The sequence below is a fragment of the Enterobacter sp. FW301-JW81 genome, from assembly GCF_058788735.1.
The window spans coordinates 56,881-113,909 of the sequence record NZ_JBYTBA010000006.1 but is presented as its reverse complement, the minus strand read 5'-3'; the positions used below and the strand labels follow the sequence as shown (position 1 = coordinate 113,909).

At 56.1% G+C, this 57,029-nt stretch carries 51 protein-coding genes; 26 read left to right on the top strand and 25 right to left on the bottom strand.

Annotated features, from left to right (window positions below; translation table 11 throughout):
• The first annotated feature begins 190 nt into the window (after positions 1-190).
• The 5 genes from AC3WOK_RS18450 to cysE all read left to right on the top strand — a co-directional run bounded on the left by AC3WOK_RS18450 (position 191) and on the right by cysE (position 3,301).
• Complete coding sequence (locus AC3WOK_RS18450) at positions 191-622, top strand: rhodanese-like domain-containing protein (RefSeq protein WP_014882007.1); 432 nt, start codon at positions 191-193, stop codon at positions 620-622.
• Between the two features lie 11 nt (positions 623-633).
• Complete coding sequence (gene grxC, locus AC3WOK_RS18445; protein WP_023309914.1) at positions 634-885, top strand: glutaredoxin 3; 252 nt, start codon at positions 634-636, stop codon at positions 883-885.
• Between the two features lie 32 nt (positions 886-917).
• Positions 918-1,385 (top strand): protein-export chaperone SecB, encoded by a 468-nt coding sequence (secB, locus tag AC3WOK_RS18440; RefSeq protein WP_047347582.1) that lies wholly within the window; start codon positions 918-920, stop codon positions 1,383-1,385.
• The gene (gene gpsA / locus AC3WOK_RS18435) at positions 1,385-2,404 is read left to right on the top strand and encodes an NAD(P)H-dependent glycerol-3-phosphate dehydrogenase (RefSeq protein WP_059312381.1); all 1,020 of its coding nucleotides are present in this window, start codon (positions 1,385-1,387) and stop codon (positions 2,402-2,404) included. Before secB ends, gpsA begins: the two co-directional genes overlap by 1 nt.
• 75 nt (positions 2,405-2,479) lie before the next feature.
• Complete coding sequence (gene cysE / locus AC3WOK_RS18430; RefSeq protein ID WP_008502718.1) at positions 2,480-3,301, top strand: serine O-acetyltransferase; 822 nt, start codon at positions 2,480-2,482, stop codon at positions 3,299-3,301.
• Positions 3,302-3,333: 32 nt separating this feature from the next.
• Here the strand turns inward: cysE and trmL are convergent, their stop codons facing one another.
• From trmL to lldP, 5 genes are all read right to left on the bottom strand, one after another.
• On the bottom strand, positions 3,334-3,804 hold the full coding sequence (gene trmL, locus AC3WOK_RS18425) for a tRNA (uridine(34)/cytosine(34)/5-carboxymethylaminomethyluridine(34)-2'-O)-methyltransferase TrmL (RefSeq protein WP_059312380.1): 471 nt from the start codon (positions 3,802-3,804) through the stop codon (positions 3,334-3,336).
• 45 nt (positions 3,805-3,849) lie between these two features.
• The gene (locus AC3WOK_RS18420; RefSeq protein ID WP_047347585.1) at positions 3,850-5,190 is read right to left on the bottom strand and encodes an MFS transporter; all 1,341 of its coding nucleotides are present in this window, start codon (positions 5,188-5,190) and stop codon (positions 3,850-3,852) included.
• A 182-nt stretch (positions 5,191-5,372) separates the two neighbouring features.
• Positions 5,373-6,560 carry an FMN-dependent L-lactate dehydrogenase LldD gene (gene lldD / locus AC3WOK_RS18415; RefSeq protein WP_492354931.1) on the bottom strand — a complete coding sequence of 396 codons (1,188 nt, stop codon included), beginning with the start codon at positions 6,558-6,560 and terminating at the stop codon, positions 5,373-5,375.
• A complete protein-coding gene (lldR, locus tag AC3WOK_RS18410; protein WP_014882013.1) occupies positions 6,557-7,330 on the bottom strand; it encodes a transcriptional regulator LldR in 774 nt (257 codons plus the stop codon). Before lldR ends, lldD begins: the two co-directional genes overlap by 4 nt.
• Entirely contained in the window at positions 7,327-8,982 is a 1,656-nt protein-coding gene (gene lldP, locus AC3WOK_RS18405; protein ID WP_492354930.1) for an L-lactate permease, read from the bottom strand. Before lldP ends, lldR begins: the two co-directional genes overlap by 4 nt.
• A gap of 1,094 nt (positions 8,983-10,076) precedes the next feature.
• Here lldP and AC3WOK_RS18400 point away from each other — a divergent pair.
• The 4 genes from AC3WOK_RS18400 to AC3WOK_RS18385 are packed head-to-tail and all read left to right on the top strand — an operon-like array spanning position 10,077 to position 14,952.
• Positions 10,077-10,658, top strand: a complete 582-nt coding sequence (locus AC3WOK_RS18400; protein ID WP_063957914.1) for a fimbrial protein — start codon at positions 10,077-10,079, stop codon at positions 10,656-10,658.
• Between the two features lie 30 nt (positions 10,659-10,688).
• Positions 10,689-11,363, top strand: coding sequence for a fimbrial biogenesis chaperone (locus AC3WOK_RS18395; RefSeq protein ID WP_492354929.1), 675 nt, complete (start codon positions 10,689-10,691; stop codon positions 11,361-11,363).
• Between the two features lie 4 nt (positions 11,364-11,367).
• Complete coding sequence (locus tag AC3WOK_RS18390; protein ID WP_492354928.1) at positions 11,368-13,848, top strand: fimbria/pilus outer membrane usher protein; 2,481 nt, start codon at positions 11,368-11,370, stop codon at positions 13,846-13,848.
• 9 nt (positions 13,849-13,857) lie between these two features.
• Positions 13,858-14,952 (top strand): fimbrial protein, encoded by a 1,095-nt coding sequence (locus AC3WOK_RS18385; RefSeq protein ID WP_063429433.1) that lies wholly within the window; start codon positions 13,858-13,860, stop codon positions 14,950-14,952.
• A gap of 32 nt (positions 14,953-14,984) precedes the next feature.
• On the opposite strand, the gene AC3WOK_RS18380 is transcribed toward AC3WOK_RS18385, so the two are convergent.
• The 4 genes from AC3WOK_RS18380 to AC3WOK_RS18365 form a co-directional block, all read right to left on the bottom strand.
• Positions 14,985-15,347, bottom strand: a complete 363-nt coding sequence (locus AC3WOK_RS18380) for a YibL family ribosome-associated protein (RefSeq protein WP_029742228.1) — start codon at positions 15,345-15,347, stop codon at positions 14,985-14,987.
• 58 nt (positions 15,348-15,405) lie between these two features.
• Complete coding sequence (gene mtlR / locus AC3WOK_RS18375; RefSeq protein WP_047347596.1) at positions 15,406-15,996, bottom strand: mannitol operon repressor MtlR; 591 nt, start codon at positions 15,994-15,996, stop codon at positions 15,406-15,408.
• Positions 15,993-17,141, bottom strand: a complete 1,149-nt coding sequence (gene mtlD / locus AC3WOK_RS18370; protein WP_492354927.1) for a mannitol-1-phosphate 5-dehydrogenase — start codon at positions 17,139-17,141, stop codon at positions 15,993-15,995. Before mtlD ends, mtlR begins: the two co-directional genes overlap by 4 nt.
• A 98-nt stretch (positions 17,142-17,239) precedes the next feature.
• Positions 17,240-19,147: a PTS mannitol transporter subunit IICBA gene (locus AC3WOK_RS18365; protein ID WP_059311831.1), complete on the bottom strand. Its 1,908-nt coding sequence runs from the start codon at positions 19,145-19,147 to the stop codon at positions 17,240-17,242.
• A gap of 633 nt (positions 19,148-19,780) precedes the next feature.
• On the opposite strand from AC3WOK_RS18365, the gene AC3WOK_RS18360 reads away from it, so the two are divergent.
• The 6 genes from AC3WOK_RS18360 to aldB all read left to right on the top strand — a co-directional run bounded on the left by AC3WOK_RS18360 (position 19,781) and on the right by aldB (position 26,933).
• Positions 19,781-20,137 carry a DUF3302 domain-containing protein gene (locus AC3WOK_RS18360; protein WP_032644441.1) on the top strand — a complete coding sequence of 119 codons (357 nt, stop codon included), beginning with the start codon at positions 19,781-19,783 and terminating at the stop codon, positions 20,135-20,137.
• A gap of 2 nt (positions 20,138-20,139) precedes the next feature.
• Positions 20,140-21,276: an HlyD family secretion protein gene (locus AC3WOK_RS18355; protein WP_059311830.1), complete on the top strand. Its 1,137-nt coding sequence runs from the start codon at positions 20,140-20,142 to the stop codon at positions 21,274-21,276.
• Positions 21,277-21,366: 90 nt separating this feature from the next.
• On the top strand, positions 21,367-21,975 hold the full coding sequence (locus AC3WOK_RS18350; protein ID WP_063429437.1) for a glutathione S-transferase: 609 nt from the start codon (positions 21,367-21,369) through the stop codon (positions 21,973-21,975).
• 103 nt (positions 21,976-22,078) lie between these two features.
• Positions 22,079-23,464 (top strand): L-seryl-tRNA(Sec) selenium transferase, encoded by a 1,386-nt coding sequence (gene selA, locus AC3WOK_RS18345; protein ID WP_492354926.1) that lies wholly within the window; start codon positions 22,079-22,081, stop codon positions 23,462-23,464.
• Positions 23,461-25,308, top strand: coding sequence for a selenocysteine-specific translation elongation factor (selB, locus tag AC3WOK_RS18340; protein WP_492354925.1), 1,848 nt, complete (start codon positions 23,461-23,463; stop codon positions 25,306-25,308). Before selA ends, selB begins: the two co-directional genes overlap by 4 nt.
• An 86-nt stretch (positions 25,309-25,394) precedes the next feature.
• Positions 25,395-26,933 carry an aldehyde dehydrogenase AldB gene (gene aldB / locus AC3WOK_RS18335; protein WP_039261144.1) on the top strand — a complete coding sequence of 513 codons (1,539 nt, stop codon included), beginning with the start codon at positions 25,395-25,397 and terminating at the stop codon, positions 26,931-26,933.
• On the opposite strand, the gene AC3WOK_RS18330 is transcribed toward aldB, so the two are convergent.
• On the bottom strand, positions 26,930-27,895 hold the full coding sequence (locus tag AC3WOK_RS18330) for a LysR family transcriptional regulator (protein ID WP_492354924.1): 966 nt from the start codon (positions 27,893-27,895) through the stop codon (positions 26,930-26,932). The genes aldB and AC3WOK_RS18330 overlap by 4 nt on opposite strands.
• A 117-nt stretch (positions 27,896-28,012) precedes the next feature.
• On the opposite strand from AC3WOK_RS18330, the gene AC3WOK_RS18325 reads away from it, so the two are divergent.
• Positions 28,013-28,753 carry a MipA/OmpV family protein gene (locus AC3WOK_RS18325; protein WP_492354923.1) on the top strand — a complete coding sequence of 247 codons (741 nt, stop codon included), beginning with the start codon at positions 28,013-28,015 and terminating at the stop codon, positions 28,751-28,753.
• Between the two features lie 56 nt (positions 28,754-28,809).
• Here the strand turns inward: AC3WOK_RS18325 and araD are convergent, their stop codons facing one another.
• The 8 genes from araD to yiaK all read right to left on the bottom strand — a co-directional run bounded on the left by araD (position 28,810) and on the right by yiaK (position 36,388).
• Entirely contained in the window at positions 28,810-29,505 is a 696-nt protein-coding gene (araD, locus tag AC3WOK_RS18320) for an L-ribulose-5-phosphate 4-epimerase (protein ID WP_492354922.1), read from the bottom strand.
• Positions 29,499-30,359, bottom strand: a complete 861-nt coding sequence (locus tag AC3WOK_RS18315) for an L-ribulose-5-phosphate 3-epimerase (protein WP_492354921.1) — start codon at positions 30,357-30,359, stop codon at positions 29,499-29,501. The genes araD and AC3WOK_RS18315 overlap by 7 nt, the downstream gene beginning before the upstream one ends.
• 2 nt (positions 30,360-30,361) lie before the next feature.
• A complete protein-coding gene (gene ulaD / locus AC3WOK_RS18310; protein ID WP_492354920.1) occupies positions 30,362-31,015 on the bottom strand; it encodes a 3-keto-L-gulonate-6-phosphate decarboxylase UlaD in 654 nt (217 codons plus the stop codon).
• On the bottom strand, positions 31,012-32,517 hold the full coding sequence (locus AC3WOK_RS18305; RefSeq protein ID WP_492354919.1) for an FGGY-family carbohydrate kinase: 1,506 nt from the start codon (positions 32,515-32,517) through the stop codon (positions 31,012-31,014). The genes ulaD and AC3WOK_RS18305 overlap by 4 nt, the downstream gene beginning before the upstream one ends.
• 76 nt (positions 32,518-32,593) lie before the next feature.
• A complete protein-coding gene (locus AC3WOK_RS18300) occupies positions 32,594-33,913 on the bottom strand; it encodes an MFS transporter (protein ID WP_047347614.1) in 1,320 nt (439 codons plus the stop codon).
• A gap of 45 nt (positions 33,914-33,958) precedes the next feature.
• Positions 33,959-34,885, bottom strand: coding sequence for a DUF4862 family protein (locus tag AC3WOK_RS18295; RefSeq protein ID WP_492354918.1), 927 nt, complete (start codon positions 34,883-34,885; stop codon positions 33,959-33,961).
• A gap of 26 nt (positions 34,886-34,911) precedes the next feature.
• Positions 34,912-35,379: a YhcH/YjgK/YiaL family protein gene (locus AC3WOK_RS18290; protein ID WP_059311816.1), complete on the bottom strand. Its 468-nt coding sequence runs from the start codon at positions 35,377-35,379 to the stop codon at positions 34,912-34,914.
• A 10-nt stretch (positions 35,380-35,389) separates the two neighbouring features.
• Positions 35,390-36,388, bottom strand: coding sequence for a 3-dehydro-L-gulonate 2-dehydrogenase (gene yiaK / locus AC3WOK_RS18285; protein ID WP_047347617.1), 999 nt, complete (start codon positions 36,386-36,388; stop codon positions 35,390-35,392).
• Positions 36,389-36,612: 224 nt separating this feature from the next.
• Between yiaK and yiaJ the strand changes: the two genes are divergently transcribed.
• A complete protein-coding gene (yiaJ, locus tag AC3WOK_RS18280; RefSeq protein ID WP_021242452.1) occupies positions 36,613-37,431 on the top strand; it encodes an IclR family transcriptional regulator YiaJ in 819 nt (272 codons plus the stop codon).
• A 3-nt stretch (positions 37,432-37,434) separates the two neighbouring features.
• Positions 37,435-37,890: a 4Fe-4S dicluster domain-containing protein gene (locus AC3WOK_RS18275; RefSeq protein ID WP_492354917.1), complete on the top strand. Its 456-nt coding sequence runs from the start codon at positions 37,435-37,437 to the stop codon at positions 37,888-37,890.
• 7 nt (positions 37,891-37,897) lie between these two features.
• On the opposite strand, the gene avtA is transcribed toward AC3WOK_RS18275, so the two are convergent.
• Together avtA and AC3WOK_RS18265 are read right to left on the bottom strand one after the other, a co-directional pair.
• Positions 37,898-39,151: a valine--pyruvate transaminase gene (gene avtA, locus AC3WOK_RS18270; RefSeq protein WP_047347618.1), complete on the bottom strand. Its 1,254-nt coding sequence runs from the start codon at positions 39,149-39,151 to the stop codon at positions 37,898-37,900.
• A gap of 243 nt (positions 39,152-39,394) precedes the next feature.
• Positions 39,395-41,425 carry an alpha-amylase gene (locus AC3WOK_RS18265; protein WP_492354916.1) on the bottom strand — a complete coding sequence of 677 codons (2,031 nt, stop codon included), beginning with the start codon at positions 41,423-41,425 and terminating at the stop codon, positions 39,395-39,397.
• A 314-nt stretch (positions 41,426-41,739) separates the two neighbouring features.
• On the opposite strand from AC3WOK_RS18265, the gene AC3WOK_RS18260 reads away from it, so the two are divergent.
• Positions 41,740-42,564, top strand: coding sequence for a protein bax (locus tag AC3WOK_RS18260; protein WP_047347620.1), 825 nt, complete (start codon positions 41,740-41,742; stop codon positions 42,562-42,564).
• 39 nt (positions 42,565-42,603) lie between these two features.
• On the opposite strand, the gene xylR is transcribed toward AC3WOK_RS18260, so the two are convergent.
• From xylR to xylF, 4 genes are all read right to left on the bottom strand, one after another.
• Positions 42,604-43,782 carry a D-xylose utilization transcriptional activator XylR gene (gene xylR / locus AC3WOK_RS18255; RefSeq protein WP_063429457.1) on the bottom strand — a complete coding sequence of 393 codons (1,179 nt, stop codon included), beginning with the start codon at positions 43,780-43,782 and terminating at the stop codon, positions 42,604-42,606.
• Between the two features lie 32 nt (positions 43,783-43,814).
• Positions 43,815-44,996 carry a xylose ABC transporter permease XylH gene (xylH, locus tag AC3WOK_RS18250; RefSeq protein WP_025759156.1) on the bottom strand — a complete coding sequence of 394 codons (1,182 nt, stop codon included), beginning with the start codon at positions 44,994-44,996 and terminating at the stop codon, positions 43,815-43,817.
• Complete coding sequence (locus tag AC3WOK_RS18245; RefSeq protein ID WP_059311813.1) at positions 44,974-46,515, bottom strand: xylose ABC transporter ATP-binding protein; 1,542 nt, start codon at positions 46,513-46,515, stop codon at positions 44,974-44,976. Before AC3WOK_RS18245 ends, xylH begins: the two co-directional genes overlap by 23 nt.
• A gap of 72 nt (positions 46,516-46,587) precedes the next feature.
• Complete coding sequence (gene xylF / locus AC3WOK_RS18240) at positions 46,588-47,580, bottom strand: D-xylose ABC transporter substrate-binding protein (protein ID WP_059311812.1); 993 nt, start codon at positions 47,578-47,580, stop codon at positions 46,588-46,590.
• Between the two features lie 370 nt (positions 47,581-47,950).
• Between xylF and xylA the strand changes: the two genes are divergently transcribed.
• From xylA to AC3WOK_RS18220, 4 genes are all read left to right on the top strand, one after another.
• Positions 47,951-49,273, top strand: a complete 1,323-nt coding sequence (gene xylA, locus AC3WOK_RS18235) for a xylose isomerase (protein WP_123138914.1) — start codon at positions 47,951-47,953, stop codon at positions 49,271-49,273.
• A 59-nt stretch (positions 49,274-49,332) separates the two neighbouring features.
• Positions 49,333-50,787 (top strand): xylulokinase, encoded by a 1,455-nt coding sequence (gene xylB / locus AC3WOK_RS18230; RefSeq protein ID WP_492354915.1) that lies wholly within the window; start codon positions 49,333-49,335, stop codon positions 50,785-50,787.
• A 103-nt stretch (positions 50,788-50,890) separates the two neighbouring features.
• The gene (locus AC3WOK_RS18225) at positions 50,891-51,430 is read left to right on the top strand and encodes an isochorismatase family protein (RefSeq protein ID WP_047347626.1); all 540 of its coding nucleotides are present in this window, start codon (positions 50,891-50,893) and stop codon (positions 51,428-51,430) included.
• The gene (locus AC3WOK_RS18220) at positions 51,430-52,350 is read left to right on the top strand and encodes a GlxA family transcriptional regulator (RefSeq protein WP_492354914.1); all 921 of its coding nucleotides are present in this window, start codon (positions 51,430-51,432) and stop codon (positions 52,348-52,350) included. The genes AC3WOK_RS18225 and AC3WOK_RS18220 overlap by 1 nt, the downstream gene beginning before the upstream one ends.
• Here AC3WOK_RS18220 and AC3WOK_RS18215 read toward each other — a convergent pair.
• Positions 52,343-53,338 (bottom strand): acyltransferase, encoded by a 996-nt coding sequence (locus tag AC3WOK_RS18215; protein ID WP_492354913.1) that lies wholly within the window; start codon positions 53,336-53,338, stop codon positions 52,343-52,345. The genes AC3WOK_RS18220 and AC3WOK_RS18215 overlap by 8 nt on opposite strands.
• A 183-nt stretch (positions 53,339-53,521) precedes the next feature.
• Between AC3WOK_RS18215 and AC3WOK_RS18210 the strand changes: the two genes are divergently transcribed.
• The 3 genes from AC3WOK_RS18210 (at position 53,522) to glyS (ending at position 56,978) form a co-directional block, all read left to right on the top strand.
• Positions 53,522-53,827, top strand: coding sequence for a YsaB family lipoprotein (locus tag AC3WOK_RS18210; protein ID WP_047347629.1), 306 nt, complete (start codon positions 53,522-53,524; stop codon positions 53,825-53,827).
• 160 nt (positions 53,828-53,987) lie between these two features.
• Positions 53,988-54,899, top strand: coding sequence for a glycine--tRNA ligase subunit alpha (gene glyQ, locus AC3WOK_RS18205; protein WP_003860141.1), 912 nt, complete (start codon positions 53,988-53,990; stop codon positions 54,897-54,899).
• Between the two features lie 9 nt (positions 54,900-54,908).
• Complete coding sequence (gene glyS / locus AC3WOK_RS18200; RefSeq protein WP_492354912.1) at positions 54,909-56,978, top strand: glycine--tRNA ligase subunit beta; 2,070 nt, start codon at positions 54,909-54,911, stop codon at positions 56,976-56,978.
• The last annotated feature ends 51 nt before the right edge of the window (positions 56,979-57,029 follow it).

The window sequence follows — 57,029 nt, the reverse complement described above, 5'->3', positions numbered from 1 at the left end:
ATCAAATAGCCGCAGAAGATCAAAGAAAGCGCAGGGGCAAGGGGGTGACCAGACCATTTTGAGGCATTTTTTTAGGTGGCATGCCGCAGAAAATGGATTAGGTTATGGTCGCTGGCTGTATTTGCCAGAACGCACAGGTATACTCCTGTCCTGGTTTTTTTTATCACTTAGTCGGGAGTAGTTACCCTCCATGCAAGAAATTATGCAATTCGTTAGCCGCCATCCGGTACTGAGCATCGCGTGGATTGGCCTGCTGGCTGCTGTGCTGTTCACCACATTTAAGAGCCTGACGTCTAAGATTAAGGTTATCACCCGTGGTGAAGCGACGCGTCTGATTAACAAAGAAGATGCCGTCGTTGTCGATCTGCGTCAGCGTGACGATTTCCGTAAAGGTCACATTGCGGGTGCAATCAACCTGTTGCCAGCTGAAATCAAAGCGAACAACGTCGGTGAGCTTGAGAAACACAAAGCCCAGCCGATTATCGTTGTTGATGCGACCGGCATGCAGGCACAGGAATCTGCCAGCGCGCTTTATAAAGCGGGCTTCGAAAACGTAACGGTGCTGAAAGAAGGTATTTCCGGCTGGAGCGGGGAGAATCTTCCTTTGGTTCGCGGTAAATAAGGAGTTCAGTCATGGCCAATATTGAGATCTACACCAAAGCGACGTGCCCGTTCTGCCATCGCGCGAAAGCGCTGCTGAACAGCAAAGGCGTCACGTTCCAGGAACTGCCGATCGACGGTGACGCGATCAAACGCGAAGAGATGATCAAACGTAGCGGTCGTACGACGGTTCCGCAGATTTTTATTGATGCGCAGCACATTGGCGGCTGTGATGACTTGTATGCGCTCGACGCCCGTGGTGGACTCGATCCGCTGCTGAGCTAAGAGACTTTAGGACAATTAAAAAGGGTTTTTCCATGTCAGAACAAAACAATACCGAAATGACTTTCCAGATCCAGCGCATCTACACCAAAGATGTTTCTTATGAAGCGCCAAATGCGCCACATGTTTTCCAGAAAGACTGGCAGCCAGAGGTTAAACTTGATCTGGATACCGCATCTACCCAGCTGGCAGATGACGTGTATGAAGTCGTACTGCGTGTGACCGTTACCGCGTCTCTGGGTGAAGAAACTGCATTCCTGTGTGAAGTACAGCAGGGCGGCATCTTCTCTATCGGCGGTATCGAAGGCAACCAGATGGCGCATTGCCTGGGTGCGTACTGCCCGAACATTCTGTTCCCGTACGCGCGTGAATGCATCACCAGCCTGGTTTCTCGCGGTACATTCCCGCAACTGAACCTTGCGCCAGTTAACTTTGATGCGCTGTTCATGAACTATCTGCAGCAGCAGGCTGGCGAAGGTGCTGAACAACATCAGGATGCCTGATGAGCACTGTTAATGCGTCAATGACTGTGATCGGTGCCGGCTCATACGGCACCGCTCTTGCCATCACGCTGGCAAGAAATGGTCACGAAGTGGTTCTCTGGGGCCACGATCCAAAACATATCGCCACGCTGCAGCGCGACCGTTGCAACGTCGCGTTCCTCCCGGACGTTCCGTTCCCCGACTCCCTGCACCTTGAAAGCGACCTTGCGACCGCGCTGGCGGCCAGCCGCAACATTCTGATTGTGGTCCCGAGCCATGTATTTGGCGACGTGCTGCGTCAGATTAAGCCGCTGATGCGCCCGGATGCGCGCATTGTCTGGGCGACAAAAGGGCTGGAAGCCGAGACCGGACGCCTGCTGCAGGACGTTGCCCGCGAAGCGCTGGGTAATGATATCCCGCTGGCGGTCATCTCCGGCCCGACCTTTGCCAAAGAGCTGGCCGCTGGCCTGCCAACGGCGATTTCGCTGGCATCAACCGATCAGACCTTCTCCGACGATCTGCAACAGCTGCTGCACTGCGGCAAGAGCTTCCGCGTCTACAGCAACCCCGATTTTATCGGCGTACAGCTGGGCGGTGCGGTGAAGAACGTGATTGCGATTGGTGCCGGGATGTCCGACGGCATTGGCTTCGGCGCCAACGCGCGTACCGCGCTGATCACCCGAGGGCTGACCGAGATGTCCCGCCTTGGCGAAGCGCTGGGCGCCGATCCAGCCACCTTTATGGGGATGGCGGGTCTGGGCGACCTGGTGCTGACCTGTACCGACAACCAGTCTCGTAACCGCCGTTTTGGCATGATGCTCGGACAGGGCAGCGATGTAAAAGGCGCGCAGGAGAAGATTGGTCAGGTGGTTGAAGGCTACCGCAATACCAAAGAAGTTCGCGAGTTGGCGCACCGGTTTGGTGTCGAAATGCCAATAACCGAGGAAATTTATCAGGTATTGTATTGCGGAAAAAATGCGCGCGAGGCAGCATTGACCTTATTAGGCCGTGCGCGCAAGGACGAGCGCAGCAGTAACTAGTCGGAACCGTTATCACCTGAATGACCCAGCCAGCGCAGAACTGGCTGGTCATTATACTATCGTCTGGAGTTAGCAATGCCGTGTGAAGAACTGGATATCGTCTGGAATAATATTAAAGCCGAAGCCCGGGCGTTGGCCGACTGCGAGCCTATGCTGGCCAGTTTTTACCACGCAACGTTACTCAAGCATGAAAACCTGGGCAGCGCGCTCAGCTACATGCTTGCCAACAAGCTGGCTTCCTCGATCATGCCTGCTATCGCCATTCGTGAAGTGGTCGAAGAGGCTTACGCCGCAGACCCGGAAATGATCGCCTCTGCCGCCTGTGATATTCAGGCCGTGCGCACGCGTGACCCGGCAGTCGATAAATATTCTACGCCGCTGCTGTACCTGAAAGGCTTCCACGCCCTGCAGGCTTACCGCATCGGCCACTGGTTATGGAACGAAGGCCGCCGCGCGCTGGCTATTTTCCTGCAAAACCAGGTCTCCGTGACCTTCCAGGTCGATATTCACCCGGCCGCGAAAATTGGCCGCGGGATCATGCTCGACCACGCCACCGGGATTGTTGTCGGTGAAACGGCGGTCATTGAAGATGACGTCTCGATCCTGCAGTCGGTTACCCTGGGCGGTACCGGTAAAACCAGCGGCGATCGCCATCCGAAAATTCGTGAAGGGGTGATGATCGGCGCGGGTGCCAAAATCCTCGGCAACATCGAAGTCGGGCGTGGTGCGAAGATTGGCGCGGGTTCGGTTGTGCTCCAGCCTGTGCCGCCGCATACCACTGCCGCTGGCGTGCCGGCGCGCATCGTCGGTAAACCCGACAGCGATAAACCGTCCATGGATATGGATCAGCACTTCAACGGCATCCACCATACCTTTGAGTATGGTGACGGCATCTGAGATTTTGCCCGGTGGCGCTGCGCTTACCGGGCCTACCGTAATATGGCGCCCGCATACCCCAGCTGGCGCCAGGCTTCATACACCACCACCGACACCGCATTCGACAGGTTCATGCTGCGGCTGTCCGGCATCATCGGAATACGGATTTTCTGCTCAGCGGGCAGGGCATCCAGAATCGTGGCGGGCAGGCCGCGCGTTTCCGGACCAAACATCAGATAGTCACCTTCCTGATAGCTCACGGCGCTGTGCGCTGGCGTACCTTTGGTGGTCAGGGCGAACATGCGCTGCGGCTTTTCGGTTTCCAGAAACGCGGCGTAGTCGTGATGGCGAACCACGGCGGTAAATTCATGATAATCCAGCCCCGCGCGGCGCAGGCGCTTGTCGTCCCACGTAAAGCCCATCGGCTCAATGATATGCAGGCGAAAACCGGTGTTAGCGCACAGGCGGATGATATTGCCGGTATTCGGCGGAATTTCTGGTTCGAATAAAACGATGTTAAGCATGCTGCCCCCTTAATTGCGGGGGCAGAATAGCAGAAAAGAGAGGGACTACGCGACGCCGGGTTCCTGCGAGCGGCTGTACAGCATTTTGTAGACGGTTGCCGCAGCGGCCACCAGGGCGGGCACGCTGAGGATCATTAAAATACTGTCTGCCTGCCACTGCATTGAAAGAAGCTGAGCGCTGGTCATGGTTCCCGCCACGCCGCCAAAGCGGCCGATCCCCTGCATCCAGGCGATGCCCGTCGCACGGCACTCGGTAGGGTAAAAGGTGGCGGCCAGGGTTTGCATGCCCGATTGCGCGCCGTTCATCGCGATCCCCATCAGGAAGATCAGCCCGCCAAACAGGGCGATATGATTATGCTCCATGCCGAGCAGCAGGATCAGCCCCATCGTCAGGACAAACCCGCCCGCGACCACCTTGTGCGCTTCCCAGCGGTCCATCATCCAGCCTGCGAGCAGAATGCCTGCGGTACCGCCGAAGGTGAACAGCGAAGTCAGCCATGCGGATTCCGCCAGGGCATAGCCCATCCCCTGCATCAGCGTCGGCATCCAGCTCAGCAGAACGTAGTAAATCACCAGTCCCATGAAATAGGTCACCCACAGCATCAGGGTGCCGGGCAGCCAGGGCATGGAAAACAGCTGTGACACGCTCCCCTTTTTAGACGCGGTTTTCTCCTCCGCCAGGAAAAAGCCCGAGACGCTCTCCAGCGTGCTGCGGGAGAACCGGCTGGCGATACGGCGGATCTGCATAACGTCTTTCCCGCGCTGCACCAGAAACTTCACTGACTCCGGTAAAAGCAGCGCCAGCAGCAGGGTTAAAATCAGCGGAGCAATTGCGCCGGTCAACAGCACGCTTCGCCAGCCGTGGTGGGGGATAAGCCATGAAGAGATCGCGCCGCCGCCTGCCGCACCGAGGGGGAAGCCGCAGTACATGGTATTAATCGCCATGGCGCGGCAGCGCTGGGGGGCAAACTCGGAGATAAGCGTAATGGCGTTCGGCATGGCGGCACCCAGCCCCAGGCCTGTCAGAAAGCGCCACAGCGTCAGGGTATTCAGGCTTTGCGCCCAGGCCGTCCCCAGGCTTGCGAGGCCGAAGAACAGGCAGGAGAAGACCAGCACGCGCTTGCGTCCCACCCGGTCCGATACCGGACCTGCAATCAGCGCGCCCAGCGACAGCCCCAGCAGCGCCGCGCTCAGTACCGGGCCCAGATCCTGTTTATGGATCCCCCATTCTGCCGACAGCGTGGGCGCGATGTAGCCCATTGCCGCCGTATCGAAACCATCGATCGCCAGAACCAGAAAGCCCAGCACAATAAGAAGCCAGTGAAATCCTGAAAAGCGACTTTCATCGATCACCTGCTGAATATCCACCTTACCTGAATACGTCATACGCTCCCCTCTGATGTGATGTTGTTTTTGTGTTCTTGTATTTGCTTGTCTATACAATTGCGGACGGCAGGTGGATGTCAAATTTTCTTATCCAATATGTTACCTAGATGTTATTTTCGACGTAAAAAAAGCGCCCGAGGGGGAGTCGGGCGCGTAAAAAAGAGGTGTTAAGGGGGGAAGATTCAGGCTGCGTTACCCTGAGTAAGCGGAGCCAGCGCCGCCGGTAACTGTCGTAATTCCTGCACCAGAGAGTCTTTGCTGATTTCACCGATTGTTTTCGCGCCGGTCAGCGTCATCGCGACCTTCATCTCTTTCTCGATCAGGTTAAGCAGGTTCGCTACGCCGGCCTGGCCGCTGGTGGCCAGGGCATACAAATACGCACGCCCCAGCAGCACGGTGTCAGCACCGAGCGCAATCATGCGCACCACGTCCAGCCCGTTGCGGATGCCGCTGTCGGCCAGGATGGCGATATCGCCTTTCACCGCATCGGCTATCGCCGGCAGGGCTCGCGCGGAAGAGAGCACCCCGTCAAGCTGGCGTCCGCCGTGGTTAGAGACCACGATCCCGTCTGCCCCAAAGCGTACCGCGTCGCGGGCATCTTCCGGGTCGAGGATCCCTTTGATCACCATCGGGCCGTCCCAGAATTCGCGGATCCACTCCAGGTCTTTCCAGGAGATGGACGGATCGAAGTTGTTCGCCAGCCAGCCGATGTAATCTTCAAGCCCGGTCGGTTTACCGAGGTAGGCCGAGATATTCCCAAGATCGTGAGGACGACCGTTCAGGCCGACATCCCAGGCCCACTGCGGGTGGGTCACTGCCTGCCAGTAACGACGGATCGCAGCATTCGGGCCGCTCATGCCGGAGTGGGCATCGCGGTAGCGCGCGCCGGGGGTTGGCATATCGACGGTAAAGACCAGCGTGGAGCAGCCCGCCGCTTTGGCGCGCTCCAGCGCGTTACGCATAAACCCGCGATCGCGCAGGACGTACAGCTGGAACCACATTGGGCGCTTGATGGTCGGGGCGACCTCTTCGATCGGGCAGACGGAGACGGTAGAGAGGGTAAACGGAATGCCTTTGGCATCCGCCGCCGCGGCTGCCTGGACTTCGCCCCGGCGGGCATACATGCCGCACAGGCCGACGGGCGCAAGGGCCACGGGCATGGAGAGCGTCTCGTTAAACAGTTTTGTCGCAAGGCTCAGGTCAGACATATTCTTCAGCACACGCTGGCGCAGAGCCACCTCTGACAGGTCTTCCACATTGCGGCGCAGGGTGTATTCGGCATACGCCCCGCCGTCGATATAGTGGAACAGGAACGGCGGCAAAATGCGCTGCGCCGCGGCGCGATAGTCACTGGCTGCTGAAATGATCATGCTTTGTTCTCCCTGGAAATATCACTGTCGCCAGGCAGGCGGGTAATACGCGCCTGTCGGGCCTGGTCTTCATCGAATCGTTTAATCGTGGTGTGCACGAAGCCCAGGTGCGCCATCATCGCTTTGCGCGCGGCCTCGGCATCACCGGCCAGAATGGCGTTGAGCACCGCCTCGTGTTGTTCTGTGAGCTGGGCAAACACCGGCGGGACCAGATACATGCGCTGGCGGCTCTGCTTCACGGAGGATTGCAGCAGGTCGAAGAACCCGCGCATGGTCTGGAGCAGGACCACGTTGTGCGACGCCTCGGCAATCGCCAGGTGAAAGCGCACATCCGCTTGGGAGGCGATATCCGGGTCGCTGCTTTGCGTGGCCTCAAAGCAGGCTTTGAGCTTCTCTTTGTCGGCCTCGGTTGCCCGCATGGCCGCGTGCCAGGCGGTACTGGTTTCGATGGCGTGGCGCGCTTCAAGGATGTCGAAGCTGTAGTCCGGGTCGTTCTCCATCAGCGTTTTCAGCGGCTGAACGATGTTTTGCTCGGACCAGTCGTCATGCTGCCAGCGTACAAAGGTGCCGCCGCCGCGACGGCTCACCAGTACCCCTTCGCTGACCAGCGTGGCCAGGGCTTCACGAAGCGAGTTGCGTGATACGCCAAGCTGGGCGGCGAGCTGGCGTTCGGCGGGCAACTTCATGCCCGCTTCCAGCTGTTGTTCTTCAATCAGCGCCCGCACGCGAGAGGCAATCTCGTCGGACAGGCGTCTGGGCATCACTATCATGGGATCATCCAGGTTAAGACATAGGCCTGCAGGGTGGTGATCGCCCCGACCATGCAGGTAAATATCAGGCTGTGTTTCACGGTAAAGCGGAACAGATCCGACTCTTTACCGACCAGTCCCACCGCCGCACAGGCAATGGCGATAGACTGCGGGGAGATCATTTTCCCGGTCACGCCGCCGGTGGTATTCGCGGCCACCAGCAGGACGTCCGACACGCCAATTTGCTGGGCTGCCGTTGCCTGCAGCGCGGCAAACAGGGCATTGGACGAGGTATCTGACCCGGTCAGGAACACCCCCAGCCAGCCGAGGAACGGCGAGAAGAAGGTGAAGGCGTGGCTGGTATGGGCCAGCGCCAGTGCCAGCGTCGATGACAGGCCGGAGTAGTTCGAGATAAACGCGAACGCCAGCACCATGCCGATGGAGTAAATCGGCAGCAGCAGCTCTTTAATGGTCGCCGCAAAGGTCTGCACCGCAGCCGCAGGCTTCATGCGCAGCCACACCACGGAAAGGAGTGCGGCGAACAGGATGGCGGTACCGGTGGCAGAGAACCAGTCGAATTTATAGACCGCGGCATACGGCGTGGCGGCGTGCACCACCGGCGGCATACGGGCGACCATCTTGTCGAGGAACGGCACAGAGATATTAATCACCATGTCGTACAGCGCGCCGCCCGGGGCGAACAGGGCTTTAAACGGCGGGATGCTCCACAGCGTCACGGTGGCGGTCAGGAACAGGAATGGCGACCAGGCGCGGATGACCTGGCCTGCGGTATAGCCTGTACGCGCCAGAGTTTGATCGACCTGTGAGGCGCCCATATCGGCGAAGCGGAAAATACGTACCGGCTGCCAGCGCTTCAGGAACAGGGTTAGACAGACCAGAGAGACCAGCGAAGAGATAATGTCCGGCAGCTCCGGGCCAAGGAAGTTCGAGCTGAGGTACTGGGCGATAGCGAACGAACCGCCCGCCACCATCACCGCAGGCCAGGTCTCCTTCACGCCGCGCCAGCCGTCCATAATCGCCATGATCCAGAACAGGACGATAATGGTCAGGAACGGCAGCTGGCGGCCAACCATCTGACCAATTTCAAAGCTGTCCAGGCCGGTCACCTGGCCCGCGACCAGAATCGGAATACCCATCGCGCCAAACGCCACCGGCGCGGTGTTCACAATCAGGCACAGGCCCGCGGCATACAGCGGGTTAAAGCCCAGGCCAACCAGCAGCGCGGCGGTGATCGCCACCGGTGCGCCAAAACCTGCCGCCCCTTCCAGGAACGCGCCGAAGGAGAAGCCAACAATCAGCATCTGCAGGCGCTGGTCCGGCGTGATGGAGAGGATTGACGAGCGAATGATGTCGAATTGCCCGGTTTTCACCGAGATTTTATAGACAAACACCGCGGCGATGATGATCCACGCAATCGGCCACAGGCCGTAGAAGAAACCATAAACGACAGAGGCCAGCGCGCGATCGACCGGCATTTTGTAGAAGAACAGCGCCACCATCAGGGCGATGGCAACGGTATATGTCGCGGCGAGGTAGCCCTTCAGCTTGAGCTTAATCAGCGCAAAGAAGAAGAACAGGATCGGAAGCGATGCGATCAGGCTCGACAGCCAGATATTGCCGGCCGGGTCGTAGTTTTGTTGCCAGAGGCTCATGCAGGTCTCCTGGGGACCAGACAGCCTGCGCTGCGGGCGAGTCTCCGCTCATCTCTGCGTCACAGTCTGTGTAAAAGTGGTCCTGCCAATGTTGTGTTGTAGGGGTAATGACAACAAATGGTTAATCAGGTGTTGCATTAAGGCAACGCTTTTGTGAAGTAAAGCTTCTGAAGTGTGAACGCTGGACGAGTTTTAATGCTAATTGGTAGGACCAAATCGTGAAGGGTGCTCAATGAGGATCTCTGTCGGCAGTGGGCATCATTCGGGCAAAAATGAAGCGTGCTGTAATGAATGGAGGGAGTAGAAAATATAATTCAGGAAAAGATTTTTTGCTTTAAGTTAATTGGAGGTTTGATTTATGTTTGTTTTTTGTTTTTGCTAAGTATCTTATATGTGAGAAACTCAAATTATTTTCCTAAAAATAATTTTTTTTTGGTTAAAAGTGCGAATTCTAAGATGTAGCAAAAAATTTTAATTAAGGTAAATTTCACATATAGCTTTTAACAGCGTATTACAAACGATCAATTGCTGATCAGTGAGTAATTATTCTGAATTTTGTTATCTTTTTAGAATAAACCAAAGGTTCATGCATTAAGTTTGATCGTTTATTCTGGGGATGAGTTTAAAAAAATTGATCAATGTTTGATCAATTCTTTCTTATTGTAATTTCGTAAAGAAATTAGGAGGAAGTTAATTATTTTCTGAGCTACGTAAAAAGCGTTAAATTTGTTATTTATCTGTTAATGTTGTGACTTTGTCAGGCTTGCCTGTTCACCTTCAGAGCGTAGACGTTAAAAGGTAATTGTTTTACTATTTATCCAGATGGAATGTTGTTGAATTATTTAATTATGATGTGTGGATTATTCTTTTTTCCTAAAGATGTGCCCCTTTTAATGGGTGCTCATATCTTGCTGTGCGGATGAATAAAATATACGGATTGTCACGCTGGGATGGACCCCATTTAATACAATGAGGTCGCGTCACCAATTCTATTAATCCCCCTTCGGGTGGTGTCCTGCGAACTTCATAGTAATTTTCATATCTGGTGTAATATGCCTGTATCTGTTTAATTTACAGAGGAAAAGTCATTTCAAATGAAACTTAAAAAAGCGGCGTTGGCCCTTGCAGCGACGGGCCTGCTTTTATCTGCCCAGCCGGTTCTGGCAAACGGTGATTCAGGAGTTGATACCTCGCTGAATACCGATGCTGGTTCGCAAAGTACCGGTGGCGTAATCAATTTCACCGGAAAGATTACCCTTATTTCTTGTGATATTACTCCGGCATCCAAAAGCAAAACGGTAGACCTCGGTGCATGGGCGGCAAACTACTTCGACGAGCATAGCGAAACGACGCCGCGTGAATTCAAAATCAACGTAGAAAATTGTCCGCCTGCGGTTCAATCCGTTGCGGTACTGTTTGACGGTACAAAAGATACGTCTAACGATACCCTGCTGCAGGTCACTCCCGGTGACGGCATGGCGACGGGGGTTGGCGTTAAGCTGTACAACAGCAATCGCAGCACGTCTATTAAGCCGGGTACGGTATCAGAAACAACTAAACCAGATGATGAAGGCAATGCAGAATTAACCTTCTATGCCTCCCTGACTAAAGATGGAACTGACATTGCGGCCGGTGATGTTAATGCCGTTTCCAACTTCCTGATGGTTTATAACTGATATTATTTTTAGCCACCTCCAGAGATAATAGTGATGAAGCGTTTGTCGTATATTATGCTCACTGCATTAATGTTTAGCTCTGCGTCAGCTTCTGCAGGCGTGGTCATGGGCGGTACACGGATCGTATACCCACAAAATAGTAAGGAGGTGGCATTTTCTGTTGCAAATAAGGAAAGTGCGACCCCTTATCTTATTCAATCGTGGGTTGAAGGTGATATACAAGCCAAGAATCACGCGACGCCTTTTATCGTTACGCCACCGCTGTTCAGGATCGATCCTGACCAAACTAATACGCTGCGTATTCAATATACCGGTGCGCCGCTGCCCACCGATCGTGAGTCTGTATTTTGGTTGAATATAAAAGCTATTTCGCCAAAGCCAAAAGAGAGCAGCAACGAATTACAAATTAACGTCAAATCGAAGTTTAAAATTTTTTATCGCCCTTCCAACCTGAAGGGTGATGCAGCAACCGCCTGGCAGAAAGTCACGTTTTCACGCACGGACAAAGGGCTCAAGGCCGTTAATCCGACACCGTACTATGTTTCGTTTTTCCAACTGAGCGTGGCAGGGCATAAGATTGATCAGCCGGGCATGATCGGCCCGGGGGAAACCCGTGAATGGCCGGTGGCCGCCTCCGGCAGCGTCAACTGGTCGGCGATTAATGATTTTGGCGCCATCACCTCCACCCAGTCACAACCGCTTTAATCTCATGGCTTTTCGCCTGCTTCGCTATGCGCCAATCCCTGTACTCCTGCTCGGGTTCAGCCGTACGGGGTTGGCTGAAGATTATTTTGATCCCGCCGCGCTGGAACTGTCCTCTTCCGAGCAGAAAACGGCTGATTTGCACTATTTCTCCGAAAAAGGCGGCCAAATGCCGGGCACATGGACTGTAACGCTGGAGATTAACGGGCGTGAAGAACGGTCACAGGAGATCGCCTTCGTGAGTGAAGAGGGCAGACTGCAGCCCGTTTTTACCGTGGCGCTGCTGGACGATCTCGGGGTGAACGTGGGCGCAATACCGGCATTCTCACGGCTTCAGGAGGGGGAGACGTTCACACGCCTCGGCGATTTTATACCCGCAGCGCGTGCTTCCTATGATTTTAACCAGCAACGCCTTTTTCTCAGCCTGCCGCAGGCGGCGATGAAAAACCGTAGCCGCGGCTACGTCTCCCCTTCGCAGTGGGATGACGGTATTCCAGCGGCATTTGTTGATTACAGCCTGTCCGGAGCAATGGCTCATCGCCAAAGTGGGGATACAACTTCCAGCTATCTCAGCCTGCGCAACGGCGTGAATCTGGGACCGTGGCGGGTACGCAATACTTCCGCCTGGAGCCACAGCGACGAAGGCAGCGATCGTTTTCAGTCACAAAGTACCTGGTTGATGCGGGATATCCGGAGCCTGAGCAGCCAATTGCGTGTGGGCGATGCCTGGACCGCAGGGGATGTGTTCGACAGCGTGGCGTTTCGTGGCGTTCAGCTCGCCTCCAGCGAAAGCATGTTACCCGACAGCCAGCGCGGCTTCGCGCCAACAATTCGCGGCGTCGCGCACAGCTTTGCCAAAGTCTCTGTGGCGCAGAATGGCTATGTGATTTATGAAACCTGGGTTTCTGCAGGGCCGTTTGTCATTAACGATCTTTTTCCCGGTGCGCAGAGCGGTGATTTGCAGATTACGGTGACGGAAAGCGACGGCACGAAGCGCATCTTTACCCAACCTTATTCTGCGGTACCGTTTATGCGACGCCAGGGCAGTCTCAAATACAGCCTCAACGCCGGGCGTTTTCATTCTGGCTCTGACGAGGCGCAGGCACCGGGTTTTGTTGAAGGTGCTTTCTTTTACGGTCTCCCCTCCCAGATGACGGTGTATGGGGGTGTTCGCGCAGCGGATAATTATCAGGCCGCTGCGCTTGGCATCGGCCGGGGCTTTGGTGCGTTTGGCTCGCTTGGCATTGACGATACCCTGGCAAAAAGTCGTTTGCCCAATGGCGAACGCGCGATGGGGCAGGCGTGGCGCATTCAGTATCAAAAGAATTTCAGCACCACCGGCAGCGCGTTCAACCTGGCAAGCTATCGCTATGCCTCACGCAACTACTACGAATTTGGCGAACTGAACCAGTCCGACAGCCATCAGCTGCAGCTCAATAATCGCCGTAGCCGTTCGCAGATTACCTTCACCCAGACGTTGGGCCAGCTAGGCAGCCTTAATATTTCTGCATGGATGCAGGATTACTGGCACACCTCCGGCCAGGATAAAACCATCCATATTGGCTGGTACTCCAGCTGGCGGGGAATTTCCTGGGGAGCGGGCTACTATTACACCGATTCCGCCCTTGAGCAGCGCCCCGAGCGCACCGTGTCGTTTAACGTCAATATCCCGTTTGGCCGCTGGCTGCCGAACAGTTCGGTCACCTACTTTACCAACCACAATAACCGCGGGATGTCGACGCAGCAGCTGTCGCTCAACGGAAGCGCACTGGCAAACCGAAACCTCAACTATAGCGTCCAGCAGAGTATTGCCAGCGGCGGGCAGACCGACAGCACCAGCATGGCGATGCAATACAACGGCGGCTACGGCAACGTCAGCCTCGGCTATGACCACAGCCGTAGCAATAGCAACGCAACTCTTGGGTTAGCCGGGGGCGTACTCGCCACGCGGTATGGCATCACCCTCAGCCAGCCTCTCGGTGATACCGTCGCGCTGATAAGGGTGCCTGGTGCTGCGAACGTTGAGCCGGAAGGATACAGCGGCATTCACACCGATAGCCGAGGCTATGCGGTTATGCCGACGCTTTCGGCCTATCGCAAAAACACCGTCAATCTCAACACGGCAACGCTTGGGGAAAACGTGGACGTCGAGCAGAGCGGGCTAACGCTCATCCCCACCAGCGGCGCGGTGGTGCTGGGAAATTACAAAACCCATATCGGCTACCGCGTGCTGTTTTCCCTGCGCTATCGCGGCGGACCGCTGCCGTTTGGCGCTCAGGCCGAGGTGGTGGAGCAGAATCGCCGCTCTGCAAACCGCAGCATGGTCGCTGACGGCGGTCAGGCATATCTGAGTGGGGTGCCGGAGCGCGGCACGCTGCGCGTGAGCTGGTATGAAGACGGGGAGCAGCATCAATGCCAGACGCCTTTCAAACTGGGAGCTGCGCACATGGCCCCCGGCATCGCCACGCTCTCTCTTGAGTGTCATTAGAGGAATATCATGCGTCATATGATGAAATGGTTTATCTATCTCGGCCTGCTTTCGCTGTTTGGCATGCTGAGTTTTCACGCTCATGCAGACACGTCATCCTGCCGCACCACGCGCGATCAGTGGGTTGTTCAGGTACCTTATGCCATTGGATTTGCCCCCGGCACGGCGGACTGGACGCCTGTCTCCGCGCCAATACAGTCCACCGGGGAAGATTTTTACAGCTGCGATGGCGGGAGTGATGCATGGCGCAGCATTGGATTTGTCGAAATGGATAACGCCGTCGGTACTGTGGTTGGTGAAGACGGTGCGCCACGCCACGTCTATAAAACCCAGATCGACGGCATCGGCTACGCGCTGGGATTTCGCGAGCAACAATATTGTGGCGCGGACGCGGTGCGCTATATTGACGGCACCAGTCCGGTGAGCGGCAATGAGTCGCGGCGCATTTGCGATGCGTCACAAAACCCCGCTTTTGCCAGCGCCTCATCGTACAAACTGCAGTTCTACATTGTGTTTTACAAAATTCCGACGACCGGCGCCATGCCCGACGACAATGCTAATTCACAGGAACAACCGGTCGGATCGCTGGTGCTGCAGGCGGGAGACAGCGAGGCCAGCGCGGCCAACGTGGCCACGCCGGTGCAGATCCATCTTGCCAGTTTCACGGTCAGGCGCACCAGCTGCACGGTTGGCACGCGCAGCATTCTTGTTCCTATGGGTACCGTAAGCCAAAATGAGTTTCACGGCATCGGCTCACGAGCGGGGGGCGGACACTTCAGCATCCCGGTCACCTGCGAAAATAATACGGCGGTTAAGATAGGCTTCTTCGGTGATACCGCACCCGCCAATACGCAAGCGCTGGCACTCACCAAACAGCAGGATGGCGCCAGCGGCGTCGGGATTGAGCTGGTTTATGGCGATAATACCGGTTCGGTTCAGGGGCAAACGGTTCAGTGGAATACGCCGCAGGTGCCGGTAATGGGGCAGGTGGGCGACAATCAGACGCAGATATTCTGGTTTGATGCGCACTATATCCAGACGGAAGATAAGATCACGGCGGGAAAAGCGGACGCGATGGCGACCTTTAACCTGATTTACAACTGAGTTCCCCCTGCCATGAAGGCAGGGGAAAGCCATCAGAACGCGGTCTTACAAAAGCCCGTCATCTCTTTCAGGCCCATTTCGCGGCCAAGTTCGGTCATCGGGTGCACCACCACCAGACCACGGACGCTTTTCTTCAGCTTGCCCATATCGGCCTGTTCTTTTTTGGTGATCGCACGGCGGTGCGGCATGTCCATCAGCTTCTGCGCTTCTTTGCTCAGCTTCTGACCTTTGACTTCGCGCAGGCGCTCGATCTCTGTCTCCAGCGTGGCGGCCTCTTTTTCCAGCTCGGCGTACTTTTCGGCGGACTCGACCAGTGACAGACCCGCCATCTGGTGGCGGATCAGATCCAGGCGGTCGCTCAGGCGTTTAATTTCGTTCTTTTCGACTTCTTTCATGACAAATAACTCTGAAAACGGGGAATTTACAGGGAAGGATACACCAATGTGAGCAGGCTTACTTCTGAAACGCTTTTTTTAAGCTGATTCGTGAAATCAGCTCAGTCAGGGAGAGAACCATAGTGGAACGGACAACCTGTTGATAACGCAGCTTCTGCATCGCATAGAGCTCTGGATCGCTGTTATCAAAATGGGGAGCAGGGGGCAGCGCGGTAACGCAGTGCAGCTCGCCGAAGGGCCCCAGTATCTCATCGTCGGTAAAGGTGTACTCGTTACCGTCATGATTGAGCTCTTCACGCAGCGCCATTAACAGCTCCGCATCTTCATACTCTTGCCGGTTCAGCACGCCAAGACCATAAATCAGCTTCAGACGCACGGAAAGATCGCCCAGCGGTCCGTCTCCGTCCAGTAACGGTTCTACAGCATATTTTACCGCGTAGTCGTCTTTGCGAAACACCTGAAGCACCAGGATATTCACCGCCTCGGTTAACAGCTCGACGGCGGCAATCAGGAAACTTCGTACGGTTTTGCCAGCATTCAGACGCTCAAGCACACGATTTTCAAAGGCCTGGGTTTGTTCCATTATTGCCTGCATATCTGACAATCTGTTATCTGGGCGCAGGCTAACCTGCGCCGCATTCTGCATCATTTGGTTGCGTTGTATGCGTTAACCGCCTCCACAACCACGTCGCTGTTGGCGTCCAGACCTGAAATCTGCGCCAGCGCAGCCTGCGCGCCTTTATCATTAATCAGCTGAGCCAGTTCAATCGCCTGCGGGTCCTGCTCGCTGCGGTAGTGCATCGCGGCGGCAATCCCTTTCACCAGGTTGGCGTGCGGCAGACCGTATTCCAGCGTGCCGAGCAGCGGCTTAATCAGGCGGTCGCCGGCGCTCAGTTTACGCAGCGGCTGGCGGCCTACGCGCTCAACGTCATCTTTCAGATACGGGTTTTCAAAGCGACCGAGGATTTTCTGGATGTATGCTGCGTGTTTCTCAGCATCAAAACCGTAGCGTTTGATCAGCACCGCGCCGCTCTCTTCCATTGCCCCTTTTACCACCGCGCGGATCTTCTCATCGAGGATCGCGTCACGAATGGTCTGATGACCGGCCAATTTTCCGAGGTACGCGGTTATAGCATGCCCGGTGTTCAGCGTGAAGAGTTTGCGTTCGACAAATGCCATCAGGTTATCGGTTAATTCCATACCCGGAATGGTCGGCAGCGCGCCCTTAAACTGGGTTTTATCAACGATCCACTCGCTGAAGGTTTCGACGGTGACTTCCAGCGGGTCGTTGGTGGCGGATTCTGACGGCGGAACGATGCGGTCAACGGCGGAATCCACAAAACCCACGTGCGCTTCAACCCAGGCTTTATCTTCGTCTGCAACGGCGTTGAGCACGTGGCCTTTCAGCTGCGTGGTGCCGCGCACCATGTTTTCGCAGGCAATGATGTTCAGCGGGGTGTCGATGCCCTGCGCTTTGCGTTTTGCCAGGCCTTTCGCGACCGCAGGGGCGATGCGTTCCAGCACGACCGGGCCCACGGCGGTGGTCACCAGATCGACGCTGGCGATCAGGTCAATAACGTCTTCGCCAATGCTGCTTACCGCGTTGACGCCAGACACCGTCTCAACCTGCTCGTTTTCGCCCACCACGTGTACCTGATAGCTATGACGGGCATTCAGGGCATCCAGGACGACCTGATTCACATCGGCGAATGTCAGCGTAATGCCCGCGTCTGCCAGCAGTTTACCGATAAAACCACGACCGATATTACCTGCGCCAAAATGTAATGCTTTCATAGTGTTAACCTTCATCAATGTTTTTACCCGAGAGGGCTGGGGTGAGGAACGTTTCCCCTCACCCTAGCCCTCTCCCCGGAGGGGAGAGGGAAGAGAACTTATTTGTTCAGCAGAGCCAGCACTTCTTCCACGCTGGTGGTATTGGCCAGACGCTCAATGACAGACTCATCATCCAGCGCGTTGGTCAGGCTGGTAATCACCTGAATGTGCTCGTTGTTACGAGCGGCGATACCAATCACCAGACGGGCGATGTCGTCTTCTTCTTCACCGAAGCGTACGCCCTGCGGGTACTGACAGAATACGACGCCGGTCTTCAGGACGCGATCTTTCGCTTCAACCGTACCGTGCGGCACCGCGATGGATTCGCCCAGGTAGGTTGGCGTCAGCTTTTCGCGTTCCAGCATCGCGTCGACGTATTCAGGCTGAACGTAGCCGCCTTTTACCAGCTGCTCACCGGCAAAGCGAATCGCTTCTTCTTTGGTCGCCGCAGTGCGGCCGAGGAAGATGTTCTCCGCACCCAGTTTGAACAGGTGGGCGTTGCTCTCGTCAAAGCTGTCCTGCAGGCTGGAGCGCACTTTCACTTCGTTGTCTTCATGACGCTGCGCCGCAACCAGTCGTTCGGTCAGGCTGGTGTACAGGCCGCTGTCGAGGAAGTTGGTCAGCGAGATGTGCTGTGCCTGCGGTACCTGGCGCATGGCGCGTTCGGTCAGGTCGCGGTGCGTGATGACAAGGTCAACATCCGGCGGCAGGCTGTTAATGGCGCTGTTGGTCACGGAAATGTTAGTCAGGCCCGCATCCTGCACTTTCTTACGCAGCACGCCTGCACCCATTGCGCTGGAACCCATACCGGCATCACAGGCAACGATGATTTTACGCACGTGGCTCAGGTCGTTAGACACGTCGCCCGCCGTCAGTGGGGTAGCGCCTTTGGACTCAGCTTTCATGTCGTGCATACGACGGGTCGCCGCTTCAATATCATCGTCTTCTTTCACTTTGCTGGTTTTCAGCAGGATGGAAGAGACCACGAAGGAGACGGCCATGGCCGCACAGATGGCCGCAATGTTCGCGAAGTAAGCCCCTTTTGGCGTCATCGCCAGCACCGCCAGGATAGAACCCGGAGAAGCAGGAGAAACCAGACCGCCGCCCAGCACGCTCAGGGTGAACACGCCGGTCATACCGCCGAGGATAACGGCCAGGATCAGACGCGGGTTCATCAGCACGTACGGGAAGTAAATTTCGTGGATACCGCCCAGGAAGTGGATGATAGCCGCGCCGCCAGCAGACTGCTTCGCGCTGCCGCGGCCAAAGAACATGTACGCCAGCAGAACGCCCATACCCGGACCCGGGTTCGCTTCAATCAGGAAGAAGATGGACTTGCCGAGATCGTGAGACTGCTGAATACCCAGCGGCGAGAAGATGCCGTGGTTAATGGCGTTGTTCAGGAACAGGATTTTCGCCGGTTCAACGAAGATAGACGCCAGCGGCAGCATGTCGTGCGCCACCATAAAGTTAACGCCTGCCGCCAGAATTTTGGACAGCACTTCAACCGCAGGGCCAATACCGAGGAACGCCAGAATCGCGAGGATCATCCCGATGATGCCCGCAGAGAAGTTGTTCACCAGCATTTCGAAGCCGGATTTGATCTTACCGTCAACCCAGACGTCGAATTTCTTGATCGCCCAGCCGCCCAAAGGACCGGCAATCATCGCACCGAGGAACATCGGCATATCCGCACCGACGATAACCCCCATCGTGGTGATGGCACCCACAACGCCACCACGGTCACCGCCCACCAGACGACCACCGGTAAAACCGATGAGCAGCGGCAGGAGATAGGTAATCATTGGGCCAACGAGTTTCGCCAGCGTTTCGTTAGGCAACCACCCTGTCGGAATGAACAATGCGGTGATGATACCCCACGCGATAAACGCGCCGATATTTGGCATCACCATGTTGCTGAGGAAACGACCAAAGCTTTGAACTTTGATCTTGAAATCGGATGACATAAAACACCCCTTCTTCTGTTTTGCTTAGGCTTGCGGCCCGAGGTTTATCGTTAATGTGCGGCGGCAGAGGTAGCCGGACCCTGTTCTGATGCTGTGAAATCTGGCACTGAATCGTTCAACTGTCCAGATAACGAAAATTTGTGTGATACACATCACGCAAAGATAGGGGGTGAGGTATTCAATGAGGTGATCTGAATCACAAAAATGGTGAGCAAAAAAAAGACGATGGCGAAAAATGACGCAAAAAACACCTCTTTCTGTGATTTGTATCACATTTTGCTTTCGTGTGTTTGTTTCTGGATTGTGACTGATTTCACAAAATATTTTTATGCAGATTTCTCTGGCTGCGATCGGCATCAGGATGGCAAAGCGCGACACGAAAAGCTAAAAAACCACTTTTGATGTGTGGTATGGCGAAAAGCTAAAAGGTGGATTACGCTCATATTGTAAGGTTAAGTCTATTATTATTCAGGATATATTTTGACACGCTTATAAACTTGCATGGAGATATTATAAAAATCCATACTCCCCGGCTCTGGAAATAATAAGCACCACCCTGTGTTTATAAAAATTAATTAGGTTGCGTACCGTTTTATTAATTTAATGAGTTGACGTTGTTTAAGTGAGGAGAATATGTTTCTCAACTATTTCGCGCTGGGCGTATTGATTTTTGTATTTCTGGTTCTTTTTTACGGAATCATCGCCATTCATGACATCCCTTACAATATGGCCAAAAAGCGTAACCACCCGCATGCCGATGCGATTCATACGGCAGGGTGGATTAGCCTGTTTACGCTCCATGCCATCTGGCCGTTCCTGTGGATTTGGGCCACGCTGTACCGTGAAGACCGCGGCTGGGGCATGCAGAACCACATCACAAAGCCTGACGAGGTTCCGGGCATGGATGCGCTCGCCAAACGCGTGGCGGAACTCGAACAAAAGCTGGCGGCAGCACAGCCTGCTGCTGATAAGAACACGCTGGAGCGCTAATCATGGATCTGTTGATTATTTTGACCTATGTGGCATTTGCCTGGGTGATTTTTAAAATATTCCGTATTCCGGTAAACCAGTGGACGCTTGCCACCGCGACTTTAGGCGGCGTGTTTATTGTTGCCGGACTTATTCTGCTCATGAACTATAACCACCCGTATACCTTTACGGCGCAAAAAGCGGTTATTTCTATTCCAATTACGCCGCAGGTGACTGGCGTGGTCAGTGAAGTGACCGATAAAAATAACCAGCTCATTAAAAAAGGCGAAGTGTTATTTAAATTGGATCCAGGCCGCTACCAGGCGCGCGTTGACAGACTCCAGGCCGACCTGGTGACCGCGACGCACAACATCGATAATCTGAAAGCGCAGCTGGCGGAAGCCGTCGCCAATACCACGCGCGTCTCCGCCGAGCGCGATCGCCTGTACAAAGATTATCAGCGCTACCTGAAAGGCAGCCAGGCGAAGGTGAATCCGTTCTCTGAAAGCGATATCGACAACGCGCGGCAGAATTACCTGGCACAGGATGCGCTGGTGAAAGGCTCCGTTGCTGAACAGGTGCAGATTCAAAGCCAGTTAGACAGCATGGTGAACGGCGAACAGTCGCAGATTGCCTCCCTGCGTGCCCAGCTTGCTGAAGCCAAATACAACCTGGATCAGACCGTGGTGCGTGCGCCCAGCAATGGCTATATCACCCAGGTGCTGATTCGTCCGGGGACCTATGCCGCCGCGCTGCCCCTGCGTCCGGTGATGGTCTTTATTCCTGAGCAGAAGCGCCAGATCGTGGCTCAGTTCCGTCAGAACTCGCTGCTGCGCCTGAAGCCGGGCGATGAAGCGGAAGTGGTGTTCAACGCGCTGCCGGGCCAGGTGTTCACCGGCAAGCTCACCAGCGTTCTGCCGGTGGTGCCAGGCGGGTCGTATCAGGCACAGGGCGCGCTGCAGGCACTGACGGTCGTGCCGGGTACGGATGGCGTACAGGCGCTAATTGAGCTGGAGCCTAACGCCGACGTCGATGCGCTGCCAGACGGTATTTACGCCCAGGTGGCCGTCTATTCGGACCATTTCGCCCACGTGTCGGTCATGCGTAAAGTGTTGCTGCGTATGACCAGCTGGATGCACTACCTCTATCTCGATCACTAATCCCTCCAGGGCAGGAATGCGACGCGCATACCTGCCCTTTTTTCATCGCTTGATCCATACTGACTTTTTTCCGGCATCAAGGATCAGGCAATGAAACTTATCGGTAGCTATACCAGTCCCTTCGTGCGAAAGATCTCAATTCTCCTGCTGGAGAAAGGGATTGAATTTGAATTCATCAATGAACAGCCTTACAACGCCGAAAACGGCGTCGCGCAGTACAACCCGCTGGGGAAAGTCCCGGCGCTGGTGACGGACGAGGGTGAATATTGGTTCGATTCCCCGATTATTGCGGAGTATATCGAGCTGCTGGGCGTTACCCCGGCAATGCTTCCGGCTGACCCCAAAGCGGCGCTGGCGGTGAAGCAAATTGAAGCCCTGGCCGATGGCATTATGGATGCGGCTCTCACCTCGGTGCGCGAACAGGCAAGGCCCGCCGCCCAGCAGTCAGAAAACGAACTGCTGCGCCAGCGGGAAAAAATCAGCCGAAGCCTGGACCGGTGCGAACAGCTTATCCGGGACGGAAAGATCCAAACCGACGACCTGAACCTGGCGACGATCGCCATCGCCTGCGCCATTGGCTATCTCAACTTCCGCCGCGTTTCCCCCGGCTGGTGCGTTGATCGTCCGCTGCTGGTAAAACTTGCCGACACGCTATTTAGCCGCGAGAGCTTTGCCCGTACAGAACCGCCAAAGGCTTGATGCGGGTTATAACACTTCGCTGCGGGAGGCGGTACAATCTCTCTACATGTTAACTCCCTCTCCCGTCGGGAGGGGGGAAGATATTTACTCGCCAGGCGCTTTCATGACTACTCATCATTCGCTGTACAGCCAGATCCCCGCTACCGACCGTCTCCTTCGCGAGCCCCGCATTCATGCTGCCGTTGAGCGTTTCGGTCATACCGCGACGGTTGAGATGCTACGTCTGCTTCAGGACGAAGCCCGATGCGCGATTCAGTCAGAAAACGCCTTGCCCGACTGGTGCGCAGCGTGGGAGCAGGAAGTTGAACATCGGCTGCACGAGAAAGCGCAAAGCGCGTTACGCCAGGTGATTAACCTGACGGGAACCGTCCTGCATACCAACCTGGGCCGCGCGCAGCAGGCGGAAGAGGCTATCGCGGCGGTCGGGCAGGCCATGCGCTCGCCTGTGACGCTGGAGTACGATCTGGACGGTGCCGGGCGCGGGCACCGCGATCGCGCGCTGGCGGAGCTGCTGTGCCAGCTGACCGGCGCGGAAGATGCCTGCATTGTAAATAACAACGCTGCGGCAGTGCTGCTGATGCTGGCGGCTACCGCCAGCGGCAAAGAGGTGGTGGTTTCCCGCGGCGAGCTGGTGGAGATTGGCGGGGCGTTTCGCATCCCGGACGTGATGCGCCAGGCGGGCTGCACGCTGCATGAAGTGGGCACCACTAACCGTACGCATGCGAAAGATTATCGCGCGGCGGTGAATGAAAATACCGCCCTGCTGATGAAGGTCCACACCAGCAATTACCATATTGAAGGCTTCACCAAAACGGTTGAAGAGGCCGAGCTGGCGGCGATTGGGCGCGAGCTGAATGTACCTGTGATTGCCGATCTCGGCAGCGGTTCGCTGGTCGATTTGAGCCTTTACGGGCTGCCAAAAGAGCCGATGCCGCAAGAGATGATTGCGGCGGGCGTCAGCCTGGTGAGCTTTTCCGGCGACAAACTGCTGGGCGGGCCGCAGGCCGGGATTATCGTAGGCAAGCGCGAGCTGATTGCGAAGCTGCAGCAGCACCCGCTCAAGCGCGCCCTGCGTGCCGATAAAATGACCCTTGCCGCGCTGGACGCGACGCTGCGTATCTATCTGCATCCGGAGAAGCTGGCCGAGAGCCTGCCCACGCTGCGCCTGTTAACCCGCGATGCCGCCTCGATTCGCGCCCAGGCCGAGTTACTGCTGCCGCACGTAGCCCCGCATTACCCCGATTTTGACGTGCGCATTGAACCTTGCCAGTCGCAGATTGGCAGCGGTTCGCTGCCGGTGGACAGGCTGCCGAGCGAGGCGCTTACGTTCACCCCGCGCGACGGGCGCGGCAGCCGCCTTGATGCCCTGTCGTCACGCTGGCGTGGTCTGCCGACGCCGGTTATCGGGCGGATTTACGACGGCCGAATGTGGCTGGATCTGCGCTGCCTTGAAGATGAAGAGCGATTTCTGGAGATGTTGTTGAAATGATTATTGCCACCGCCGGTCACGTCGACCACGGAAAAACCACGTTGCTACAGGCGATTACCGGCGTAAACGCCGACCGCCTGCCGGAAGAAAAAAAGCGCGGCATGACCATCGATCTGGGCTATGCCTACTGGCCCCAGCCCGATGGCCGCGTTCTGGGTTTTATTGATGTACCGGGGCATGAAAAGTTTCTGTCCAACATGCTGGCGGGTGTGGGCGGAATCGATCATGCCCTGCTGGTGGTGGCCTGTGATGATGGCGTCATGGCGCAAACCCGCGAGCATCTTGCGATCCTGCAGCTGACCGGCAACCCGCAGCTGACCGTGGCGCTAACCAAAGCCGATCGCGTGGATGACGCGCGCGTCAGCGAGGTGCGCGAAACGGTACAGGCAACCTTGCGGGAATATGGCTTTGCCGATGCTACGCTTTTTGTCACCGTGGCGACAGAAGGGCGAGGAATCGACGAACTTCGCCACCATTTACAGCAGCTTTCATCACGTGACCACGCCAGCCATCACCGTTTCCGTCTGGCCATTGACCGGGCCTTTACCGTGAAAGGTTCGGGCCTGGTGGTCACCGGTACGGCGCTCAGCGGCGAAGTGAAGGTCGGCGATAGCTTATGGCTGACGGGCGTTAACAAACCGATGCGCGTGCGCGGCCTGCATGCGCAAAACCAGCCCGCGGAGCAGGCCCACGCCGGGCAGCGAATCGCCCTTAACATTGCCGGGGATGCGGAAAAAGAGCAGCTTAGCCGCGGCGACTGGCTGCTGGCCGATGCGCCACCCGAACCGTCTGAACGCGTCATTGTCTCCCTGCAGACGCACGCGCCGCTGACCCAGTGGCAGCCGCTGCATATCCACCACGCGGCCAGCCATATCACCGGGCGGGTGTCGCTGCTGGAGAACGACCTTGCCGAACTGGTTTTCGATTCGCCGCTCTGGCTGGCAGACAACGATCGTCTGGTACTGCGTGATATTTCAGCGCGCGAAACGCTGGCCGGGGCGCGGGTGGTGGTGCTTAACCCACCGCGGCGCGGCAAGCGTAAACCTGAATATCTGCAGTGGCTGGCGGAGCTGGCGCATGCCAGAGAAGATAGCGCCGCGCTGCGGGTGCATCTTGAGCGCGGTGCGGTGAGTCTTAAGGATTTTGCATGGGCGCGCCAGCTGAGCGAAGAAGGCTTACGCCAGCTGACCCAGCAGCCGGGCTTTATTCAGGCCGGCAACAGCCTGCTCAATGCCCCGGTTGCGGCAAACTGGCAGCGTAAGATACTGAACACGCTGGCAACCTACCATGAACAGCATCAGGATGAGCCTGGCCCAGGTCGTGAACGTCTGCGACGCATGGCGCTGCCGATGGAAGACGATGCGCTGGTGCTGCTGCTGATTGAGAACATGCGCGAAAGCGGGGCGATCAAAAGCCACCACGGCTGGCTGCATCTGCCTGATCACAAGGCCGGGTTCACCGCGGAGCAAGAGGCAGTGTGGCAAAAAGTGGCCCCGCTGTTTGGCGATGAGCCGTGGTGGGTTCGCGATCTGGCTCGCGAAACGAACGCCGACGAGCAGGTAATGCGTCAGGTTCTGCGCCATGCGGCGCAGCAAGGGCTGATAGTCGCGATCGTGAAAGATCGTTATTACCGTAACGATCGGATTGTTGCGTTTGCGAACCTGATCCGCGAGCTGGATCAGGAGCGGGGCTCTACCTGCGCCGCCGATTTCCGCGACCGGCTGAACGTGGGCCGTAAGCTGGCAATTCAGATCCTGGAGTATTTCAACCGCATCGGCTTTACCCGCCGTCGCGGTAACGATCATGTCCTGCGAGATTCGCTGTTATTTCCTGAAACTCCGTGACCCCCGTCGTAAACACCGTTACCGGCTGGCGAGAAAATCGCCAGCCGGAACTACCCTTGTTGTACACCAACAGCAAGGAGACGGTCATGACAAACAATCCTCCCTCATCGCGTATCCAGCCCGGCGAGTATGGTTTTCCCCTCAAGCTGAAGCCCCGTTATGACAACTTTATTGGCGGCGACTGGGTCGCGCCCGTCGACGGCGAATACTATTCCAACCTGACCCCCGTTACCGGCCAGCCGCTGTGTGAAATAGCCAGCTCCGGCAAGCGTGATATCGACCTCGCGCTGGATGCGGCGCACAAAGCGAAAGATAAATGGGCCCATACCTCCGTTCAGGACCGCGCGGCCATTTTGTTCAAAATTGCCGACCGGATGGAGCAAAATCTGGAGCTGCTGGCAACGGCAGAAACCTGGGATAACGGCAAGCCGATCCGGGAAACGATGGCGGCAGACGTGCCGCTGGCCATTGACCATTTCCGCTATTTCGCCTCCTGCATTCGCGCTCAGGAGGGCGGGATCAGCGAGGTAGACAGCGACACCGTGGCGTATCACTTCCATGAACCGCTGGGCGTCGTCGGGCAAATTATTCCGTGGAACTTCCCGCTGCTGATGGCGAGCTGGAAAATGGCGCCGGCGCTGGCGGCCGGAAACTGTATTGTGCTGAAGCCGGCTCGTCTGACCCCGCTCTCGGTTCTGCTGCTGATGGAAATCGTCGGCGATCTGCTGCCCCCGGGCGTGATTAACGTGGTCAACGGCGCGGGCGGTGAGATAGGCGAATATCTGGCCACCTCAAAACGTATCGCCAAAGTGGCGTTTACCGGCTCGACGGAAGTGGGTCAGCAGATCATGCAGTACGCCACGCAGAACATTATTCCGGTGACCCTGGAGCTGGGGGGGAAATCCCCGAATATCTTCTTCGCGGACGTGATGGAGGAAGAGGATGCCTTCTTCGATAAAGCGCTGGAAGGGTTTGCGCTGTTTGCGTTTAACCAGGGCGAAGTCTGTACCTGCCCAAGCCGCGCGCTGGTGCAGGAGTCCATCTATGAGCGCTTTATGGAGCGCGCCATTCGCCGGGTCGAATCTATCCGCAGCGGTAACCCGCTCGATAACGTCACGCAGATGGGGGCGCAGGTCTCGCACGGACAGCTGGAGACTATCCTCAACTACATCGACATCGGCAAGAAAGAGGGCGCGGATATTCTGACCGGCGGTCGCCGTAAAGTGCTGGGAGGGGATCTGCAGGAAGGGTACTACCTTGAGCCGACGATCCTGTTCGGTCAGAACAACATGCGCGTTTTCCAGGAGGAAATTTTCGGACCGGTGCTGGCCGTGACCACCTTCAAAACGATGGAGGAGGCGCTGGAAATTGCCAACGACACGCCGTATGGCCTGGGGGCGGGCGTCTGGAGCCGCAACGGTAATCTGGCCTATAAAATGGGAAGGGGCATACAGGCCGGACGCGTCTGGACCAACTGCTACCACGCCTATCCGGCGCACGCGGCATTTGGGGGTTATAAGCAGTCGGGCATCGGGCGTGAAACCCACAAGATGATGCTGGAGCATTACCAGCAGACGAAATGTCTGCTGGTCAGCTACTCTGATAAACCGCTGGGGCTGTTCTAATCGCCCAGCTCAGGCCGTCCATGGGCGGCCTGAGCAATTTGCTGGCGCAGGCAGTTCAGTACGCCATCCAGGACGTATTGCACGCGCCAGGGCTGATATTCCCGTTTGCGGAAGATGGCGGTCAGATCGAGCCACCACTCCTCCTGATGCGGGAAGCAGGGGACCAACATGCCTTTTGTTAATTCTTTTTTCAGACTCTCTTTGGGCGCAAATACAATTCCAAGATGATTTCTTGCCAGCTCAAGGGCGGTCTGCGTATTGTCGCAAATATAATTCCCGGTTACCCGGTAATCATAAACGTTATCACTGCCGTGCACGCGGAAGCGCCAGATGTTTGCCTCATCGACCAGCATGGAATCAATGAGGATACAGGAGTGGTTAATTAAATCTTCAGGTCCTGTTAAGGGATGTTTATTTAAATATTCAACGGTTGCAAATGCCGTGACGGAATATTTTGTCAACACGCTGGCAACCAGGCTTTCATCTTTCGGCTGTGCATAGGTAATTAAAATATCGCAGTCGTCCGGAAAGGAAACACCTTCTGAAAATTCATTACGGTCCAGGTTGTAGGTTTTCAGGGAGATGCGAATGTCGCCAATGTCCTCAATCTGATGGATCACGTGTCGGGCAAGATAGGTCACGATACCTGTTGGGGCGTAGATCGTGACTTTTCCACGCTTTTCATGCTTATAATCCGCAATAAAATTAACAAGTTGACTGTTCTTATCCAGCGTGGCATTCACGTAAGGGAGTAACGCTTCGCCAAACTGGGTAAGGGCCAGCTGGCGAGTGGTACGCTCGAACACCTTGAGCCCAACCCGCGTTTCAAAATCAGACAGATATTTACTGACGTTGGCCTGCGCCATGCCCAGCAGGGCGGCAGCATCACCAATGCTGTGGGTTGCGGCGATGACGGAAATAATTTTTAATTCGCGTGGCTTTAGCTGTAATTTATTCATCATGCGCACCCATCTATATGATTTTATATATAATATTATATAAACCGCAGCGTTGCATTGGCAAATTTGTAACCATTATTATTCGCCTCGCTTGTTTGGCATTTAAATGGATTACATGTAATGACTATTAAATACAATTTACTCATCGCTGCCACGTTATTTGCAACATCCTCTGCAATGGCCGGTGACTTTTCACTTGGAGCGGGGGCAGTATTTAATGAGTCTCCTTACAAAGGATATAATGAAAATACCAGTGCAGTACCGTTAATTAGCTACGAAGGCGACAGATTCTATGTTCGCCAGACCACGGGCGGATGGATCCTGTGGAAAGACGCAAAAAATGAGTTCAGCCTGACCGCATCGTGGATGCCGCTGCATTTTGATCCTGATGATAACGACGACCATCAGATGAAGCAGCTGGACGAGCGCAAAGCGTCTGCCTTCATCGGCGGCGCCTACTACCGCCACGAAAGCTGGGGCTCTCTGAAAGTGGCCGTCTCTGGCGATGCGATGGATGAAAGCGGTGGCGTGATGGGCGAAGTATCGTACTTCCGTCCAATCAGGATGGAACGCCTGACCCTGACGCCATCGGTCGGGATTTTCTACAGCGACGAAAGCTATAACGACTACTACTACGGCGTATCCGGCAGCGAGTCTCGCCGCTCGGGTATGGATGAATACACCGCCGGCGACAGCTGGACGCCATACGTTGGCCTGGCCGCCAAATATCAGTTAACCCAGAAGCTGTATCTCAACGCCAGCGCGGTCTATACCGTATTACCTGACGACGTGAAGAACAGCCCGATGATCGACCGCGACGACAGCTTCGCGCTGATGACCGGCCTGACCTGGCGCTTCTGATGTAATAAAGCCGGGTGGCGGCTTCGCCTTACCCGGCCTACGATCTGTAAAGTGCATCACTGGCCGTAGTAGGCATTTGCCCCGTGCTTGCGCAGATAATGCTTGTCGAGCAGCTCCTGCTGCATAACCGGAAGCTGTGGCGCGAGCTGGCGAGAGAACAGGCCCATATAGGCGCACTCTTCCAGCACGACGGCATTGTGGACCGCATCGGCAGCGTCTTTACCCCAGGCGAACGGGCCGTGGGAGTGGACCAGCACCGCCGGGACCTGCATCGGGCTGAGATCGCGCTCCTCGAAGGTTTTGATGATCACTTCACCCGTCTGATATTCATATTCTCCGGCAATCTCTGCCGCGGTCATCAGGCGCGTGCAGGGGATCGCCCCGTAGAAATAATCCGCGTGAGTTGTGCCCCAGGCGGGTAAATCCTGTCCTGCCTGGGACCAGATAGTGGCATGTCGCGAATGGGTATGCACGATGCCGCCAATCTCCGGGTAACGGCGGTACAGCGCAAGGTGGGTCGGCGTGTCTGATGAGGGTTTCTTGCTGCCTTCGACCACCTCGCCGGTTGCGATATTCACCACCACCATATCCTTTGCCGTCATCACCTCGTATTCCACGCCGGAGGGCTTGATGACCATCATGCCGCTTTCCCGGTCGACCGCGCTGACGTTGCCCCAGGTAAACGTCACCAGCTGGTGGGCAGGCAGCGCCAGGTTTGCCGCCAGCACCTCGTCTTTGAGTTCTTCTAACACGTCATGCCTCCTTCCTGCATACGGGCTTCAATCCATCGGCGCGCCTGGATAATCTCCAGCACCGGCTCTTTTGCTTTTTCAGTCCACATTTCAATCAGAAACGCGCCGCGATAGTTCAGCTGATTGAGCGTGTTAAACACGCCAACAAAATCGACGCAGCCCTCGCCAAACGGCACGTCGCGGAACTGGCCGGGGCTTTGCTCGGTCACGGGCTGGGTATCTTTCAGGTGGATCGCGGCGATGCGGTCAATGCCCAGCGTCAGCTCGGCGGTGACGTCGTTGCCCCACGCGCTCAGGTTGCCGACGTCCGGGTAAACGCTGAACCACGGCGAGGCGAGCATGTCGTCCCACTTTTTCCATTTGCTGATGGAGTTCATAAACGCGGTATCCATGATCTCCACCGCCAGCATCACCTGCGCGGCAGCGGCTTGCTCGACGGCCCACGCCAGCCCTTCGGCAAAGCGCTGCTGCGTGCCCTCGTCGTGCTCTTCGTAGTACACGTCATAACCCGCAAGCTGAATGGTGCGAATGCCCAAGTCACGTGCCAGCTTAATGGCCTTCGTCATGATCTCGCGGGCGCGCTCGCGGGCGGTTTCATCCCGGCTGCCAAACGGGAAGCGACGGTGGGCAGATAAACACATGGAGGGGATTGCCACACCGGTCTCCAGCATCGCTTCAACCAGCGAAGCGCGCTGCGTGGTGCTCCACTCGAGGCGTGACAAACGCTCGTCGGTCTCGTCGACTGACATCTCAACAAAATCGAACCCGCAGCTTTTCGCCAGCACCAGACGTTCCGGCCAGGAGAGATCTTTCGGCAGCGCTTTTTCGTAAATACCTAACGGATGTTGACGCATGATTACGCTCCCCAGATGTCGCAGATTTGCGCGTGGAATGCCTGTGCCACCTGCGGTGGATTGGCGGCACCTGCCAGCGCGCGCCCGGCAATAAAGGCTTTAACGTTGATCTGCTTAAACAGCGGCAGGTCGGCGGGAGTGATGCCACCGGTCACCGAGAGCTGCAAACCGATGTCGGAGAGCGCTTTCATTTTCGCGAGATCCGCTTCACCCCACTGCTGCCCGCTGGCCTGCGCGTCGCGTCCGCGGTGATAAATGGCCTGCTTCACGCCGATGCGGTGCCAGTCGCGCGCGTCGTCCAGCGTCCAGTTGCCAAAGAGCTCCATCTGGATTTCACCTCCGCAGCGCAGCGCCACCTCGTGGCCTCGTTCCACGGTGGCCAGCGGCGCGGCGCAGATGATGGTCAACCAGTTCGCGCCTGCGCCAAATGCCTGTTCAGCCAGCGTTTCTCCGGCATCGGCGACTTTCCAGTCCGCCACGACGATCTTATCCGGGCACTGCTCGCGCAGGGCGCGCACGGCGTTCAGCCCTTCGGTCAGGCACAAAATGGTGCCCGCTTCGACGATATCGACGTGTTCTGAAAGCGTCGCGACATCGCGCTGGGCGGCCTGAAGCGAGGTGTGGTCGAGCGCCAGCTGCAGTAATGGTCTGCTCATAGGTCGTACTCCTTAATACGGGCGTGGTAGCCCTGCAATGCTGAAATCAGTAACTGGTAGCGGTGATATTTGCGCTGATAGGCCGCATGGGCGCGCATATCGGGCTCGATGACCCGGATGTCATGCTTAAGCGCGCGCTGCGCCGCGTGGAAGTCGGTGAAAGCGCCGGTGCCAACCATCGCGGCCAGCGCGGCGCCGGAACAGCCCGTCTCTTCCACCTGCGGCAGTTCAATGGCCAGCCCGCTGACGTCTGCGAGCATTTGCATCCACACGTCAGAATGGGTTGGGCCACCCGTCACGCGCAGGGTATGAACGTGGGTAAAACGTTCAAGCATGCGGTTGAGGTGGGTCATGTGGCTAAATACCACGCCCTCATAAACCGCCTGCAGCAGGTGCGCGCGGGTATGCAGCGCCTGCATGCCGTAGAAACCGCTGGTCATCTCCAGCCCGGCGTTGCTGCCGTAGAGGAACGGCAGGAAGAGCAGATCGCTTTCGGCTTTCGGCAGGCTGGCCACGGCGCGGTTGATTTCGCTGAACGGCATGTCGCCCCACTGCGCGGTCAGCCATTCAAGGTTGCCGGAAGAGGTGGGGCTGGCTTCGTGGACGATGTACTGCTGCGGGTGAACGTAACGTCCATAGACATACGGAAACGGTTCGTTGTCCCGAAGTGCATTGGCAATCCCGCTGGTGACGGCCCAGGTGCCCATCACGGCGTTCAGCGTATGTTCGTCGTGCAGTCCGGCACAGATCGCGGTGGAAACCACATCAAACAGTCCGCCAACGACAGGCGTACCCGCCGCGAGACCGGTAAGCGCGGCTGCCTGAGCGGTGATTTCCCCGCAGATTTCTGCTGAACCGACAATCGGCGACAGAGCGTCATCAATCTCGTTGATACCGAGCCAGCGCGTAAGCTGCGGGTCATACTGGCCGGTATTCATGTTGTAGAGATTGGACTCGGAGATGTTGCTCTCTTCGCAGCCCTTCACGCCGGTCAGACACCAGCGCAGATAGTCGTGCGCCATCATCACGCAGCCAATGTGCTGATAACGCTGCGGCTCGTTCTCTTTGACCCAGCGCAGAAGCGAGGCCGGATGCCCGGTCCAAAGCGTCTGGCGCGTATGCGGGTAGAGTTTTTCGGGGATACCGTCCTGCTGCCAGCGCTGCACAATGTCCAGTGCCCGGCGGTCAGAGGAGAGGATGGCGTTGCCCAGCGGTTGGTCCTGTTTATCAAGCAGAAACAGTCCTTTGCCCTGAGCTGAAATACCGACACCTTTGATCTGTTTTCCGTTTACTCCTGAATTTTTGAGCAGCAAGGCGACGGTCGCGTGGCAGTGCTGCCATAGCTGATGCATATCCCGCTCGGCGTAGCCCGCTCGCGGGCTGAGCGTGGCAACGGAGCGGCGTTCGATACTGACCTCTTTGCCCTGGCTGTTGTATAAACCGGCTTTCAGATAAGTACCGCCACAATCGATACCCAGCCAGTAGGGCTCTTTTTCACTCATCTTCTTCTCGCTTATTCGCCGGGTGGCGCTTCGCTTACCCGGCCTACGGTTTGGTTTAGTGGGGTAGGTGAGGGCATCAGGCCGCACGCTTGTGTGGGGTCACCGTGGGATTAGGCTCTGCGCCGGCATCGCATTTTGCCGGCAATAGCAGGGCCAGCAGCGACGCCAGCGCCAGAGAGACCGCCAGGCAGTAAACGCCCGCATCTTTGCTGTACAGGGTGATCAGCACGCCTACGGCATAAGGGCCACAGAACCCACCGAGGTTCCCCAGGGCGTTGATCACGCCGCGCGCACCGCCCGCCATTTCGGCGCTGAACAGACGCGCCGGAATGGTCCAGAACACGCCCGCGGCGGATTGCAGGAAGAAGCCGCAGCCCACCAGTGCGGCATAGGCCAGCCAGGTGTTGGCTTTCAGCGCCACGGAGAGGAACATGCAGAGCGCGAAGCCAATCAACGGCAGGGAGACAAACAGCTTGCGCTTGCCGGTGCGGTCAGAGAGCGTGGAGAACAGGAACATGCCCGCAATGGCGCCGATGTAAGGCAGAATGGCGAGCATACCCACCTGGCCGATGCTGGTATGCGTCAGTTCCTTCAGGATAGTGGGCAGCCAAAGGGTGTAACCGTAAATCCCGGTCTGATAGAAGAAGTTCAGGGCGATCAGCTGCCACATGGTTTTGTCAGACAGCACCGCGCTGAGCGAGGCATTTTTCACCTCTTTTCCGGCGATGGCCTGCTGTTCCGCCGCCAGCGTTTGCACCAGATAGTTTTTCTCGGCGTCTGAGATCCAGCGGGCTTCCTGCGGACGGTCATAAACGGTGAATGCCCAGAGCACCAGCACCACAACGGACATCAGCCCTTCAATAATGAACAGCCAGCGCCAGTCGAGTGCGGTAATAATCCAGCCCGACAGCGGGGCGGTGATGATCCCGGCGATGGGCACAAACATGATCACGATGGCGTTGGCGCGGCCGCGCTCGGCGTCCGGGAACCAGTTGCTGATCATCGTGAGCACAACGGGCAGCATCCCGCCTTCCGCCACGCCGAGCAAAAAACGCAGCACCAGAAGCTGATACTGATTAGTGACAAGCCCGGTCAGCACCGAGATCACCGCCCAGGCGACCAGCGACCAGCCGATAAACTTCTTGCCGCTGCCGTGCACGGCAATCTTGCCGCCGGGAACCTGCAGGAACAGATAGCCGATAAAGAATATGCCACCCGCCAGGCCTGCCATCGTCGCGGTAATACCTAATTCCTCATCCATACCACCCGGCATCGCAAACGCGATATTCACGCGGTCCATATATGAAATAATGCAGGCAATAAGAATGGGAGGAATGATTCTTAGCCAGCGCTGACGCGGAATATCCGCATGTAAGGCTTGAGTAGACGTATTCATATTTAATCTCTCAGTGTAGGTAACCGGAATAAGGTTTTTTTATTGTTATTGTGTTGCTTTTTTCATGGCGCTAATGCCGTCGCGCAAAATAGCGATGCGGTGGCTGACGTCAGCATTAGCATTAATTTCCAGTAACTTAATACCGGAGAATTTCAATGTTGCGGCGCTCGCCGCAGTAAAGAGTAATTTTGCGTGTTCAGTGGACATCAAACTGTCAGTGCAGAACGAAGAAAACGGCGCGTGCAGATCCTGCCATTCTCCGTACTCGCCGCTGGTGGTTGTACCCGAAAACATTAAGGCCCCCAGTTTCCCGGCATCGAGCGCGGCCTGAACATGTTCAAGCGGTAGGGTCGTATTACGGCCTTCAATGGCCGAGCGCGCCCAGTTGATACAGACGCTGATATCCGTTCCTTTCACCACCTCCAGCACCTGCGCCAGGGGTAAAAATCCCTTACGCGGTGCGGATCCCGTCATGGCGTCGCAGTGTTCCAGCACAAGATCGCAGGACCAGTCCCAGCCCGCGATTTCACGGATGGAACGGGCGAACGCCTCGGTAGCCTGCTCAACTGAAGCATTGCCCGCCTGCGGCGCGGCCTGCATCTCCAGGGCAATGACTTTCCCGGGAAAACGGGCGTTAACGGCAGCAATCTTCTGGCGCAGATGGCGGTAAAATTCGACGCTGGCTTTACGCTGTTCTTCATCGGCGGAGGCCAGGCCAAACGCACCGTTTGTGCCGCGGCGGCGCATGGTTTCCATCACGGCGGTTACCACGATTTGCCATTCACCCGGCGTATGGCGGAACAGCCATTCATCCCCATAAGGATGGAGATGTTCAAGGCAGGGTTGTTCCAGCCCGCGAATGTGTGGCGTGTCAGAAAGTTCCCGCCAGAAGGTTTGTTCTTCTTGTTCCCCTTTCTGGTGAAACGAGGGTGCGCAGGGGTACGCACCAATAATAAAACCGGTGTTGGTCATTTCGCGTTCCTGTATTTATCAGAAAATTAATCTAATTCGCTGATTGCCACTTTCACCACAATTTTACGAATTGTGGTTTCCTTGTTTTTAATACAGGCAGGACGGTGTACATCCTGCGGGAAAAATATGGCATAACTGCCGGGTATCATTTCGATAAACGATTCGCGTTCGCTGTCGTGATAAAAAATAATATCCCGCTGTTCCAGTAATGATTCGCTGATTTCGTTATTGCCGGTATCAATGGCGATACCGATTTTTTCTTCACCCCAGGCCAGAAACTGTATATCCAGATAACGGCGATGCACTTCCGGGCGATTCTCGTGCTGTTCCCGGGTGGTGAGATCCAGCACCTGGGCAAAGATGTTGCGTCCCTCAATTTCAACGACACCCGGCTTGAGCATGCTGAAATCCGTGGTACGCAGAAAATCTAACGCTTTTTCAATCGCCCGCGGCAGGCGACACGGATTTGGCTGTGAAATATGTCCGAATATCATGGCCTACTCCTTACAGAGACTGGATTTTCGCCCACACGCTGTCATCAACCGTGATGCCGTTGCGGCGGTTCTCTTCAAGCAAACGGGTGAACTCATGCCCCGGCAGACGAACGGCGACATTGTCATCAGCGCGTTCGGCGGTGGTGATGAAGTCCATGATGCGCTGCAGTTTGGCATCGCGGGTCGGGGCGTCGATCAGGCGATCGACCTCGATGGCGATAAAGATCTGAGATACGCCGTATTCGTCACTGTTGTCCTGCGTGACTTCCGCGACGGAAGCGCCATTGGAAAGCAGGGTGGCGATCATGTCGAGCACGATGGATAAGCCTGAACCTTTCCAGTAACCCATTGGCAGAATCCGGCGGTTTTTCTCAATTACGCCGGGCTCTCTGGTGAGATTGCCTTCGTCGTCAAAGCCGCCGTCTACCGGCAGCTCACGTCCGGCCAGGCGATTCACTTCCAGCATGCCGTAGGAGAACATCGACATCGACATATCGACCATGGTGATCGGGCTGGTGGGAATGGCGACGATCAGCGGGTTGGTGCCGATGCAGCACTCTTTTGATCCCCACGCGGGCATGACGGCAATGGAGTTGGTCCAGCAAATGCCGATGTAGCCCTTCTCCGCCGCCTGCCAGCCGTAGCTGCCGCCGCGCATCCAGTGGTTAGCGTTACGCAGTGCCACCAGACCAATGCCGTGATCGGAGGCCAGTTCGGTGGCGCGATCCATCATCTTTTTCGCCGTCAGGTTGCCAATGGATCGCTGGGCGTCCCACTGTTCGATAGCCCCTAATGTCGTCACCCGTTTGGGCTGGGCATCAGGAATGATATCGCCGGCATCAAGCTGCTGAATAAAGCGCGGGAAGCGGTTGACGCCATGTGAATAGACGCCGGATTCCGTGGTGCGGGCAAACATTTCCGCGCAGGCATCTGCGGTATCCGCGTTGACGCCGCGATCGAGCAGAACCCGATTGAACGCCGCTTTCAACTCTTCGAAGGTCACTTTCATCCCTGTTCTCCTGTTCTTTTAAGGGCAAGTGCGAATGCTTTTTTATCGCTAAATTTCACTATGCGAAATCTGATTTCAAATATAGCGATCAAATTTTGCCAGATCAACGACATTCATGTTTTTCAAAATCGATTAAAATCAACCGGTTGTGTTTTTTCTGTTGAGATCGTGAACTGAACCACACTTTGCGCTACCATCAGGGCGCGATAAAAAGGAGCCATTTAATGAGCATGAAAGAGAGCGAAATGACGCAAGAAAAAGAGAGGCCAGCAGGTAGCCAGAGCTTGTTTCGCGGCCTGATGCTGATTGAGATCCTCAGTAACTATCCGAACGGGTGTCCGCTTGCGCATTTATCGGAACTGGCGGGGCTGAATAAGAGCACCGTGCACCGGCTGTTGCAGGGATTGCAGTCGTGCGGGTACGTTACGCCGGCACCCGCGGCGGGTAGCTATCGCCTGACCACCAAATTTATCGCCGTCGGGCAAAAGGCGCTGTCGTCGCTCAATATCATCCACGTGGCGGCACCGCACCTTGAAGCGCTGAATATTGCCACTGGCGAAACGGTGAACTTTTCCAGCCGGGAAGACGACCACGCCATCCTGATTTATAAGCTTGAACCGACAACCGGTATGCTGCGCACGCGTGCCTATATCGGTCAGCATATGCCGCTCTACTGCTCTGCGATGGGCAAAATCTACATGGCGTTTGGTCATCAGGATTATGTGGCGAGCTACTGGGAAAGCCATCAGGAACAGATCCAACCTTTGACGCGCAACACCATCACTGAGCTGAGCGCCATGTATGATGAGCTGGCGGAGATTCGCGATCGCAGCATGGCGATGGACAAAGAAGAGAACGAGCTGGGCGTCTCCTGCATTGCCGTGCCGGTCTTTGACATCCACGGCCGCGTACCGTATGCGATCTCTATATCGCTATCAACGTCGCGCATGAAGCAGGTGGGTGAGAAAAACTTACTCAAGCCGCTGCGCGAAACGGCAGAGGCTATCTCAAAAGAGTTGGGTTTTAACGTGCGCGAGGCGTAACACATGAACCGATTTATCATGGCGGATGCGGAAAAATGCATAGGGTGCCGCACCTGTGAAGTGGCCTGTGCGGTGTCGCATCAGGATGCCGTCTCCGCAAATGCCTTTAGGCCCCGCCTTCGGGTGGTTAAGGGAAGTTCATACACGACGTCAGTGGGTTGCCATCAGTGCGAGGATGCGCCGTGTGCCAACGTCTGCCCAACCCATGCCATTCGCCGCACGGCAGGCGCCTGGCTCGTTGAGCAGGCGCGCTGTATTGGGTGCAAAAGCTGTATGGTGGCGTGTCCGTTTGGGGCAATGCAGGTTCGGCTGGAGGGAAACAGGGCGCACGCGCTGAAATGTGATTTGTGCATGCATCGCGAAGGCGGACCGGCCTGTGTGGAAGCCTGCCCAACCCACGCGTTGCGCTGTGTTGACCCCGCCAGACTACGCGCCGAGCGGCAACGACATCTGGCGTAAGGCTTTACTAACCGTCTTCGCGCCAGGCTTTCTCGATTTCTTCAGCCAGAATTTTGACGCCCGCTTCGATTTTTTCCGGATCGGGCACGTAGTTCATGCGCATGCACTGGTGTGTATGCGGCCACGGCTTATCCAGACCCGGGAAGAAGTAGTCGCCCGGCACCATCAGCACGCCGCGCTTTTTCAGGCGCTGGTAGAGCAGTTCGGTGGTGATAGGCAAATCCTTAAACCACAGCCACAGGAAAATAGCCCCTTCAGGTTTGTGGATCAGGCAGCGTTCTTCCGGTAAGTAGCGGCGAAGTGTCGCAATCGTCTCCTGAACGCGCTGGTAATAGAAAGGTTTAATCACGTCATTCGACAGACGCAGCAGGTCGTTGCGTTTGATCATTTCGCACATCATCGCCGGGCCAATGCCGCCCGGTGAAAGGCTGATAATGCCGTTCATATTGGTAATGGCGGTGATGATTTTCTCATTGGCGATGATGATGCCGCAGCGGCTGCCCGGCAGACCCAGCTTAGAGAGGCTCATGCACAGGACAATGTTCGGGTTCCACAGCGGGCGTGCTTCGCTGAAGATAATGCCCGGGAACGGCACGCCGTAGGCGTTATCGATCACCAGCGGAATGCCGTGCTGATTCGCCAGCGCATCCAGCTTCATTAGCTCGTCGTCGGTGATCACGTTGCCCGTTGGGTTCGTCGGTCGTGATACGCAGATCATACCCGTCTCTTCACCAATATGCAGGTGTTCAAAATCGACGTGATATTTGAACTGCCCTTCCGGCAGCAGCTCAATATTCGGGCGCGCGGAGACGAACAGATCCTCTTCCAGGCCGGAATCGGCATAGCCGATATACTCCGGGGCCAGCGGGAACAGCACTTTTTTGGTGGTGCCGTCGGCGCGACGTCCAGCGAACAGATTAAACAAGTAGAAAAACGCGCTCTGGCTGCCGTTTGTCAGTGCAATATTCTGTGGTTCGATATCCCAGCCCAGCTCTTTACGCAGCATTTCGGCGAGGAGTGCCAGCAGTTCGGTTTTACCCTGCGGGCCGTCGTAGTTGCAAAGCGCATCGGTTGCTTTGCCGCTTTCCAGCATCTGAGCGAGCAGGGTCTGGAAATAGGTATTCATCTCCGGGATTTGAGCCGGGTTTCCGCCGCCGAGCATGATTGCGCCCGGTGTGCGCAGCCCGTCGTTGAGGTCCTCCATCAGGCGAGTAATGCCTGAATGGCGGGTAAATTTGTCGCCGAAAAGTGAAAACGTCATAGCAGGTGATCTGTCGAGCTTATTTTGAAAGTGGGTAACCATAACGCTAGCACCGTGTTGGTGCAAATCGGGTGGTGTGGTCGGATTTGTCGTTTTATAGGGTGGGGAAGTGTTTATTCAGTGAATTGTTCTGGTGAATTTTCCCCTCACCCTAACCCTCTCCCCACAGGGGAGAGGGGACAGCACGGAGCCGTCTTTTCTCCCTCGCCCCTTTGGGGAGAGGGCCGGGGTGAGGGGTGTGGTCTATTGATTACCTGCCCATACCACCATCACCTTATCGCCATTATGCTCGCGCACGAAGCCGTACCCCTCTTTCAGCGACAGCGTGGTTTGCTTGCCTTCACCGATCGCCGGATGGCGGGCGCGGAACTGGCCCAGCGTTTGCCAGTGGGCGACGGTTAGGGCCTGCTTGCCCGTGACGTCCTGCCAGTTCATATCAGAACGGGTGCCCTGCAGCGGGTCGGAGCCCGTCGGGCCGAACGGGCGTTCAGATTCATCCCCGTAATAGATTTGTACGCTACCCGGCGCTAACAGAAGCAGCTCGGCCGCGCGCTGGCCGCCTTCGCGGAACAGGCGCGTGTCATGCGAAGAGAGGTAGCTCAGGACGTTGAAGCTTTGCAGCTTTTCCGCCATCTGCTGCCACGTGAGGTCGATATCGGCCAGGCAATTGACCGCTTTTGCCGCCTGCTCCTGATAGTCAAAGTTGATCATCGCATCAAAACCGTGGCGGTAATAATCGCTCTGCATGACCCCGTGGCCCCAGGATTCGCCGGTCATCCAGAATGGCGCGTTGTCGAGCTTTTTGTCCGGGTTCGCGCCTTTCCAGGCGGCCAGCGCCTGGCTTGCCTGGTCTTTCAGCTGCTGCCAGGCCGCAAGCTCAACGTGCTTCGCGGTATCTACCCGGAAACCGTCGATGCCATAGTCACGTACCCACTGGCTGAGCCAGTGGGTCAGGTAGTCGCGCGGGGTATATCCCGGAATGGCTTTCGCATGGGAATCGGACTTGTGATGATAGAAGTTAGGTAACCCGGAAGGCGCGGTGGATTCCGTTTTGAGATCGGGTAAGAATGCCAGCGACATGGTTAAATCATCGAAGCCCGGGTTGTCGTAATCGCCAATGTCGGTGCGGATCCACTTTTTACCCCACCATTTTTCCCATGCGGCTTTGTCGCTAAAGTTAATGTAGTCGTTAAAGCTGTGCCAGCTTTGGCCTGCGCCCGGCTTCCAGTCCGTCCAGCGTTCTCCCAGCGTTTTTTTGAGCTCATCGCCCTGCAGGTACAAGGCGCCAAACTGATACTCCTGCATGTCCGCAAGCGTTGCGTAGCCCGTGTGGTTCATCACGATGTCAAACAGGATGCGGATGCCGCGTTTATGCGCTTCGTCAACAAGATGGCGTAAATCCTCTTCGGTCCCCATATTGGCGTCGAGCGTCGTCCAGTCCTGAGTGTAATAGCCGTGATAGGCGTAGTGCGGGAAATCCCCTTTGGTTCCACCACCAACCCAGCCGTGGATCTGCTCAAGCGGAGAGCTTATCCAGAGGGCGTTCACGCCCAGCTGCTGTAAATAATTGAGCTTGCCGGCAAGTCCCTTAAGATCGCCACCGTGGAATGTGCCGATCTCCTGCATACCGTCTTTATGACGGCCATAGCTGTTGTCGTTGCCAGGATCGCCATTGACATAACGGTCGGTCAGCACGAAATAGACGGTGGCGTTTTGCCAGCTAAACGGCGCAGGTTTGTCGGTTTCGGCGCGCTCAAGCAGCAGCAGGCCGTTACTGTTGGCGGCTGGCTGCAGGGTGATTTTTCCATTCTGCACCGTCGCCGTCTGTTTACTGTAGTAGTCGCGCACCGCGGAACCTTCCGGGAAGGTATGGCTGACGTCCAGCGTCAGCGGTTTACCGTCCCACTTCGGGCACTGGCGGATAACGTTTGCTACCGGCTGTTCTGCGGCGCTCTGGATGGTCAGCAGCAGGGTGGGCGTACCGGAGCGGGTATCAATCCGCATCTGGTATTCACCGTCGCGGAAAAGGCGCCACTGCGGTGGCGTGGCGTCACAGGGTTTGAGCGACAGCATCTCATTGAGTTTTATCGCTTCTGAGGGCTGCCAGCACGTGTTGTCAAAACTCACGGTCAAAGGACGCGTACCCTTCGCAAGCTTTGCCTGGCTGGTGAAAATCCCCGTGCCTTCGGGGCTGAATGCAGTAAATCCTGGTGATGACCAGTCTGCATGTGCCAGTGCGGGTAACATCAGAAAGGCTATTGCGGTGCGTTTCATTCCATTTTCCTGTCGCGGCATTTTTAACCAGTTTGCCATCAGGCGAAGGGTAAAAACTCATCCCCCATCGCTTTCTGCCAGGAGGATGCGTGAGGATGAGTGATCTCGCGCAAAATTAAGCAGTTAACTGCGATACCGCACACATTTTTTCGGAAATGGTGTTTTTGTGAGCAAGTTTTAGATGACATAGTTTCGGAATTGGACTATTTCTATACGTGCTCTTGAAGTCTATTTTTGCTATGATTTGAGATTCCGCTCTCAAATTTGTGAAAAAAATAAGGTGTTGGGATGATTACATCCGACCAGGAGACCTAATGATATCGACTCCCATTCGACGATATGGGGCTGCGATACTCATGTTACTCACCACGGCATTTTCGGGTGAGGTGCTTGCGAAGACGCACACGGATACAACGAGTAAGAAAGCCCACGTAATAAAGACGACAAGTAGTAAGGTTAGCAGTAAACAAGAGTATTCTCGCAATAGTGCAAAGAGTAGTTCACTTCCTGATTTGCGAAAATACCCTTCCGGAACACCAAGGAAAAAAGCGTTTCTCCGGACGGTAATGCCTTACATCACGAGTCAAAATGCCGCGATTACTGCGGATCGTAACTGGCTAATTTCCAAACAGTACGATAGCCGCTGGTCGCCGTCAGAACGTGCGCGTCTGAAAGATATCACGAAGCGCTACAAGCTGAGCTGGAACGGTAACACGCGTCGTGTACCGTGGAATTCTCTCCTTGAGCGTGTAGATATCATCCCGGGTAGCATGGTTGCGACCATGGCTGCTGCCGAAAGCGGCTGGGGTACTTCAAAGCTGGCGCGCAGCAACAACAACCTTTTCGGTATGAAGTGTGGGAAAGGTCGTTGTAATAATGCGCCTGGCAAGGTGAAAGGCTATTCTCAGTTTGAATCCGTGAAAGATTCCGTGAGTGCCTACGTGGTGAACCTGAACACGCACCCGGCCTACTCCTCATTCCGTAAATCACGCGCGCAGTTGCGTAAAGCGGATCAGGAAGTGACGGCCAGCACGATGATCCACAAGCTGAAAGGTTATTCGACGAAGGGACAGAGCTATAACAACTATCTGTTCGCCATGTACCAGGATAACCAGCGCTTAATTGCCGCCCACATGTAATCTCAAAAAAACGCCTTCCTCTGGAAGGCGTTTTCTTTTCTATATCAGCACCTCGCTGTGGCGATCCCGATACTCTTTTGGCGTGGTGTCATACTCTTTGCGAAACACCGAATAGAAATATTGCAGGGACGGGTAACCGCACATCTGCGAGATTTCGTTGATCGACAGTGACGTGGAAATGAGCAGGCTACGGGCTTTTTCCAGCTTCTCAGCGTGGATGACGGCATGAATGGTCTCGCCCACTTCTTCTTTGAACCGCTTCTCCAGATTCGAACGCGAAATGCCTACCGAATCCAGAACCTGATCGACCTTAATCCCTTTGCAGGCGTGGTTGCGAATATAGTGCATGGCCTGAATGACGGCGGGGTCGCTTAAGGAGCGATAGTCGGTTGAGCGACGTTCCACGACGCGGACAGGGGGCACGAGCAGGCGCTGAAGCGACAAGGATTCGTTATCCAGCAGACGATGCAGCAGCTTCGCGGCCTGGTAGCCCATCTGACGCGTTCCTTGTGCAACGGAGGAGAGCGCCACGCGAGACAGATAGCGGGTCAGTTCTTCGTTATCAATCCCAATCACGCACAGTTTTTCGGGCACCGGGATGTGTAAATGTTCGCAGACCTGCAGCACGTGACGCGCGCGGGCATCCGTCACGGCGATGATGCCGGTTTGAGGCGGCAGCGTTTGCAGCCAGTCCGCCAGGCGGTTTTGCGCGTGCTGCCAGTTTTCCGGCGCGGTTTCCAGCCCCTGATAGACCACGCCGCGATACTTCTCCTGGGCGACCAGCTGGCAAAACGCGTGTTCGCGCTCAACGGCCCAGCGCTTGCCGCTGGTGGCGGGTAGGCCATAAAACGCGAAGCGATGAACGCCTTTCTCTTTTAAATGGAGAAAGGCGGCCTCGACCAGGGCATGGTTATCGGTGGCAATATAGTGGACCGGCGGGTAGTTTTCGGGCGAATGGTAGGAGCCGCCGACGCCCACTATCGGCACGTCGACGTCGGTCAGCAGTTGCTCGATGACGGGATCGTCATAGTCGGCGATGACGCCATCGCCCAGCCAGTCTTTGATGTTCTCCAGACGGGTGCGGAAATCTTCTTCAATAAAAATATCCCACTCGGATTGCGACGCCTGCAAATATTCACCAACGCCCTCCACCACCTGACGGTCGTAGGCTTTATTGGCATTGAATAACAACGTAATGCGGTGACGCTTTTCAAACATGGCTCACTTCCCAATTAGTCACAATACCGTTATCAGGCCCGTCGCTTGGTTGCCGAGTCCATCCAGACTGCCAGTAAAAGAATGGCCCCCTTGACGATATACTGCCAAAACGTCGGGACGTCCATCATACTCATCCCGTTATCCAGCGAAGCCATAATAAACGCCCCCATGACCGCTCCCGCCACGCTGCCGATACCTCCTGCAAGGCTGGTGCCGCCAATCACGCAGGCGGCGATAGCATCCAGCTCGGCAATGTTACCGGCGGAGGGAGAGCCGGCCCCCAGACGCGAACTGAGGATCAACCCGGCGATGGCGACCATCAGGCCGTTAATAGCAAAGACCGCGAGTTTGGTGCGTTCGACGTTGATACCCGACAGACGGGCAGCCTCAAGGTTGCCGCCAATCGCATAAATACGGCGGCCAAACGCGGTGCGCGTGGCCATAAACATGCCGCCCAGCAGCAGAAGCGCCAGCAGCAGCACGGGTGTCGGGACACCGCGATAGTCGTTAAGAAGCCAGATTGCGCCCAGCACAATGACTGCCGTGAGCGCCTGACGCCCCACTACCGACGTTGATGCCGGAGAAGCCAGCCCCAGCGCCTGACGGCGCATACGTCCACGCCACTGCCACGCGACAAACGCCAGCAACCCAATCACACCGATCGTAAAGCCTATGCTATCTGAGAGGTAACTCTGACCAATCTGCGACATCGCCGCGCTGGTGGGGGAGACGGTGGTACCGTTGGTGATGCCGATTAAGATCCCACGGAAGGCCAGCATCCCCGCCAGGGTGACAATGAACGACGGCACTTTACGGTAGGCGACCCACCAGCCGTTCCAGGCCCCCAGGACCAACCCCAAAACCAGCGTGACCGCTACGGTCAGCGGCAGCGGCCAGCCGAGCCAGACGTCAAAAATGGCCGCCACACCGCCGAGCAGCCCCATCATCGAACCGACCGACAGGTCGATTTCCGCAGAGATAATCACGAACACCATGCCCACGGCCAGAATGCCGGTGATGGCAGTCTGGCGGAGCAGGTTAGAGACGTTACGCGCGCTTAGGTAAGAGCCATCTGTCATCCAGGTAAAGAACAGCATGATGACGATAATTGCCGCGATCATCACGAAAACCTGCAGGTTCAGCGCTTTTAACCCCGCGAACGCACCGGGCGTCGGAACAGCGACTTTGATATCAGACGGATTGCTTTTCGACATGACGTTCGCTCCTTAAAGCGGCTTCCATCACCTGCTCCTGCGTCAGGTTCTGGTTAATCAGGTTGGCTTTCAGTTTTCCCTCGTGCATGACCAGCACGCGGTCGCTCAGGCCGAGCACTTCGGGTAACTCAGACGAGATGACAATGACGGCAATCCCTTGCTGTACAAGCTGATTAATCAGTTTGTAGATTTCATATTTGGCACCGATATCAATCCCGCGCGTTGGCTCATCAAGGATTAATATGCGTGGATTGAGCAGCAGACAGCGCGCCAGAATCGCCTTCTGCTGGTTGCCGCCGCTCAGACGGCCAATGGCCAGTTCCGGTGAGGATGTTTTTACCTTCAGTCTGGCAAGCGACTGAAGAATGCACTGCTGCTCAGCGGCATCGTCCAGGCTGCTCAGCGTACCGGAGAACCGATCGAGTGCCGCAAGCGTAATGTTTTTACCTACCGCCATGACCGGCACGATGCCGTCTTTTTTACGATCTTCCGGCACCATGGCAATGCCGCGGGCAATTGCCTGCTGGCAGCTGTCGATTTTCACCGGCTGGCCGTCGATATAAATCGTGCCCTCCCAGCGCCCCGGCCACACGCCAAACAGGCACTGTACGGCTTCGGTACGCCCGGCGCCGACGAGCCCCGCAATGCCGAGGATTTCGCCGCTGTGAAGAGAAAACGAGACGTTATTGACGCGCTTGATGTGGCGGTTAACGGGGTGCCACGCCGTCAGGTTTTCCACGCGTAATACTTCATCACCCGTTTCGTGGGGCTCATTCGGGTAGAGCGCCGTCAGCTCGCGGCCCACCATCATGGTGATGATGTCATCTTCACTCATGCCTGCGGCTTCACGCGTGCCGATGTGCTGCCCGTCGCGGATCACGCAGATGGTGTCCGAAATGGCTTTAACCTCGTTCAGCTTGTGCGAAATGTAGATGCAGGCGATGCCGTGGTTTTGCAGATCGCGGATGATATTGAGGAGAACCGCGGTTTCCTGTTCGGTGAGCGAGGCCGTTGGCTCGTCAAGGATCAGCAGCCTGACCTGTTTATTAAGCGCTTTCGCTATTTCGACCAGCTGCTGTTGCCCGAGGCCCAGATCCCCCACGCGGGTATCCGGTGAAATGTTGAGGCTCACCTGCGCCAGCAGCTTTTCACAGCGGAGCGTCATGGTGTCGTAATCCAGTACGCCATGGCGGGAAATTTCGGCCCCAAGGAAGATATTTTCCAGCACGGTGAGGTGCTTCACCAGCGCCAGCTCCTGGTGAATGATGGCGATGCCTTTGCGTTCGGTATCGCGAATGTGTGTCGCCTGGATAACTTCACCGGCAAAGACGATTTCGCCTTCGTAGCTGCCGTGTGGGTAGATCCCGCACAGCACTTTCATCAGCGTTGACTTGCCCGAACCGTTCTCGCCACACAGCGAAACCACTTCGCCGGGGTTCAGCCGGAGACTGACGTTGTCGACGGCTTTCACCGTGCCAAAGCGCTTGGTGATGCTTTTCATTTCAAGTAAATAAGGCATAACTGCTCCACATAACCCGAGGGAAGAACAGTACAACGTGATGCGCCCCCGCAGTGCAGGGGCCGCGCTGGATTACAGTTCGCTCTTCTTGTGGAAACCATCTTTGATGACGGTGGCGTCAATGTTCTCTTTATTGACTTCAATTGGCGTAAGTAGACGAGCCGGGACGTCTTTAAGCCCGTTATTCAGCGTTGCGTCTGCTTTAGGTTGCTTACCATTGCCCAGATCCACGGCGATTTCCGCCGCCGTATTGGCAAGCTGGGTAATCGGTTTGTAGACCGTCATGGTTTGGGTGCCTGCAATGATGCGTTTTACCCCGGCCAGATCGGCGTCCTGCCCTGAGATGGCGACTTTCCCGGCCAGCCCCTGGGCGCTCAGAGCCTGAATCGCACCGCCAGCGGTGGCATCGTTGGAGGCCACGACCGCATCAATTTTGTTATTGTTGGCCGTCAGCGCGTTTTCCATAATTTTCAGCGCGTTTTCTGGCAGCCAGCCGTCGGCCCATTGGTCGCCAACCACTTTAATTTTTCCGTCGTCGATGTACGGCTTAAGGACTTTCATTTGCCCTTCGCGGAACAGCTTGGCGTTGTTATCCACCGGCGAACCGCCCATCAGGAAATAATTGCCCTGAGGCACTTTGTCGATCAGGCTTTGCGCCTGTAATTCCCCAACTTTTTCATTGTCGAACGAAATATAATAATCAATATCCGCATTATTAATCATGCGGTCATAGGCCAGAACTTTTATGCCTTCTTGTTTGGCTTCTTTCACCACGTTACTTAATACCTGGCCGTTATAGGGGATAATGACCAGGACATCAACGCCGCGGTTGATCATATTCTCAATTTGCGACATTTGTGTTTCTTCGTTGCCGTTAGCCGACTGAACAAACACGCTTGCGCCAAGTGATTCTGCTTTTTTAACAAAAATATCGCGATCTTTTTGCCAGCGCTCCAGGCGAAGGTCGTCAATCGCCATGCCAATTTTGACCTCTTTGGCATGACCGGCAAAACTGGCAAGGAGGAGCGTAGTACAGAGCGTTAGGGTCAGGTTCTTTATCTTCATAATTATTAGGCCTTTTGTAGGGGTATGTGTTGCTGAGATAAAAGAAACATTCACTGCTGAGACGCAGCAAATTTTTAACGCGGAAAGGCGGGCTGGCAATTACAGATTTTTATCTTCCCATTATGATATTTGGTTTATTTCTGAATTTATGACCGCGATCGGATTTTAAAATACGTAACGTCTTAATTACATTTGATTCTGGAATGTGCACCGAAAAATAGTTTGTCTGCGCATTATTTTGCGAGCCAGCGCACAGTTGCGCATTCTCTCAATAGCAGTGTGAAATAACGTAATTGAGCAACCCAAAATGTCTATTCACTATTACTCCTGTATCAACGACTCGCCGCATACCCTGATTATGGAGCTCAATATGCAAGCTTATTTCGACCAACTCGATCGCGTTCGTTACGAAGGTCCAAAAACGACCAATCCTTTAGCATTTCGTCACTACAACCCGGATGAGCTGGTGCTGGGTAAGCGCATGGAAGATCATTTGCGCTTTGCCGCCTGTTACTGGCATACCTTTTGCTGGAACGGCGCCGATATGTTCGGCGTGGGTTCCTTTGACCGTCCTTGGCAACAGCCGGGTGAGGCCATCGAGCTGGCGAAACGTAAAGCCGATGTCGCGTTTGAGTTCTTCCACAAGCTGAACGTGCCGTACTACTGCTTCCATGACGTTGACGTGTCGCCAGAAGGCGCGTCGCTGAAAGAGTACCTGAACAATTTCGCGCAGATGGTGGATGTGCTGGCGGCGAAACAGCAGCAGAGCGGCGTGAAGCTGCTGTGGGGCACGGCAAACTGCTTCACGAACCCTCGCTACGGCGCGGGAGCGGCAACCAACCCGGATCCGGAAGTGTTTAGCTGGGCGGCCACGCAGGTGGTAACGGCAATGAACGCCACGCATCAGCTGGGCGGCGAAAACTATGTCCTGTGGGGCGGCCGCGAAGGCTATGAAACCCTGCTGAATACCGACCTGCGTCAGGAGCGCGAGCAGATTGGCCGCTTTATGCAGATGGTTGTCGACCATAAGCACAAAATCGGTTTCCGCGGCACGCTGCTGATCGAGCCGAAACCGCAGGAACCGACGAAGCACCAGTATGATTACGACGTGGCGACGGTGTATGGCTTCCTGAAGCAGTTCGGCCTGGAAAAAGAGATTAAAGTTAACATTGAAGCCAACCATGCCACTCTGGCGGGCCACTCTTTCCATCACGAGATTGCGTCTGCGATTGCGCTGGGTATCTTCGGCTCCGTTGATGCTAACCGTGGCGATGCGCAGCTGGGCTGGGATACAGACCAGTTCCCGAACAGCGTGGAAGAGAATGCGCTGGTGATGTACGAAATCATCAAAGCGGGCGGCTTCACCACCGGCGGCCTGAACTTTGACGCCAAAGTGCGTCGCCAGAGCACCGATAAATACGATCTGTTCTACGGCCACATTGGCGCGATGGACACGATGGCGCTGGCGCTGAAAGTGGCCGCGCGCATGATTGAAGACGGTGAGCTGGATAAACGCGTAGCGAAGCGTTATAGCGGCTGGAACAGTGAGCTGGGCCAGCAAATCCTGAAAGGTCAGTTATCGCTGGCGGAAATTGCGAAGTACGCTGAACAACATCAGCTGGCACCGCAGCACCAGAGCGGCCACCAGGAACTGCTGGAAAATCTGGTCAATCACTATTTGTTCGACAAGTAAAAACGTAGGCCCGGTAAGCGGCAGCGCCACCGGGCATTTCTGTCAAAGGAGCCACCACAATGTATATCGGGATCGATCTTGGCACATCGGGTGTGAAAGCCATCCTGTTAAGCGAGCAGGGCGACGTGTTAGCAACGCAGACGGAAAAGCTGCAGGTTTCACGTCCGCATCCTCTGTGGTCGGAACAGGATCCGGAACAGTGGTGGCAGGCGACGGATCGTGCAATACAGGCCTTAGGTGAACAACACAGCCTGCGTGACGTTAAAGCGCTCGGGATTGCCGGCCAAATGCACGGCGCTACGCTGCTGGACAGTCAGTATCGTGTGCTGCGTCCCGCTATTCTCTGGAATGACGGCCGCTGTGCAGAAGAGTGTGCGCTGCTTGAGACGCGTGTTCCTGCTTCTCGCGAGATTACCGGCAACCTGATGATGCCCGGCTTTACAGCGCCTAAATTGCTGTGGGTTCAGCGCCACGAACCGGACATTTTCCGTCAGGTGGCGAAAGTCTTGCTGCCAAAAGATTATCTGCGTTTTCGCATGACGGGCGATTTTGCCTCCGACATGTCGGATGCCGCCGGCACGATGTGGCTGGACGTGGCGAAGCGTGACTGGAGCGAGGCAATGCTGGATGCCTGCCAGCTGACCCGTGAGCATATGCCCGCGCTGTTCGAAGGCAGTGAGGTGACGGGCACATTGCTGCCGGCGGTTGCTGAACGCTGGAATATGCCTGCCGTACCGGTGGTTGCCGGGGGCGGTGACAACGCGGCGGGGGCTGTCGGTGTCGGCATGGTTGAGGCAGGGCAGGCCATGCTTTCTCTGGGAACGTCTGGCGTCTATTTTGCCGTCAGCGACGGGTATCGCAGCAATCCTGAAAGCGCCGTGCACAGCTTCTGCCATGCCCTTCCGGGGAAATGGCATTTAATGTCGGTGATGCTCAGCGCGGCGTCCTGCCTGGACTGGGCGGCGAAGCTCACCGGCATGGCCGACGTTCCGGCGCTCATTTCTGCGGCCCAGCAGGCGGATGACGATGCGGGTACCGTCTGGTTTTTACCGTATCTTTCCGGCGAGCGTACGCCGCATAACAACCCGGAAGCGAAAGGGGTGTTCTTTGGCTTAACCCATCAGCATGGCCCGGCAGAACTGGCGCGTGCGGTTCTGGAAGGCGTGGGGTATGCGCTGGCCGACGGGATGGACGTGGTGCATGATTGCGGCCTGAAACCGGCAAGCGTCACCCTGATTGGCGGCGGCGCGCGAAGCCCGTACTGGCGGCAGATGCTGGCGGATATCAGCGGATTGCAGCTGGATTTTCGCACCGGTGGCGATGTCGGGCCCGCGCTCGGCGCAGCGCGACTGGCGCAGATAGCCATGAACCCGGAAAAACCGCTTTCTCAACTGTTGCCACAGCTTACGCTTGAACAGGCGCATTTGCCTGACGCGGCACGCCATGCGCGTTACGCGGAAAGGCGCGACGTGTTCCGCAAAATCTATCAGCAGCTGCTGCCGCTGATGTCGTAAACATCCTTGTCCGGCAGAGGCACGATGATGTCCTTTTTTGGTCTGTGCGTGCCTTCGTTTCCTTGCCAGTATGGTGTCACACCCACTGGCGAGGAGATCCATCATGTCACGCATTGCATTAATCAATATCGATACTCAGCAGTCATTTCACCATCGCAATTACTGGCAGGAAGACGATATTCCTGCCTTTCAGCAGGCCATGCTGGGGCTGATTGAAGGCTGCAAAGCGCGCGGTATTCCGGTCGTTGATATTTTTCATGTTGATGAAGATGGCCCTTTCACGCTGCAAAGCGGCTATGTCAAACCGATGGCCTTTTTGCGTCATCAGCCGGATGTGGTTTTCCAGAAACACGTCCATAATGCCTTCACGGATACCGGGCTTGACCGCTGGCTGCGCGAGCGCGATATCAACCAGCTGATCGTGTGCGGCATTCGCACTGAACAATGCTGTGAAACCACCGCACGGGTGGCATCCGATCTGGGTTATGCTGTGACCTTTGTGAGCGAGGCAACGCTGACGTTTCCCATGACGTACAAGGGCATTACCCTTAGCGCAGCGGAAATTCGCCATCGTACCGAAACGGTACTGGCCGGGCGTTTTGCCGAGATTAAAACGGTAGCGGAGACGCTGGAGTCACTGTAATGCGCATCGACGTCTGGTTCGTGATGATGCCCGGGGTGCTGTCGTTAGATTTGACCGGCCCGGCTGAGACCTTTGTGCTGGCAGGCGACGCGTTTCGTCTGCACTACATTGGCCCGCAGCCTGAGGTTCCGACGTCGATAGGCCTGACGATGAGCGGCATTAAGCCGCTGCCCGAAAGCCTGCCTCCCGGCAGCCTGCTGGTGCTGCCGGGAGTGAGCGACTCCCGCTGTCAATTCTCCACGCCGCAGGCGCAGCAGATCCAGCACTGGCTGATGCGCCTGCAGCCGCAGATCCAGCGCCAGGATATCACCGTGATGTGCGTCTGTTCAGGGGCGCTGCTGGCGGCGAACTCGGGCCTGTTGAACAACAGACAGTGCACAACCCACCATGACGTTATTAGCCGTCTGCGCACCGCGGCTCCCACGGCGACGATTAAAGAAAACCGGATATTTGTGCAGGATGAGAATATCTGGACCAGCGCCGGGATCACGTCGGGCATCGATCTGGCGCTGCATATGATTAACCGCCTGTGCGGTCCCGAAAAGGCGCTGACCGTGGCGCGTGAGATGGTGGTCTGGTTCCGCCGTTCCGGTGACGATCCTCAGCTATCTCCGTGGCTACGCTATCGCAATCATCTTCATCCGGCCATCCATCGGGCGCAGGATGCGCTTACCGCCGAGCCGCAAAAAGCATGGAGCGTGCCAGATATCGCCTCACTGGCACACGTCAGCCCGCGTCATCTTACCCGGCTTTTCCAGCTACATTTAGGGATTAGCGTTCGCGATTACCTGGAGCAGCTGCGTCTGGCGGTGGCGGAGCAGTGGCTTTTGCAGGGGCGCGGAGTGGAACAGGCTTCACTGGCGGCAGGGTTTTCCTCCCCGCGCCAGTACCATCGCGCCCGGCAGCGAAGCGTTAGCTGACGAAGCGGCGCGTGTCGACTTTTTGCAGCAGCATCGACAGCAGCAGGCTGATTGCCAGCGTGGCGGCAAAAATCCAGATGATATCCAGCACCGGCCAGCTTTTTAGCTCAACGCCCCTCGTCCGTAGGGCGTGGATCACCAGCGCGTGAAAACCGTAAATTCCGAGAGAGTGCCGCGAGATCATACTCAGTACCGGCAGGGGACGCGCGTTCAGGGTGTTTTTGGCGAGCGTGAGCAGTGAAACGGCACAGATAAAGACCATCGGCCCGCAATACAGATACCAGGTATCGGCAAAATTGCCGCGCCACTGCAGCTCATGCAGCGTCCCGCGCGCTATCACCGCCACGCCAGCGATAAACAGCGCCGCGCAGAGCCAGTTCAGACCGCGTTTTTGCGTGTCCATCATGCCGATAGCGCGCCCCAGCATGCCGTAAAGCACGTAGTAAAAGGTATCGCCGTTGATATAAAGGTTAACCGGCAACCATTCAAATCCGTCGATTTTCTGCGAGACCGTATTCGGGTTGGCAACAATGCCAATCACCACCATCAGGGCCAAAAGCATTTTTCCGCTGACGTTTTTCACCTGGATGAGGGGGGAGACCAGATAGATAACGATAATGGCGAAGAAGAACCACAGGTGATAGAACACCGGTTTTTGCAGCACGTATTTCAGCGATAGCCCGGCGTTAATTGAGGTGAACAGGGTAATATAGAGTAAAGCAATGGCGCTGTAGAATCCCAGGCAGGCCGCGATGCGAATGAAGTGCCTCGGCTGCGCGCTACGCTCGCCAAAAAAGAGAAAGCCGGAAATCATAAAGAACAGCGGCACGCTGACGCGTGAAGCAGAGTTGAGAATATTGGCGATATCCCAGTTAACGGGGCTGATGCTGTGCGCATTGGTGATATACCAGGTCGTCGTGTGGATCATGACCACCATCAGACACGCTATTCCTCGCAGGTTATCAATCCAGTTAATTTTTGACTGCATCAGATCCTCGTATTCCCTGTAAATTGAGTGTGACTACCATTGTCCAAAAGTCTTCGTTTGGAAAATTCTGAGTTTTATTCAGCAGGCTTGTAGGGAGGCCGCGAGATTCGCAGAATGCCGGACCTTAATCTATAAAAGCTTTGATACTAAAAATAACAGCCACTGACCAGGGCGGTAATAAAAATGATGATGAAGCGTGCGGCGTCACTCTTTCTGCTGGTAATCCTCGCGGGATGCAGTGCCCCACAAGAAGCCCCTGTGCAAAAAGCGCAGCAGGGTAAAATGAGCCCGGAACGTTCACTGAATATGGAAGCGCTCTGCAAAGATAGAGCTGCCCGACGCTATAACTCGGACGTTCAGAACATTGATGTCACCGGGTTTGTGCGTTTTCAGGGAAGCTATGAGCTGCGGGGCCATACGTCACGTAAAGAGGGCTTTGTCTGCTCGTTTGATGCGGACGGCCAGTTTTTACACCTCTCCATGCGCTAGCCTGCTCGTATAATCAACAGCCAGACGCCCACAACGTTCTGGCTTAACTGCTTATTTCCCAATTTTCCCTAAACAACCCCGTTTCGTACTGTATATCTTGCAGCCAGCGGGTATACTGGTCCCTTCCATTTAAAACCACACGTATCCAGCACGAAATACTATGCAAAAGTTTGATACCAAGACCTTCCAGGGCCTGATCCTGACCTTACAGGATTACTGGGCTCGTCAGGGCTGTACCATTGTTCAACCTTTGGACATGGAAGTCGGCGCCGGCACTTCACACCCGATGACCAGCCTGCGCGCGTTGGGGCCAGAGCCAATGGCGACCGCGTATGTGCAGCCTTCCCGTCGTCCGACCGATGGTCGTTACGGTGAGAACCCGAACCGTCTGCAGCATTACTATCAGTTCCAGGTGGTGATTAAGCCATCACCAGACAATATTCAGGAACTGTACCTCGGGTCGCTGAAAGAGCTGGGTATGGATCCAACCATTCACGACATCCGTTTCGTGGAAGATAACTGGGAAAACCCAACGCTGGGTGCCTGGGGTCTGGGTTGGGAAGTGTGGCTGAACGGAATGGAAGTGACCCAGTTCACTTACTTCCAACAGGTTGGCGGTCTGGAATGTAAACCGATCACGGGTGAAATCACCTACGGTCTGGAACGTCTGGCCATGTACATTCAGGGCGTAGACAGCGTTTACGACCTGGTCTGGAGCGACGGCCCGCTGGGTAAAACTACCTACGGCGACGTGTTCCATCAGAACGAAGTGGAGCAATCCACCTATAACTTCGAATACGCGGACGTGGACTTCCTGTTCACCTGCTTCGAGCAGTACGAGAAAGAAGCGCAGCAGTTGCTGGCGCTGGAGACTCCGCTGCCGCTGCCTGCTTACGAGCGTATTCTGAAGGCCGCCCACAGCTTCAACCTGCTGGACGCCCGCAAAGCCATCTCCGTGACTGAACGTCAGCGCTACATTCTGCGTATTCGTACCCTGACCAAAGCCGTTGCAGAAGCTTACTATGCGTCCCGTGAAGCCCTTGGCTTCCCGATGTGCAACCGAAACAAATAAGAGGCGGCCATGTCTGAGAAAACTTTCCTGGTGGAAATCGGCACCGAAGAGCTGCCACCAAAAGCCCTGCGCAGCCTGGCTGAATCTTTCGCTGCGAACGTGACCGCCGAGCTGGATAACGCTGGCCTGGCACACGGTAAAATTGAGTGGTTTGCCGCCCCGCGTCGTCTGGCGCTGAAAGTGGCAAATCTGGCGGCGTCTCAGCCGGATCGTGAAGTCGAAAAACGTGGCCCGGCGATTGCCCAGGCGTTCGACGCCGAAGGCAAGCCGAGCAAAGCGGCTGAAGGCTGGGCGCGCGGTTGCGGCATCACCGTTGACCAGGCTGAGCGTCTGACCACCGACAAAGGCGAGTGGCTGCTGTATCGCGCCCATGTAAAAGGCGAGAGTGCAGAAGCGCTGCTGCCAAACATGATCGCGACCTCGCTGGCGAAGCTGCCAATTCCTAAGTTGATGCGCTGGGGCGCGTCCGACGTGCACTTCGTGCGTCCGGTTCACACCGTGACCCTGCTGCTGGGCGATACCGTTATTCCGGCAACCATTCTGGGCGTGGCGTCCGATCGCGTGATCCGCGGCCATCGCTTCATGGGCGAACCAGAGTTCACCATCGACAATGCCGACCAGTACCCGCAAATCCTGCTGGAGCGCGGTAAAGTTATTGCCGACTACGAGCAGCGTAAAGCCAAAATTAAAGCGGACGCTGAAGACGCGGCGCGCAAGATTGGCGGTAATGCCGATCTGAGCGACAGCCTGCTGGAAGAAGTGACCTCGCTGGTGGAATGGCCGGTAGTGCTGACCGCGAAGTTCGAAGAGAAATTCCTGGCCGTTCCGGCTGAAGCGCTGGTGTACACCATGAAGGGTGACCAGAAGTACTTCCCGGTTTACGCTAACGACGGCAAACTGCTGCCAAACTTCATCTTCGTGGCGAACATCGAATCGAAAGATCCGATCCAGATTATCTCCGGTAACGAAAAAGTGGTGCGCCCGCGTCTGGCGGATGCCGAGTTCTTCTTCAATACCGACCGTAAAAAACGTCTGGAAGATCATCTCCCGCGCCTGCAGACCGTGCTCTTCCAGCAACAGCTGGGAACCCTGCGCGACAAGACCGACCGCATCGCGGAGCTGTCCGGCTGGATCGCCCGTGAAATCGGTGCGGACGTCAACCACGCGACGCGAGCGGGCCTGCTGTCCAAGTGCGACCTGATGACCAACATGGTGTTCGAATTTACCGACACTCAGGGCGTGATGGGCATGCACTACGCGCGTCATGATGGCGAAGCGGAAGACGTGGCTGTGGCTCTGAACGAGCAGTATCAGCCGCGCTTTGCGGGTGACGAACTGCCGTCCAACCCGGTTGCCTGTGCGGTGGCGATTGCCGATAAGATGGACACCCTGGCGGGTATCTTTGGTATTGGCCAGCATCCAAAAGGCGACAAAGACCCGTTTGCGCTGCGTCGTGCTGCGCTGGGCGTGCTGCGTATCATCGTTGAGAAGAACCTGAACCTGGATCTGCAGACTCTGACCGAAGAAGCGGTGCGTCTGTACGGTGACAAGCTGACCAACGCGAACGTGGTGGATGACGTGATCGACTTTATGCTCGGTCGTTTCCGCGCGTGGTATCAGGATGAAGGTTACACCGTTGACACCATTCAGGCGGTGCTGGCGCGTCGTCCGACCCGTCCGGCTGACTTCGATGCGCGCATGAAGGCGGTTTCCCACTTCCGTACCCTGGAAGCGGCATCTGCCCTGGCTGCGGCCAACAAGCGTGTATCCAACATCCTGGCGAAGTCTGATGAAACGCTGAACGAGCGCGTCAACGCCGCGACCCTGAAAGAGCCGGAAGAGATCGCTCTGGCGATGCAGGTTGTGGTGCTGCGCGACAAGCTCGAACCGTTCTTCGCGGAAGGTCGCTACCAGGAAGCACTGGTAGAGCTGGCTGAACTGCGTGACGTTATCGACGCCTTCTTCGAGAAAGTGATGGTGAACGTAGAAGATAAAGAGCTGCGTATTAACCGTCTCTCTATGCTCGAGAAACTGCGCGAGCTGTTCCTGCGCGTGGCGGATATTTCGCTGTTGCAGTAATGTGCCCGTCGTTACAAATGCTAAAAACCCGCTTCGGCGGGTTTTTTTATG

Bases quoted from the DNA above. Each gene is read 5' to 3' on its own strand.
- selB (WP_492354925.1), top strand. From the start codon at position 23,461: ATGATTATTGCCACCGCCGGTCACGTCGACCACGGAAAAACCACGTTG.
- grxC (WP_023309914.1), top strand. From the start codon at position 634: ATGGCCAATATTGAGATCTACACCAAAGCGACGTGCCCGTTCTGCCAT.
- xylF (WP_059311812.1), bottom strand. From the start codon at position 47,580: ATGAAGATAAAGAACCTGACCCTAACGCTCTGTACTACGCTCCTCCTT.
- AC3WOK_RS18220 (WP_492354914.1), top strand. From the start codon at position 51,430: ATGCGCATCGACGTCTGGTTCGTGATGATGCCCGGGGTGCTGTCGTTA.
- AC3WOK_RS18365 (WP_059311831.1), bottom strand. From the start codon at position 19,147: ATGTCATCCGATTTCAAGATCAAAGTTCAAAGCTTTGGTCGTTTCCTC.
- glyS (WP_492354912.1), top strand. From the start codon at position 54,909: ATGTCTGAGAAAACTTTCCTGGTGGAAATCGGCACCGAAGAGCTGCCA.
- lldP (WP_492354930.1), bottom strand. From the start codon at position 8,982: ATGAGCCTCTGGCAACAAAACTACGACCCGGCCGGCAATATCTGGCTG.
- avtA (WP_047347618.1), bottom strand. From the start codon at position 39,151: ATGACGTTTTCACTTTTCGGCGACAAATTTACCCGCCATTCAGGCATT.
- xylH (WP_025759156.1), bottom strand. From the start codon at position 44,996: ATGTCGAAAAGCAATCCGTCTGATATCAAAGTCGCTGTTCCGACGCCC.
- AC3WOK_RS18265 (WP_492354916.1), bottom strand. From the start codon at position 41,425: ATGAAACGCACCGCAATAGCCTTTCTGATGTTACCCGCACTGGCACAT.
- trmL (WP_059312380.1), bottom strand. From the start codon at position 3,804: ATGCTTAACATCGTTTTATTCGAACCAGAAATTCCGCCGAATACCGGC.
- AC3WOK_RS18245 (WP_059311813.1), bottom strand. From the start codon at position 46,515: ATGCCTTATTTACTTGAAATGAAAAGCATCACCAAGCGCTTTGGCACG.
- lldD (WP_492354931.1), bottom strand. From the start codon at position 6,560: ATGATCATTTCAGCAGCCAGTGACTATCGCGCCGCGGCGCAGCGCATT.
- AC3WOK_RS18385 (WP_063429433.1), top strand. From the start codon at position 13,858: ATGCGTCATATGATGAAATGGTTTATCTATCTCGGCCTGCTTTCGCTG.
- AC3WOK_RS18400 (WP_063957914.1), top strand. From the start codon at position 10,077: ATGAAACTTAAAAAAGCGGCGTTGGCCCTTGCAGCGACGGGCCTGCTT.
- AC3WOK_RS18380 (WP_029742228.1), bottom strand. From the start codon at position 15,347: ATGAAAGAAGTCGAAAAGAACGAAATTAAACGCCTGAGCGACCGCCTG.
- secB (WP_047347582.1), top strand. From the start codon at position 918: ATGTCAGAACAAAACAATACCGAAATGACTTTCCAGATCCAGCGCATC.
- AC3WOK_RS18260 (WP_047347620.1), top strand. From the start codon at position 41,740: ATGATATCGACTCCCATTCGACGATATGGGGCTGCGATACTCATGTTA.
- AC3WOK_RS18290 (WP_059311816.1), bottom strand. From the start codon at position 35,379: ATGATATTCGGACATATTTCACAGCCAAATCCGTGTCGCCTGCCGCGG.
- AC3WOK_RS18355 (WP_059311830.1), top strand. From the start codon at position 20,140: ATGGATCTGTTGATTATTTTGACCTATGTGGCATTTGCCTGGGTGATT.
- AC3WOK_RS18450 (WP_014882007.1), top strand. From the start codon at position 191: ATGCAAGAAATTATGCAATTCGTTAGCCGCCATCCGGTACTGAGCATC.
- yiaK (WP_047347617.1), bottom strand. From the start codon at position 36,388: ATGAAAGTGACCTTCGAAGAGTTGAAAGCGGCGTTCAATCGGGTTCTG.
- AC3WOK_RS18295 (WP_492354918.1), bottom strand. From the start codon at position 34,885: ATGACCAACACCGGTTTTATTATTGGTGCGTACCCCTGCGCACCCTCG.
- AC3WOK_RS18305 (WP_492354919.1), bottom strand. From the start codon at position 32,517: ATGAGTGAAAAAGAGCCCTACTGGCTGGGTATCGATTGTGGCGGTACT.
- yiaJ (WP_021242452.1), top strand. From the start codon at position 36,613: ATGAGCATGAAAGAGAGCGAAATGACGCAAGAAAAAGAGAGGCCAGCA.
- AC3WOK_RS18360 (WP_032644441.1), top strand. From the start codon at position 19,781: ATGTTTCTCAACTATTTCGCGCTGGGCGTATTGATTTTTGTATTTCTG.
- AC3WOK_RS18275 (WP_492354917.1), top strand. From the start codon at position 37,435: ATGAACCGATTTATCATGGCGGATGCGGAAAAATGCATAGGGTGCCGC.
- AC3WOK_RS18210 (WP_047347629.1), top strand. From the start codon at position 53,522: ATGATGATGAAGCGTGCGGCGTCACTCTTTCTGCTGGTAATCCTCGCG.
- AC3WOK_RS18330 (WP_492354924.1), bottom strand. From the start codon at position 27,895: ATGATGAATAAATTACAGCTAAAGCCACGCGAATTAAAAATTATTTCC.
- AC3WOK_RS18420 (WP_047347585.1), bottom strand. From the start codon at position 5,190: ATGACGTATTCAGGTAAGGTGGATATTCAGCAGGTGATCGATGAAAGT.
- lldR (WP_014882013.1), bottom strand. From the start codon at position 7,330: ATGATAGTGATGCCCAGACGCCTGTCCGACGAGATTGCCTCTCGCGTG.
- cysE (WP_008502718.1), top strand. From the start codon at position 2,480: ATGCCGTGTGAAGAACTGGATATCGTCTGGAATAATATTAAAGCCGAA.
- gpsA (WP_059312381.1), top strand. From the start codon at position 1,385: ATGAGCACTGTTAATGCGTCAATGACTGTGATCGGTGCCGGCTCATAC.
- mtlD (WP_492354927.1), bottom strand. From the start codon at position 17,141: ATGAAAGCATTACATTTTGGCGCAGGTAATATCGGTCGTGGTTTTATC.
- ulaD (WP_492354920.1), bottom strand. From the start codon at position 31,015: ATGAGCAGACCATTACTGCAGCTGGCGCTCGACCACACCTCGCTTCAG.
- AC3WOK_RS18315 (WP_492354921.1), bottom strand. From the start codon at position 30,359: ATGCGTCAACATCCGTTAGGTATTTACGAAAAAGCGCTGCCGAAAGAT.
- AC3WOK_RS18215 (WP_492354913.1), bottom strand. From the start codon at position 53,338: ATGCAGTCAAAAATTAACTGGATTGATAACCTGCGAGGAATAGCGTGT.
- AC3WOK_RS18325 (WP_492354923.1), top strand. From the start codon at position 28,013: ATGACTATTAAATACAATTTACTCATCGCTGCCACGTTATTTGCAACA.
- mtlR (WP_047347596.1), bottom strand. From the start codon at position 15,996: ATGATGCAGAATGCGGCGCAGGTTAGCCTGCGCCCAGATAACAGATTG.
- selA (WP_492354926.1), top strand. From the start codon at position 22,079: ATGACTACTCATCATTCGCTGTACAGCCAGATCCCCGCTACCGACCGT.
- AC3WOK_RS18350 (WP_063429437.1), top strand. From the start codon at position 21,367: ATGAAACTTATCGGTAGCTATACCAGTCCCTTCGTGCGAAAGATCTCA.
- AC3WOK_RS18225 (WP_047347626.1), top strand. From the start codon at position 50,891: ATGTCACGCATTGCATTAATCAATATCGATACTCAGCAGTCATTTCAC.
- xylR (WP_063429457.1), bottom strand. From the start codon at position 43,782: ATGTTTGAAAAGCGTCACCGCATTACGTTGTTATTCAATGCCAATAAA.
- xylB (WP_492354915.1), top strand. From the start codon at position 49,333: ATGTATATCGGGATCGATCTTGGCACATCGGGTGTGAAAGCCATCCTG.
- aldB (WP_039261144.1), top strand. From the start codon at position 25,395: ATGACAAACAATCCTCCCTCATCGCGTATCCAGCCCGGCGAGTATGGT.
- xylA (WP_123138914.1), top strand. From the start codon at position 47,951: ATGCAAGCTTATTTCGACCAACTCGATCGCGTTCGTTACGAAGGTCCA.
- glyQ (WP_003860141.1), top strand. From the start codon at position 53,988: ATGCAAAAGTTTGATACCAAGACCTTCCAGGGCCTGATCCTGACCTTA.
- AC3WOK_RS18390 (WP_492354928.1), top strand. From the start codon at position 11,368: ATGGCTTTTCGCCTGCTTCGCTATGCGCCAATCCCTGTACTCCTGCTC.
- AC3WOK_RS18300 (WP_047347614.1), bottom strand. From the start codon at position 33,913: ATGAATACGTCTACTCAAGCCTTACATGCGGATATTCCGCGTCAGCGC.